Source organism: Enterobacter cloacae complex sp. IR5422 (genome assembly GCF_049238165.1).
Taxonomy (GTDB): Bacteria; Pseudomonadota; Gammaproteobacteria; order Enterobacterales; family Enterobacteriaceae; genus Enterobacter; species Enterobacter roggenkampii.
Genome location: NZ_JBMKHT010000008.1, coordinates 1 through 55,712 on the forward strand (window position 1 = coordinate 1; position 55,712 = coordinate 55,712).

General features: G+C 57.3%; 55 protein-coding genes and 1 tRNA gene (1 of these 56 running past the window's edge). 28 read left to right on the forward strand and 28 right to left on the reverse strand.

Features of this window, described 5'->3' with window-relative positions; translation table 11 throughout:
• Positions 1 to 150: 150 nt before the first annotated feature.
• The 3 genes from ACOTXT_RS05930 (at position 151) to nfsB (ending at position 1,873) form a co-directional block, all read left to right on the forward strand.
• The gene (locus tag ACOTXT_RS05930) at positions 151 to 741 is read left to right on the forward strand and encodes a TetR/AcrR family transcriptional regulator (protein WP_008499387.1); all 591 of its coding nucleotides are present in this window, start codon (positions 151 to 153) and stop codon (positions 739 to 741) included.
• Positions 731 to 1,099: an MmcQ/YjbR family DNA-binding protein gene (locus ACOTXT_RS05935; RefSeq protein WP_023293103.1), complete on the forward strand. Its 369-nt coding sequence runs from the start codon at positions 731 to 733 to the stop codon at positions 1,097 to 1,099. The genes ACOTXT_RS05930 and ACOTXT_RS05935 overlap by 11 nt, the downstream gene beginning before the upstream one ends.
• Positions 1,100 to 1,219: 120 nt before the next feature.
• On the forward strand, positions 1,220 to 1,873 hold the full coding sequence (gene nfsB / locus ACOTXT_RS05940; protein ID WP_021241586.1) for an oxygen-insensitive NAD(P)H nitroreductase: 654 nt from the start codon (positions 1,220 to 1,222) through the stop codon (positions 1,871 to 1,873).
• A gap of 27 nt (positions 1,874 to 1,900) precedes the next feature.
• Here the strand turns inward: nfsB and ACOTXT_RS05945 are convergent, their stop codons facing one another.
• Both ACOTXT_RS05945 and ACOTXT_RS05950 read right to left on the reverse strand, forming a co-directional pair.
• Positions 1,901 to 2,503 (reverse strand): hypothetical protein, encoded by a 603-nt coding sequence (locus ACOTXT_RS05945; protein ID WP_032663988.1) that lies wholly within the window; start codon positions 2,501 to 2,503, stop codon positions 1,901 to 1,903.
• A 149-nt stretch (positions 2,504 to 2,652) separates the two neighbouring features.
• Positions 2,653 to 3,522 (reverse strand): helix-turn-helix transcriptional regulator, encoded by an 870-nt coding sequence (locus ACOTXT_RS05950; RefSeq protein ID WP_008499383.1) that lies wholly within the window; start codon positions 3,520 to 3,522, stop codon positions 2,653 to 2,655.
• 107 nt (positions 3,523 to 3,629) lie between these two features.
• On the opposite strand from ACOTXT_RS05950, the gene ACOTXT_RS05955 reads away from it, so the two are divergent.
• Positions 3,630 to 5,066 (forward strand): MFS transporter, encoded by a 1,437-nt coding sequence (locus ACOTXT_RS05955; protein WP_055321772.1) that lies wholly within the window; start codon positions 3,630 to 3,632, stop codon positions 5,064 to 5,066.
• A gap of 65 nt (positions 5,067 to 5,131) precedes the next feature.
• Positions 5,132 to 6,376, forward strand: a complete 1,245-nt coding sequence (locus ACOTXT_RS05960; protein WP_032656072.1) for a mechanosensitive ion channel family protein — start codon at positions 5,132 to 5,134, stop codon at positions 6,374 to 6,376.
• On the opposite strand, the gene ACOTXT_RS05965 is transcribed toward ACOTXT_RS05960, so the two are convergent.
• The 4 genes from ACOTXT_RS05965 to ACOTXT_RS05980 all read right to left on the reverse strand — a co-directional run bounded on the left by ACOTXT_RS05965 (position 6,377) and on the right by ACOTXT_RS05980 (position 10,835).
• The gene (locus tag ACOTXT_RS05965; protein WP_021241589.1) at positions 6,377 to 7,348 is read right to left on the reverse strand and encodes a LacI family DNA-binding transcriptional regulator; all 972 of its coding nucleotides are present in this window, start codon (positions 7,346 to 7,348) and stop codon (positions 6,377 to 6,379) included.
• Between the two features lie 75 nt (positions 7,349 to 7,423).
• Positions 7,424 to 8,566 carry a Gfo/Idh/MocA family protein gene (locus ACOTXT_RS05970; RefSeq protein ID WP_023293105.1) on the reverse strand — a complete coding sequence of 381 codons (1,143 nt, stop codon included), beginning with the start codon at positions 8,564 to 8,566 and terminating at the stop codon, positions 7,424 to 7,426.
• Positions 8,559 to 9,584 carry a sugar phosphate isomerase/epimerase family protein gene (locus ACOTXT_RS05975; protein WP_055321773.1) on the reverse strand — a complete coding sequence of 342 codons (1,026 nt, stop codon included), beginning with the start codon at positions 9,582 to 9,584 and terminating at the stop codon, positions 8,559 to 8,561. The genes ACOTXT_RS05970 and ACOTXT_RS05975 overlap by 8 nt, the downstream gene beginning before the upstream one ends.
• A gap of 15 nt (positions 9,585 to 9,599) precedes the next feature.
• On the reverse strand, positions 9,600 to 10,835 hold the full coding sequence (locus tag ACOTXT_RS05980) for an MFS transporter (RefSeq protein WP_055321774.1): 1,236 nt from the start codon (positions 10,833 to 10,835) through the stop codon (positions 9,600 to 9,602).
• 206 nt (positions 10,836 to 11,041) lie between these two features.
• Here ACOTXT_RS05980 and ACOTXT_RS05985 point away from each other — a divergent pair, with 206 nt between their 5' ends.
• On the forward strand, positions 11,042 to 11,404 hold the full coding sequence (locus ACOTXT_RS05985) for a type II toxin-antitoxin system RelE/ParE family toxin (protein WP_333165354.1): 363 nt from the start codon (positions 11,042 to 11,044) through the stop codon (positions 11,402 to 11,404).
• A complete protein-coding gene (locus ACOTXT_RS05990) occupies positions 11,392 to 11,691 on the forward strand; it encodes a helix-turn-helix domain-containing protein (protein WP_047746098.1) in 300 nt (99 codons plus the stop codon). Before ACOTXT_RS05985 ends, ACOTXT_RS05990 begins: the two co-directional genes overlap by 13 nt.
• 110 nt (positions 11,692 to 11,801) lie before the next feature.
• Here the strand turns inward: ACOTXT_RS05990 and pheP are convergent, their stop codons facing one another.
• From pheP to ACOTXT_RS06035, 9 genes are all read right to left on the reverse strand, one after another.
• The gene (gene pheP / locus ACOTXT_RS05995; RefSeq protein ID WP_055321775.1) at positions 11,802 to 13,190 is read right to left on the reverse strand and encodes a phenylalanine transporter; all 1,389 of its coding nucleotides are present in this window, start codon (positions 13,188 to 13,190) and stop codon (positions 11,802 to 11,804) included.
• A gap of 103 nt (positions 13,191 to 13,293) precedes the next feature.
• On the reverse strand, positions 13,294 to 15,267 hold the full coding sequence (locus ACOTXT_RS06000) for a PhoX family protein (RefSeq protein ID WP_063929709.1): 1,974 nt from the start codon (positions 15,265 to 15,267) through the stop codon (positions 13,294 to 13,296).
• Between the two features lie 126 nt (positions 15,268 to 15,393).
• Entirely contained in the window at positions 15,394 to 17,577 is a 2,184-nt protein-coding gene (locus ACOTXT_RS06005) for a TonB-dependent receptor (protein ID WP_055321777.1), read from the reverse strand.
• A gap of 185 nt (positions 17,578 to 17,762) precedes the next feature.
• On the reverse strand, positions 17,763 to 18,038 hold the full coding sequence (gene yahO / locus ACOTXT_RS06010; protein ID WP_021241596.1) for a DUF1471 family periplasmic protein YahO: 276 nt from the start codon (positions 18,036 to 18,038) through the stop codon (positions 17,763 to 17,765).
• 149 nt (positions 18,039 to 18,187) lie between these two features.
• A complete protein-coding gene (locus ACOTXT_RS06015; protein WP_055321778.1) occupies positions 18,188 to 19,219 on the reverse strand; it encodes an ABC transporter ATP-binding protein in 1,032 nt (343 codons plus the stop codon).
• Between the two features lies 1 nt (position 19,220).
• Positions 19,221 to 20,795, reverse strand: coding sequence for an iron ABC transporter permease (locus ACOTXT_RS06020; RefSeq protein WP_333165363.1), 1,575 nt, complete (start codon positions 20,793 to 20,795; stop codon positions 19,221 to 19,223).
• A 24-nt stretch (positions 20,796 to 20,819) separates the two neighbouring features.
• Positions 20,820 to 21,836, reverse strand: a complete 1,017-nt coding sequence (locus ACOTXT_RS06025; RefSeq protein WP_045335421.1) for an iron ABC transporter substrate-binding protein — start codon at positions 21,834 to 21,836, stop codon at positions 20,820 to 20,822.
• A 358-nt stretch (positions 21,837 to 22,194) separates the two neighbouring features.
• Complete coding sequence (locus tag ACOTXT_RS06030; protein WP_055321779.1) at positions 22,195 to 23,025, reverse strand: CPBP family intramembrane glutamic endopeptidase; 831 nt, start codon at positions 23,023 to 23,025, stop codon at positions 22,195 to 22,197.
• Between the two features lie 102 nt (positions 23,026 to 23,127).
• Positions 23,128 to 23,204: transfer RNA gene (locus ACOTXT_RS06035), tRNA-Arg, on the reverse strand.
• Between the two features lie 278 nt (positions 23,205 to 23,482).
• Between ACOTXT_RS06035 and ACOTXT_RS06040 the strand changes: the two genes are divergently transcribed.
• The 3 genes from ACOTXT_RS06040 (at position 23,483) to fimZ (ending at position 26,367) form a co-directional block, all read left to right on the forward strand.
• The gene (locus ACOTXT_RS06040; protein ID WP_025912649.1) at positions 23,483 to 24,181 is read left to right on the forward strand and encodes an EAL domain-containing protein; all 699 of its coding nucleotides are present in this window, start codon (positions 23,483 to 23,485) and stop codon (positions 24,179 to 24,181) included.
• Positions 24,182 to 24,205: 24 nt separating this feature from the next.
• On the forward strand, positions 24,206 to 24,934 hold the full coding sequence (locus ACOTXT_RS06045; RefSeq protein WP_008499340.1) for a helix-turn-helix transcriptional regulator: 729 nt from the start codon (positions 24,206 to 24,208) through the stop codon (positions 24,932 to 24,934).
• Between the two features lie 800 nt (positions 24,935 to 25,734).
• On the forward strand, positions 25,735 to 26,367 hold the full coding sequence (gene fimZ / locus ACOTXT_RS06050; protein ID WP_023293114.1) for a fimbria biosynthesis transcriptional regulator FimZ: 633 nt from the start codon (positions 25,735 to 25,737) through the stop codon (positions 26,365 to 26,367).
• 51 nt (positions 26,368 to 26,418) lie between these two features.
• Here the strand turns inward: fimZ and sfmF are convergent, their stop codons facing one another.
• From sfmF to fimA, 6 genes are all read right to left on the reverse strand, one after another.
• Positions 26,419 to 26,940: a fimbria assembly protein gene (sfmF, locus tag ACOTXT_RS06055; RefSeq protein ID WP_008499338.1), complete on the reverse strand. Its 522-nt coding sequence runs from the start codon at positions 26,938 to 26,940 to the stop codon at positions 26,419 to 26,421.
• Between the two features lie 9 nt (positions 26,941 to 26,949).
• Positions 26,950 to 27,957, reverse strand: coding sequence for a type 1 fimbria D-mannose specific adhesin FimH (gene fimH, locus ACOTXT_RS06060; protein WP_021241603.1), 1,008 nt, complete (start codon positions 27,955 to 27,957; stop codon positions 26,950 to 26,952).
• Positions 27,950 to 30,511, reverse strand: coding sequence for a fimbrial biogenesis usher protein (locus ACOTXT_RS06065; protein WP_045335420.1), 2,562 nt, complete (start codon positions 30,509 to 30,511; stop codon positions 27,950 to 27,952). The genes fimH and ACOTXT_RS06065 overlap by 8 nt, the downstream gene beginning before the upstream one ends.
• A gap of 14 nt (positions 30,512 to 30,525) precedes the next feature.
• Positions 30,526 to 31,218, reverse strand: a complete 693-nt coding sequence (gene fimC, locus ACOTXT_RS06070) for a type 1 fimbria chaperone FimC (RefSeq protein WP_023326827.1) — start codon at positions 31,216 to 31,218, stop codon at positions 30,526 to 30,528.
• 34 nt (positions 31,219 to 31,252) lie between these two features.
• Positions 31,253 to 31,798, reverse strand: coding sequence for a type 1 fimbrial protein subunit FimI (gene fimI / locus ACOTXT_RS06075; RefSeq protein ID WP_008499334.1), 546 nt, complete (start codon positions 31,796 to 31,798; stop codon positions 31,253 to 31,255).
• Between the two features lie 68 nt (positions 31,799 to 31,866).
• Complete coding sequence (gene fimA, locus ACOTXT_RS06080; RefSeq protein WP_008499333.1) at positions 31,867 to 32,430, reverse strand: type 1 fimbrial major subunit FimA; 564 nt, start codon at positions 32,428 to 32,430, stop codon at positions 31,867 to 31,869.
• 309 nt (positions 32,431 to 32,739) lie between these two features.
• Between fimA and folD the strand changes: the two genes are divergently transcribed.
• The 5 genes from folD (at position 32,740) to ACOTXT_RS06105 (ending at position 37,298) form a co-directional block, all read left to right on the forward strand.
• Positions 32,740 to 33,606 (forward strand): bifunctional methylenetetrahydrofolate dehydrogenase/methenyltetrahydrofolate cyclohydrolase FolD, encoded by an 867-nt coding sequence (folD, locus tag ACOTXT_RS06085; RefSeq protein ID WP_008499332.1) that lies wholly within the window; start codon positions 32,740 to 32,742, stop codon positions 33,604 to 33,606.
• Between the two features lies 1 nt (position 33,607).
• Positions 33,608 to 33,820 carry a ribosome-associated protein YbcJ gene (gene ybcJ / locus ACOTXT_RS06090; RefSeq protein ID WP_004143016.1) on the forward strand — a complete coding sequence of 71 codons (213 nt, stop codon included), beginning with the start codon at positions 33,608 to 33,610 and terminating at the stop codon, positions 33,818 to 33,820.
• A 283-nt stretch (positions 33,821 to 34,103) separates the two neighbouring features.
• Positions 34,104 to 35,603 (forward strand): PTS transporter subunit EIIC, encoded by a 1,500-nt coding sequence (locus ACOTXT_RS06095; RefSeq protein ID WP_008499331.1) that lies wholly within the window; start codon positions 34,104 to 34,106, stop codon positions 35,601 to 35,603.
• An 83-nt stretch (positions 35,604 to 35,686) separates the two neighbouring features.
• The gene (malI, locus tag ACOTXT_RS06100) at positions 35,687 to 36,703 is read left to right on the forward strand and encodes a Mal regulon transcriptional regulator MalI (protein ID WP_021241606.1); all 1,017 of its coding nucleotides are present in this window, start codon (positions 35,687 to 35,689) and stop codon (positions 36,701 to 36,703) included.
• Between the two features lie 73 nt (positions 36,704 to 36,776).
• Positions 36,777 to 37,298: a metal-dependent hydrolase gene (locus ACOTXT_RS06105; protein ID WP_023326825.1), complete on the forward strand. Its 522-nt coding sequence runs from the start codon at positions 36,777 to 36,779 to the stop codon at positions 37,296 to 37,298.
• Positions 37,299 to 37,384: 86 nt separating this feature from the next.
• Here the strand turns inward: ACOTXT_RS06105 and cysS are convergent, their stop codons facing one another.
• Positions 37,385 to 38,770: a cysteine--tRNA ligase gene (cysS, locus tag ACOTXT_RS06110; protein ID WP_032674291.1), complete on the reverse strand. Its 1,386-nt coding sequence runs from the start codon at positions 38,768 to 38,770 to the stop codon at positions 37,385 to 37,387.
• Between the two features lie 174 nt (positions 38,771 to 38,944).
• On the opposite strand from cysS, the gene ppiB reads away from it, so the two are divergent.
• The 6 genes from ppiB to mnmH all read left to right on the forward strand — a co-directional run bounded on the left by ppiB (position 38,945) and on the right by mnmH (position 43,412).
• Positions 38,945 to 39,439, forward strand: coding sequence for a peptidylprolyl isomerase B (ppiB, locus tag ACOTXT_RS06115; protein ID WP_008499327.1), 495 nt, complete (start codon positions 38,945 to 38,947; stop codon positions 39,437 to 39,439).
• Positions 39,440 to 39,442: 3 nt separating this feature from the next.
• Positions 39,443 to 40,165: a UDP-2,3-diacylglucosamine diphosphatase gene (gene lpxH / locus ACOTXT_RS06120; protein ID WP_059359808.1), complete on the forward strand. Its 723-nt coding sequence runs from the start codon at positions 39,443 to 39,445 to the stop codon at positions 40,163 to 40,165.
• Positions 40,166 to 40,301: 136 nt separating this feature from the next.
• Positions 40,302 to 40,511, forward strand: a complete 210-nt coding sequence (locus tag ACOTXT_RS06125) for a YdgH/BhsA/McbA-like domain containing protein (RefSeq protein ID WP_008499325.1) — start codon at positions 40,302 to 40,304, stop codon at positions 40,509 to 40,511.
• A 171-nt stretch (positions 40,512 to 40,682) separates the two neighbouring features.
• Positions 40,683 to 41,192: a 5-(carboxyamino)imidazole ribonucleotide mutase gene (gene purE / locus ACOTXT_RS06130; RefSeq protein WP_055321789.1), complete on the forward strand. Its 510-nt coding sequence runs from the start codon at positions 40,683 to 40,685 to the stop codon at positions 41,190 to 41,192.
• On the forward strand, positions 41,189 to 42,256 hold the full coding sequence (purK, locus tag ACOTXT_RS06135; RefSeq protein WP_055321790.1) for a 5-(carboxyamino)imidazole ribonucleotide synthase: 1,068 nt from the start codon (positions 41,189 to 41,191) through the stop codon (positions 42,254 to 42,256). Before purE ends, purK begins: the two co-directional genes overlap by 4 nt.
• Before the next feature lie 85 nt (positions 42,257 to 42,341).
• The gene (gene mnmH, locus ACOTXT_RS06140; RefSeq protein ID WP_055321791.1) at positions 42,342 to 43,412 is read left to right on the forward strand and encodes a tRNA 2-selenouridine(34) synthase MnmH; all 1,071 of its coding nucleotides are present in this window, start codon (positions 42,342 to 42,344) and stop codon (positions 43,410 to 43,412) included.
• Between the two features lie 87 nt (positions 43,413 to 43,499).
• Here mnmH and ACOTXT_RS06145 read toward each other — a convergent pair whose 3' ends face one another.
• The 3 genes from ACOTXT_RS06145 to ybbA form a co-directional block, all read right to left on the reverse strand.
• Positions 43,500 to 44,645, reverse strand: a complete 1,146-nt coding sequence (locus tag ACOTXT_RS06145; protein WP_008499321.1) for a porin — start codon at positions 44,643 to 44,645, stop codon at positions 43,500 to 43,502.
• Between the two features lie 183 nt (positions 44,646 to 44,828).
• Entirely contained in the window at positions 44,829 to 47,243 is a 2,415-nt protein-coding gene (gene ybbP / locus ACOTXT_RS06150) for a putative ABC transporter permease subunit YbbP (protein WP_055321792.1), read from the reverse strand.
• The gene (ybbA, locus tag ACOTXT_RS06155; RefSeq protein ID WP_008499319.1) at positions 47,240 to 47,926 is read right to left on the reverse strand and encodes a putative ABC transporter ATP-binding protein YbbA; all 687 of its coding nucleotides are present in this window, start codon (positions 47,924 to 47,926) and stop codon (positions 47,240 to 47,242) included. The genes ybbP and ybbA overlap by 4 nt, the downstream gene beginning before the upstream one ends.
• Here ybbA and tesA point away from each other — a divergent pair.
• Genes tesA through ACOTXT_RS06170 form a run of 3 tightly spaced genes read left to right on the forward strand, consistent with a single transcriptional unit; the run spans position 47,894 to position 50,232 of the window.
• The gene (gene tesA / locus ACOTXT_RS06160) at positions 47,894 to 48,520 is read left to right on the forward strand and encodes a multifunctional acyl-CoA thioesterase I/protease I/lysophospholipase L1 (protein ID WP_122008371.1); all 627 of its coding nucleotides are present in this window, start codon (positions 47,894 to 47,896) and stop codon (positions 48,518 to 48,520) included. The genes ybbA and tesA overlap by 33 nt on opposite strands.
• A gap of 28 nt (positions 48,521 to 48,548) precedes the next feature.
• Positions 48,549 to 49,319 (forward strand): SDR family oxidoreductase, encoded by a 771-nt coding sequence (locus ACOTXT_RS06165; RefSeq protein WP_023343514.1) that lies wholly within the window; start codon positions 48,549 to 48,551, stop codon positions 49,317 to 49,319.
• Positions 49,320 to 49,377: 58 nt separating this feature from the next.
• Positions 49,378 to 50,232, forward strand: a complete 855-nt coding sequence (locus ACOTXT_RS06170) for a co-chaperone YbbN (protein ID WP_421625293.1) — start codon at positions 49,378 to 49,380, stop codon at positions 50,230 to 50,232.
• Positions 50,233 to 50,281: 49 nt separating this feature from the next.
• Here the strand turns inward: ACOTXT_RS06170 and fetB are convergent, their stop codons facing one another.
• A complete protein-coding gene (gene fetB, locus ACOTXT_RS06175) occupies positions 50,282 to 51,064 on the reverse strand; it encodes an iron efflux ABC transporter permease subunit FetB (RefSeq protein WP_023293126.1) in 783 nt (260 codons plus the stop codon).
• The gene (gene fetA, locus ACOTXT_RS06180; protein WP_032656594.1) at positions 51,057 to 51,728 is read right to left on the reverse strand and encodes an iron efflux ABC transporter ATP-binding subunit FetA; all 672 of its coding nucleotides are present in this window, start codon (positions 51,726 to 51,728) and stop codon (positions 51,057 to 51,059) included. Before fetA ends, fetB begins: the two co-directional genes overlap by 8 nt.
• 143 nt (positions 51,729 to 51,871) lie before the next feature.
• Here fetA and ACOTXT_RS06185 point away from each other — a divergent pair, with 143 nt between their 5' ends.
• From ACOTXT_RS06185 to ACOTXT_RS06195, 3 genes are read left to right on the forward strand one after another with little or no spacing between them, the layout of a single operon-like run.
• A complete protein-coding gene (locus ACOTXT_RS06185; protein ID WP_055321793.1) occupies positions 51,872 to 52,723 on the forward strand; it encodes a hypothetical protein in 852 nt (283 codons plus the stop codon).
• Positions 52,724 to 52,767: 44 nt separating this feature from the next.
• Positions 52,768 to 53,682, forward strand: a complete 915-nt coding sequence (locus tag ACOTXT_RS06190; protein WP_008499312.1) for an SPFH domain-containing protein — start codon at positions 52,768 to 52,770, stop codon at positions 53,680 to 53,682.
• On the forward strand, positions 53,679 to 54,131 hold the full coding sequence (locus tag ACOTXT_RS06195; RefSeq protein ID WP_008499311.1) for an NfeD family protein: 453 nt from the start codon (positions 53,679 to 53,681) through the stop codon (positions 54,129 to 54,131). The genes ACOTXT_RS06190 and ACOTXT_RS06195 overlap by 4 nt, the downstream gene beginning before the upstream one ends.
• On the opposite strand, the gene cueR is transcribed toward ACOTXT_RS06195, so the two are convergent.
• A complete protein-coding gene (gene cueR, locus ACOTXT_RS06200) occupies positions 54,128 to 54,538 on the reverse strand; it encodes a Cu(I)-responsive transcriptional regulator (RefSeq protein WP_021241620.1) in 411 nt (136 codons plus the stop codon). The two genes, ACOTXT_RS06195 and cueR, sit on opposite strands and share 4 nt — an antisense overlap.
• Positions 54,539 to 54,646: 108 nt before the next feature.
• Between cueR and copA the strand changes: the two genes are divergently transcribed.
• A protein-coding gene (gene copA, locus ACOTXT_RS06205) for a copper-exporting P-type ATPase CopA (protein WP_333165377.1) crosses the window boundary here: on the forward strand, positions 54,647 to 55,712 show its 5' portion. It continues 1,433 nt past the right edge of the window; the window shows 1,066 of its 2,499 coding nt (coding positions 1-1,066); its start codon is at positions 54,647 to 54,649; the stop codon falls past the right edge of the window.

Here is a 55,712-nt window from a genome sequence, read left to right on the forward strand (position 1 = left end):
GTCTGGCGGCGTTTACTGGAAAACTCACTGTCGGCAAAAGTCAGTTGCTGGCTCATCCGGTTACTCATTCTGGGTTCAGGTTACAACACGATGATCTCACATCTCGGACTTATTCGCACCTTCCTTATAATTGACAGGAGGAAAAATTTAGTGGCACGTCCGAAGAGTGAAGATAAAAAACAGGCCTTACTGGACGCCGCAACCACGGCGTTTGCACAGTCAGGTATTGCCGCCTCAACGGCGCTCATTGCCCGTAAGGCGGGCGTCGCCGAAGGCACCCTGTTCCGCTACTTTGCTACGAAAGACGATCTGCTGAATGCCCTCTATCTGCACCTGAAGCAGGATCTCTGCCAGACCATGCTGGCGAACCTCGATCGCACCATCACGCTGCCCAAAGAACATACCCGCAATATCTGGAACAGCTATGTGGACTGGGGTATTCGTAACCCGGTTGCCCATGCGGCGATCCGCCAGATTGGCGTCAGTGAAAAGCTGAGCGCCGAAACGGAACAGGCGGTGAAAGAGATGTTCCCGGAGCTGCATGAGCTCTGCCGCCGCTCGGTGCGTCAGGTGTTTATGTCTGATGAATTTAAAACGTTTGGCGATGCGCTTTTCTTATCGCTGGCCGAAAGCACGATGGAATTTGCCACCCGCGATCCGTCCCGCGCCGTTGAGTTTAAAGCGCTCGGCTTTGAGGTAATGTGGCGCGGGCTTGCCCAGGAAGAGAGTGATGGACAGTAAAACGTTGCAGGAACACGCAAAACGCGTGGCGCTGGAGCTGCCGTTCACCGAACACTGCTGGCCGTTTGGGCCGGAGTTTGACGTGTTTAAAGTGGGCGGGAAAATTTTCATGATTGTGGCCGTCGCCCACGGGCGGCCGCACGTTAGCCTGAAGTCAGACCCGGAAAAATCGCTGTTAAATCAGCAGATTTATCGCGGCGTTGAACCGGGCTATCACCTCAACAAAAAGCACTGGATTTCCCTTTACGGTACGGACGACGTGACGCCGGAACTGGTTACCGATCTCATCAATGATTCCTGGCATCTGGTGGTGGATAAACTGCCGAAAAAAGACCAGAAGTGGATCCGGCCGGTCTGATTGTTCGTCTGAGACGAACAGATTAAGCGCTCGAATTGCCCTTATCTTTTTCCGCGTCCCGCTGTAATCTGCTCACCTTTCGCGCCCGCACGCGGGCGAATTTCATCATCAGGAGTTGTTATGGATATCATTTCTGTTGCGCTGAAACGCCACTCCACCAAGGCGTTCGACGCAAGCAAAAAACTGACCGCTGAAGAAGCGGAAAAAATCAAAACCCTGCTGCAGTACAGCCCGTCCAGCACCAACTCCCAGCCGTGGCACTTTATTGTCGCCAGCACCGAGGAAGGAAAAGCGCGCGTGGCGAAGTCCGCGGCGGGCACCTATGTGTTCAACGAACGCAAAATGCTGGATGCTTCTCACGTGGTGGTGTTCTGCGCGAAAACCGCGATGGACGACGCCTGGCTGGAGCGCGTTGTCGATCAGGAAGAGGCCGATGGTCGCTTTAATACCCCGGAAGCGAAAGCGGCAAACCATAAGGGCCGTACCTACTTTGCCGACATGCACCGCGTGGATCTGAAAGATGACGACCAGTGGATGGCGAAGCAGGTTTACCTGAACGTCGGTAACTTCCTGCTGGGCGTGGCTGCGCTGGGCCTGGACGCGGTACCGATTGAAGGTTTCGACGCCGCGATCCTCGACGAAGAGTTTGGCCTGAAAGAGAAAGGCTTCACCAGCCTGGTGGTGGTGCCGGTTGGGCATCACAGCGTGGAAGATTTCAACGCCACGCTGCCGAAATCTCGCCTGCCGCTGAGCACGATTGTGACCGAGTGCTAAACAAAACGGGCCGCTCTGTGCGGCCCGTTACGCTTTACTGATGACTAATCTGCGATGTGGGTGCACATCACGATCGTGTCCCCAGGCAAACGCAATCCAGCGCTCTTCCAGCTCGGCATATGAGCTCACCGGCGTTAAGTGCCACTCTTCTCCTACCGTACCGTCAGCCACGCTTATCCGATAATTCATGCTGAACGCCCAGTCTATCATGCGTAACCAAAACCGCTGTCCGTCGCCGGTTTGTTCGCTGTCAGACACAACAATGTCGTATTCGCTTAGCACCCATTGAAAGAAGGATTGTGGTAAACCACTTATAACCCGCTGATGGACAGCGCGTGGCGTACGCCACACCATGACCTGTGTCGCAGCACCGTGGGGGAACGTAATTTCTTTATGAAACGTCAGCTTGACCGCATACGCCGTATAGGGTTTTCCGTCCTCGGTGGTCACGAGACGATATTCATCGCCGTAGCGCGATTTTAACAAGCGATATCCCACAGGCAGCATAAATCCGGGCAGATGAAAATCCACCGTACCCCGCGCAAGAAACGCTTCGGTATGTTCGACGTTTCGGGAGATAAGGCCTAATTTTTGGCTGAAATCTGCGAAATCAATCATCAGTGGCGACATGGTGGTTTCTCATGGCGTGAGTATAGACGACTTAACACCCCGTCGAAATGATGTCGATTCAGTGATGGGTTTAAGTTAACCCCCACATTACGCCAGTCTTCTCCACTTAGCAGAGACGGCTCTTATTCCCTGAAAGCCCCTCGCAAAAATTATTTCCCTTGCGCCGCCAGCCACGCCATCGCCCGCTCTCCCGCCTCATCCACCGGCAGATACACCAGCAGCCGCGATCCGTTTCGCGGCGCGGAATACCAGTACATCTGCTGCAGCGTAAAATCCCCCAGCTCGGGATGGGTAAACAGCTTGAGCTGGTTCTCCACGCCGCGCACGTCGTTGCGCTGGTGCCACAGGGTTTTAAACTCTTCGGACACTGCAAAGAAGCGCGCCAGCTTGGCCTCCCACAGCGGATCGCCCCGGTGTTCGGCCATCGCCGCGCGGAAATAGGAGACAAAGATGGGCAGCACGTCGTCGCGTCTGCCGAGGCGCGCGCGCCACGCCGGATGCGTGAGGAACAGATAAATACAGTTGCGATCTTCGGGAGGGATGTCATTGAAATCGACGCCCATCAGATGCCCGAAGCTGTCGTTCCACGCCACGATATCGAAGTTCGGTTTCTGAATGCTGGCGGGTTTCGGCATCAGCGTATCCAGCAGGCGGCGCGTGCCTTCGCTAATGCCCTCGCAGCAGACCGCCTGCGGCGCTTCACCCGGCGGTAAACCTGCTAACACAAACAGATGCCGGGCCTCGGTCGGGGTACATTGCAGCGCTTTTGCCACGGCCGCCATCACCGCGCTGGACGGATTGACGTCCCTGCCCTGCTCAAGCCAGGTGTACCAGGTGACGCCCACATCAGCGAGCATCGCCACCTCTTCCCGGCGCAGGCCCGGCGTGCGGCGGCGACCGCTGCGCGGCAAACCTAAGCGCTGCGGATCGAGACTTTCCCGCCGGGCGCGTAAAAATGCCCCGAGCTGTTTTCGGGTGTCATCCTGACGTGAAACGACCGGTTCAGACATCAGCGCCATAAATCCCCCTGCATGGTAGTGCCAGTACCAGTATAAGCAAGAACTGGTACCCGTTTATCTGATGGTAGATGCTACGACCATCTGTTGAATGACGCAATGGAGTTACCATGAATACGTCAGTTGTTTCACCGGGTCGCGCTGGCCTGATATTGCTGTTAACCGGCCAGATGCTGCCGATGATTGATACCTCAATCACCAACGTGGCGCTGGACGCCATCACCCATTCACTGCATGCGACCGCTACCGAACTGGAGCTGATCGTCGCCCTCTACGGCGTGGCCTTTGCCGTCTGCCTCGCGCTCGGCAGCAAGCTGGGAGATAACTTTGGCCGTCGTCGTCTGTTCATGTTGGGTGTGGCGAGCTTTGGCCTGGCCTCGCTGCTGTGCGGAATGGCGGGGAACATTGAACAGCTGCTCGCCGCGCGCATCGTTCAGGGCGCGGGGGCCGCACTGATCGTGCCGCAAATTCTTGCCACGCTGCACGTCACGCTGAAAGGCACCGCCCACGCCAAAGCCATCAGCCTGTTCGGCGGCATCGGCGGGATTGCGTTTATCGTGGGACAAATGGGCGGCGGCTGGCTGGTATCGGCGGACATCGCCGGGCTGGGCTGGCGAAACGCCTTCTTTATCAACGTGCCGATTTGTCTGGTGGTGCTGGCGCTGAGCCGCCGCTTCGTACCGGAAACCCGTCGCGAGACGCCGTCACGCATCGACTGGCCGGGTACCGCGCTGCTGGCGGTCATGCTTTGCTGCCTGCTGTTCCCGATGGCGCTCGGCCCCCAGTGGCACTGGTCCTGGCCGCTGAAGGCGATGCTGCTCGCCCTTGTCCCGCTGGCCTGGCTGATGGCGCTGAACGCGCGCAAAAAAGAGCGTGAGAATGCCCACCCGCTGATCCCGCCGCGCCTGCTTGCGCTTCGCAGCGTGCGCTTTGGCGTCCTGATTGCGATGCTCTTTTTCAGCGCCTGGTCCGGGTTTATGTTCTGTATGGCGCTGACCATGCAAACCGGCCTGGGGATGGCGCCGTGGCAGTCCGGGAACAGTTTTATCGCCCTTGGCGTGACCTACTTTGTTTCGGCGTGGTTCGCGCCGCGGCTGATTGCCCGCTACAGCACCAGCACAATCCTGCTGACGGGTCTGGCGATCCAGATTACCGGCCTGCTGGCGCTGATCGCCACGTTCCGCGTTTGGGGCATGGAGAATACCACCCTGACGCTGGCACCCGCGACCGGACTGGTGGGCTACGGGCAGGCGCTGATCGTGAACAGTTTCTACCGCATCGGGATGCGCGACATTCAGCCTGACGACGCGGGAGCCGCGAGCGCTATTTTAAGCACCCTGCAGCAGGCCGCACTGGGCCTTGGCCCGGCCATTTTTGGCGCCATTTTGCTGCACGCGCTTCAAAACCATCACGGGGATTACACCCAGGCGGTGAACGTCTTCCTGATGGTGGAAACAGCTATGATGGTGGTACTTGCTCTGGCGACGCTGCGTATCCGCCATAGCCTGTGCCTGCCGGTGGCGAAGATCTGTCAGGCCGCCAAATAAGTTCGTGAATTTGCATAATAGATCCGCAGCCGCCATTATGGGGCTGCAAAAATACAGGAGACGTTATGCAGGAATTGATTGCTCAGGTTGAAGAGTTAGGCATTGAAATTAATCACACCACCTCTTTAGTGATTATCTTTGGTATTATTTTTCTTACCGCCATCATCGTTCATTTTATTCTGCACAAAGGGGTACTTCGCGCATTCGAAAAGCGCGCGCAGGCCAGCAGCCATTTATGGCTGCAGATCATCACCCAGAATAAATTATTTCACCGTCTGGCCTTTACCCTGCAGGGGATAATCGTCAACGTCCAGGCGGTACTGTGGCTGCAAAAAGGCAGCGAAGCGGCGGAAATACTCACCACCTGCGCGAAGCTGTGGGTGATGGTCTATGCCCTGCTCTCCTTCTTCTCGCTGCTGGACGTGATTTTCAATCTGTCGCAGAAAATGGCCACCGCGTCGCAGCTGCCGCTGAAGGGGATTTTCCAGGGCATCAAGCTGGTGAGCGCCATTCTGGTGGGGATATTGATTATCTCCCTGCTGATTGGCCAGTCTCCGGCGATTCTGATCAGCGGTCTGGGCGCCATGGCCGCCGTGCTGATGCTGGTGTTTAAAGACCCGATACTTGGACTTGTAGCGGGTATCCAGCTTTCCGCCAACGATATGCTCAAGCTCGGCGACTGGCTGGAGATGCCGAAATACGGTGCCAACGGCACGGTGACGGATATCGGCCTGACCACCGTGAAAGTGCGCAATTTCGATAATACGATTACGACCATTCCGACGTGGGCGCTGGTCTCCGACGCCTTTATCAACTGGAGCGGCATGTCGGCCTCCGGCGGACGACGTATTAAGCGCAGCCTGAACATTGATACCACCAGCATTCATTTTCTCGACGAGCAGGAGCAGCAGAAACTCATTCAGGCGAAGCTGCTGAAGCCTTATTTGGCCGCACGCCATGAGGAAATTAGCCTGTGGAATCAGCAGAACGGTGAAGGGGAATCGGTATTAAACCTGCGCAAGATGACCAATATCGGCACCTTCCGCGCCTACCTGAACGAATATCTGCGCAACCACCCGCGCATTCGTAAAGATATGACGCTGATGGTGCGTCAGCTCGCGCCTGACGCCAACGGCCTGCCTATTGAAATATACGCCTTCACCAACACGGTGGTCTGGGCAGAATATGAGGAGATTCAGGCCGACATCTTCGACCATATTTTCGCGGTGGTGGATGAATTTGGTCTGCGCATTCACCAGTCGCCAACCGGGAACGATATTCGCTCCCTGGCTGGCGTCATCGCGCAATAATCAGGTGCTGGCGCGGGAAATAAAGCGCCAGTCCATCATCACCCTTTCCGTGGGCGCGTCCGGGTTGTCGATCTTATTTAAGAGCAGATCGACCGCCTTGCGCCCGATATCCCGCGACGGCTGTTCGATGGTGGTGAGCGAAATCATGTCCGCCAGCTCCGTACCGTCAAAGCCGACCACGGCAATATCCTCCGGCACCCGAAGACCTGCCTGCTGAATGGCGCGCAGCGCGCCCGCCGCCAGCGTATCGGAAACGGCAAATACCGCATCCGGCGGATTATCTTTTAACAGGTTTTGCATCGCCGCCATGCCCGCCCCGGAGCTGAGATCGCTGGCATACTCCACCGCCTGATAGTCCAGATCGCGCAGGTGGATCACGCTCTTGTAGCCGCGTTCGCGCAGGCGGGCATATTTGTAGCTGAGATCGTGGTTGATCATCGCGATACGCTTGCGGCCGCCGTCGGCCAGCTGGCTGACGGCATGCTGTGAAGCGTCCACATCATTGATGCCGACGCAGGAGACCGCGCCCGCATCGGCATATTCGGCGCACTGCACCCACGGTGCAGAACCAATCAGCGCGGCAAGTTCCGGCAGCTTCGAGAAGGCGTCCATGGTGATAATGCCGTCGACGATTTTGCCGGAGAGCAGGCTTAAGCCCGAGCGGGAGCGCTCGATGTCCGAGCCGGAGTTGCACAGCAGAATGCGGTAGCCGTTTTTCTCCGCCTCGGCTTCGATGCCCTTCACCACTTCGGCGCAGAACGGGTTGGCAATGTTGGACACCATCACCAGGATCATATAGCTGCGAGCGGTGCGCAGCTGACGGGCGAGCAGGTTTGGCTGGTAGTTGCTCTCCTGAATCGCCCGCAGAACGCGCTCGCGGTTTTTCGCCTTCACGGTGTCGCTGTTATTCAGCACGCGGGAGACCGTCGCCACGGAGACCCCGGCCAGCTGAGCGATTTTCTGAATTGACATAGCGACGACACATCCTGCGGTTAGCGTTTTGTGCAGGCTACCATAAATTTATTGCCCGGCGAACCGGGCAACGCGTTATTGTTCCACGCGCACCCAGCGCTGCTGCTGATGGCTTTTCACAATGGCATCAATGATATACATCACGTTTGCGCCATCGTGAAACGTCGCAAACTGCGGCGTATCCGGCATCGCGCCCGCCTGCACGGCGCGGTAGAACTGCGCCATCATATTTTTGAAGGCGTCCGGCCAGCCTTCGATATGTCCGCCGGGGAAGTGGGCGCTGTCGGCCACGTCAGGGTTCATCAGGCCCGGATCGTCGGTGAGCGTCTGGTTAGCCTGCGCGCGATGGCCGATCCACAGCTGCTGCGGCACCTCCTGGTCCCACGCCAGCGAGCGCTCGCTGCCGTTGATCTCAAACGTCAGGCGGTTTTTACGCCCGGCGCTCACCTGCGAGATGCTAAAGCAGCCCTTGCTGCCGTCGTCAAAGCGGAACAGCACCGAGCCGAAGTCTTCGGTCGTGACCGGTTTGTCTACATACTCCGCCTGCTCGTCGTGGGAGAAGGTTTGATTCCCGACCTTGCTGGCCCTGCGCGTCGGCCAGACGATGGATAAATCAGCCATCACCTCGGTAATGCGCCGCCCGGTAACGAACTGCACCGTGTCGCACCAGTGGGAGCCGATATCCGCCACCGCGCGCGATGCGCCGCCGAGCGCGGCATCCACCCGCCAGTTGTAGTCGGTTTCCAGCAGCATCCAGTCCTGTAGGTAGCTGCCGTGTGAGGCAAAAATCCGCCCGAGGCTGCTTGCGCGCATCATGCTCGCCGCCTGACGCACCATCGCAAACTGGCGATAGACAAAGCTCACGCCATGCACCACGCCCGTCTGCTCCGCCAGCGCCACCAGCTCGCGCGCCTCCTCAGGGATCATGCACAGCGGCTTTTCGGAAAACACGTGCTTGCCCGCGCGCAGGATCTGGCGGTTAATCTGTGCATGCAGGTGGTTCGGCGTGCAGTTGTGCACCACGTGCAAATCAGGGTGCGCGAGCAGCTCCTCAACGCTGCCGTACACATGCGGTACGTTTAGCAGGCGCGCCTTTTCCTGCGCCTTAACGAGCGAGCCGTCGCACAGCGCGACCACCTGAACAAACCCAAGGCGCCTGAGCGCCTCGATATGTGCCGGGCCAATAAACCCGCTGCCGACGATCCCGACGTTAATCATGGCTGCCCCCTGCGGCGAAATCGTCAAACGCGCGCCCGGCAACCGGAATGATGTGGCGGCGGATAAATTCGCTGCCTTCACTCGCCCCGGTATCGCCATCCTTCAGGCAGCACTCCCACTCCAGCACCGCCCAGCCGTCATAGTCGTACTGGGTCAGCTTGCCGAAAATGCCTTTGAAGTCGATCTGCCCGTCGCCGGGCGAGCGGAAGCGTCCGGCGCGGTTGATCCACGGCTGGTAACCACCGTAGACGCCGCTGCGCCAGCTGGGGCGAAACTCGGCATCCTTCACGTGGAACGCTTTAATGCGCGCATGGAAGATATCGATAAAGGCCAGATAGTCCATCTGCTGAAGCAGCATATGGCTTGGATCGTAGAGAATGTTGCAGCGCGGATGGTTGTCCACCAGCGCAAGAAAACGCTCGAAGGTGACGCCGTCGTGCAGATCTTCCCCCGGATGCAGCTCAAAGCAGACGTCCACGCCCTGCTCGTCGAAGGTATCCAGTATTGGCCGCCAGCGGGTCGCCAGCGCCTCGAACGCTTCCTGAAAACGCTGCTCGTTATGCGGCGGCCACGGGTAGAAAAACGGCCACGCCAGCGAGCCGGAGAAGGTGGCGTGTGCTTTCAGACCTAATCTTGCCGAGGCGACCGCCCCCTGCTTCAGCTTCTCCGTGGCCCACGCCCGACGCGCAGCATCGTTACCGCGCACGGAAGCGGGCGCAAAGTGGTCAAACGCGTCGCTGTAGGCGGGGTTCACCGCCACGAGCTGCCCTTCCAGATGGGTCGACAGTTCGCTGATAACCAGCCCGTGCGCGGCCAGCTTAGCGGTGATGTCGTCGCAGTAGGTCTGGCTCTCTGCGGCTTTCTCGACGTCAAAGATGTGCGGATGGTTGCAGGGGATCTGCACCGCCTTATAACCTTTACCTGCCGCCCATTCAGCCAGCCCATCGAGCGAATTAAACGGCGCTTCTGCGCCAATAAACTGCGACAAAAAAATGCCGGGTCCTTTCATCGTCCTCATACCACCTCCTGAAAGTTACGCCTTGTCATCGTCATACTTAAACGTGAGAAGGAAAATCAGCGCGATCGCCGCGGCCGCTACCGCCGGGATCCACCAGAATGTCACCCACGCCTGCGGCACGGTCTGCCCTGCCACCAGGCGGTTATAGAGCGCGCCGGAAATCTGCGAGCCGAGCAGCATGCCGATGCCGTAGGTGAACATGACGATCATGCTCTGGGCCTGGCCTTTCACCTTCTCGCCCGCCACGCGGTCGGTGTAGATAAAGCCGACGACAAAGAAGAAATCGTAGCAGACGCCGTGCAGCAGGATGCCGAGATACAGCAGAATGCGCCCCTCCTCGCTGACGCCCAGCGCGAACATGGCGTAACGCACAAACCACGCCAGCATGCCGATCAACAGCATGACCTTCACGCCCAGACGGCGGAACAGCAGCGGAATAACCAGCATGAAGACGATCTCGGACATCTGCCCGAAGGACATGGCGGTGCTGACGTCGGCAATTCCCGCATCCGCCAGATACGAGGCGGTGTAGGCGTAATAGGTGCCGAGCGGGACGGAGATCAGCATCGCGCAGACGGAGAAGACGAAAAAGTGGCGGGTTTTGAGCAGCGCAAAGGCATCCGCGCAGAAAAGATCGCGCACCTTCACCGGCAGGCCTTTCGCCGGGGCTGGCGTGTGCGGCAGCGTCAGGCTGTAAAGCGCCAGCAGCACGGAGCTGGCCGCCGCCACCTGAAAGATGGTAACACTGGACGACACGCCGGTGACGCCGATGAAAATGCCCGCCGCGATCCAGCCGATGGTGCCGAACACGCGCACCACCGGGAAGGTTTTATCCACGTTTGCCAGGCTGTGAAACGCGATGTTGTTGGTCAGCGCCAGCGTCGGCATGTAGCAGAGCGTGTAGCCAAACAGCAGGCCAATCAGCAGCGCGCCGTTCTCGGCAATCAGCGCCCCCGGCACGAACCAGAGGATCGCCGCGCCCGCCAGGTGCATCACCGCCATCACCTTCTGCGAGGCGAAGAAGCGGTCCACCAGCATGCCGAGCACGAACGGCGAGAGAATGGAGGCGATAGGCCCGGCGGAGAACGCATCGCCAATCAGCAGAGACATGTTGTGCTGGGTCATCACCAGGCCGAGCGTAACCGACCAGCTACCCCAGATAAAAAACTGCAGAAACATCATCAGCGACAGCCGCGGCACCAGTAGCCGATGCTGCGCTATCGCCTTTTCACTACTTTCAGTTGACACCATAATAAGCCTCACCCGGAAAAAAGTAATCGATTACAAATCAATTCAAATGAAAAAGTAATCGATTACAAAATAAAGATCCTGTGGATCGAAACAGATTTGGGAGGGGGGTCACGATAAAGATCGTTGTATGACAAACGAGGCGTTTTGGTTGTCCATATAGCTAATAGGCTATAAAATGATACCGCGAGGAAGCTACAGGAGAAACGATGTGGAACGTCGAGACAACGGACAGATTTGACGACTGGTTCTTTGAACAAACAACAGCATTAAAAGAAGATGTGCTGGCGACGATGCATATTCTTGCTGAATTTGGCCCAACCCTGGGGCGACCATACGTAGACACCGTGAAGGATTCAGCCTATGCGAACATGAAAGAGTTACGTATTCAGCATGCGGGTAATCCCATCAGAGCCTTTTTTACTTTTGATCCTGACCGTAAGGCAATTGTGCTCTGTGCTGGAGACAAAACCGGTTGCAATCAAAAACGGTTTTATAACGAAATGATCGCGCTGGCTGACGTTGAATACAGCAGACATCTGGCGGATAAGGAGGCCATATGGCAACGCTAAAAGAACTCATGGCACAACAGAGCGCGGAAAGTCAGGAGCGTATAGCGGCTAAAGTTGAAGTGATGCGCAGAATTGTTGCCCTGAACCAGCTGCGGGAAGAGCTCAATATTTCCCAGACAGAACTGGCCGCAGCAATGGGGGTAAAACAACCCACTTTGGCAAAAATCGAACAGCCGGGAAACGATCCCCGGCTTTCAACACTCAAACGCTATGTCAGTGCGCTCGGCGGTGAAATGAGCATTGATGTGACGCTACCGAATGGGAAACGGATAGCGTTTCAGATTTGATACTGCTCGTTCAAAGCCGGGTGGCGGCTGCGCCTGACCCGGCCTACAAAATAATAACGGCCCCGAACATGTAGGCCCGGTAAGCGCAGCGCCACCGGGCGAAAGCCGCACTACTTTTTACGCGAGAGCTTAAACGCGATAAACAGGAACACCACCCATACCGGCAGCAGCATTGCTGAAAGTCGCATCTCATCCATGGTGCACATCAGCACCAGAATCAACGCCAGGAACGCGATACAGAGGTAGTTCCCCGCCGGGTAAAGCAGCGCCTTGAACTGCGTCTCGCGCCCCTTGCGGCGCATCGCGGCGCGGAATCGCAGGTGCGCGAGGCAGATCATGATCCAGTTCAGCAGCAGCGTAGCGACAACCAGCGCCATCAGCAGGCCAAAGGCCTCTTTCGGCAGCAGATAGTTGATCAGCACCACCAGCGAGGTAATCGCCCCGGAAAGGAACAGCGAGTTCACCGGCACGCCGCGACGGCTGACGCGGGTGAGGAATTTCGGCGCGTTACCCTGCACGGAGAGACCAAACAGCATGCGGCTGTTGGAGTAAACGCCGCTGTTATAGACCGACAGCGACGCCACCAGAATGACGAAGTTCAGCGCAGAAGCCACCACGTTGCTGTTCAGATCGTGGAAAATCATCACGAACGGGCTGCTGTCTGACTTCACTTCCACCCACGGGTAGAGCGCCAGCAGCACCACCAGCGAGCCGATATAGAACAGCAGGATACGGTACACCACCTGGTTAACCGCTTTCGGAATGCTTTTATGCGGGTCGCGCGCTTCCGCGGCGGTGATGCCAATCAGCTCCAGCCCGCCGAAGGAGAACATGATCACCGCCAACGAGAGGATGAGCCCTTTCCAGCCGGTCGCCAGGAAGCCGCCGTGCTGCCATAGGTTGTCGATAGTGGCCCGCTCGCCGCCGTGGCCGGAGAACAGCAGCCACAGGCCAAAGCCGATCATGCCGATAATCGCCAGCACCTTGATCAGCGCAAACCAGAACTCGGTTTCACCATACAGGCGCACGTTGACGAGGTTAACGGCGTTAATGATGATGAAGAAGGCCGCCGCCCAGATCCACGTCGGGACATCCGGCAGCCAGTACTGCATATAGATGCCTGCGGCGGTCAGCTCCGCCATCCCAACCAGCACGAACATCACCCAGTAGTTCCAGCCGGAGAGGAAGCCTGCGAACGGACCCCAGTATTTATAGGCAAAATGCGCGAAGGAGCCTGACACCGGCTCTTCAACGACCATCTCGCCAAGCTGGCGCATGATCAGGAAGGCGATAATCCCGGCGATACCGTAACCCAGCAGCACCGCCGGACCGGCCATCTGAATAGCGGGGCCGATGCCGAGAAAGAGCCCGGTACCGATTGCCCCGCCAAGGGCAATTAACTGAATATGTCGATTTTGCAAACCACGTTGCAGCGTCGGATTCTGATCCAACGAGGCTTCAGCGCTACCATGGCCTGAAGCGGATGACGCGTCTTTCACGTCCTACCCCTGTCTCTTTTTTAGAAGGGGCACGTTTTAACACTTCATGCTGGCGGTAGCAAGTTTAACGCCGGGGGCACGGCATGCCCCCGGCGATGCAAGGTTATGAGCCGATGATCCCGCCGTCCGCTTTGACGATGACCACCGTTGAGGAACGCGGGCGTCCGTTCGGATTCGCGTCTGGCCAGTTGGAAACAGCGCGAGGGTTAGCAGGGTCGGTGATATCATCCCCGCCCTCCCCCGGATGCTGAATGTTGATGAACAGCGTCCGGTTGTCCGGCGTAAACGCAATCCCGGTAATTTCACACCCGCGCGGTCCGGTCAGGAAACGGCGGTACTCGTTGGTGCCCGGAATGGTGGCCACCATCTGGTTATTGCCCATCCCCTCGTAGGCTTTCTTATTGATGGTGCTGGAAGAGACGTCGGTCTGGATCCACAGCACGCCCTGATGATCGAACGACAGGCCATCGGGGCTGCCGAAGGCCGCCCCCTGCATGGAACCTTTAGCCTTCGGATCGTCGCTGTCGGTCCGCCCGCCCATCACCAGAATATCCCACTTAAAGCGAGCGGCAGCAGGATCGGCCCCCTCTTCGTGCCAGTGCATAATATGACCAAACACGTTATTAGCGCGCGGGTTGGCGGCATCAACCGGTGCCTTACCCTCCTTCCCGCGATCGCTGTTGTTGGTGAGCGTACAGTAGACGCTGCCGCTGGCGTGCGGGTCGACCGCTATCCACTCGGGGCGATCCATCTTCGTTGCCCCCACCGCGTCTGCCGCCAGGCGGGTTTTAATCAGCAGATCGCCCTGGTTTTCAAACCCGTTGCTCTTATCCAGGCCATTTTGCCCGAAGATCAGCGGCAGCCAGTCGCCGCTCCCGTCTTCGTTGAAGCGGGCAACGTACAGCGTGCCGGACGTCAGCAGCTGCATATTGGCTTCACGGTTCGCGGGATCGTATTTTTTGTCCGAGACAAACTTATAGATGTACTCGAACTTCTGGTCGTCCCCCATATAGACCACCACGCGGTTATCGGCGGCAAGCGTGACGGCCGCCCCCTCATGCTTGAAGCGGCCCAGGGCGGTGTGCTTGCGCGGCGTGGAGGTCGGGTTGTAGGGATCGATCTCCACGACCCAGCCGAAGCGGTTAGGTTCGTTAGGGGTTTTATCAACGCTAAATCGCTCGTCCACCTCGTTCCAGCGGTAGGATTCATCGCTGTCGCTGATCCCGTAGCGTTTTTCCAGCGGGTTGAGATCGGTTTTTTTGACAAAAATATCCGACCAGTTCTCCTCGCAGGTGAGATAGGTGCCCCATGGCGTATGGCCGTTGGCGCAGTTCTGCATGGTGCCCAGCACGCGCTCCCCCTGCGGGTCGGCGGCGGTTTTCATTAAGTCCTGATGCCGCGCCGGGCCGGTAAGCTGCATCGGCGTATTGACGGTGATGCGGCGGGCATATGAAGACGGGCGTACCACCTGCCAGTCGCTGCCCGATTTTTTCACTTCCACCACCGACACGCCCATCGCGTTCTGCCCCTTGCGGGCCTTGTCGAGGCTCCAGTTCGCCGTACCGTCGGTAAACAGCATCCCGTTGTCGATGTATTCATGGTTCATCGCCAGCAGGCCATGCTCCGGGTTTTGCTCTCCCTGCGGCAGGCTAAACCACGCCATGCCGTCGTGGTGCATGCCCGCCTGCACGGCCTGTTCATCCGCGGTGTTGCTGGCGTCCGGCTTAAAGGCCGGCATGTTGTTTTTGATCCCCGTCGGGTCACCCCAGCGATAGAACGGGCGGGCAATATAGCCTTCCGGCACCCTGACCGTATCTTCGGTGGAGACGTCGATGCTGGTAAAGCCCAGGGAAACCGCTTTTGCCAGCGCGGAAGGCTTCGATACCGCGGCAATGGCATTTTCGGGTTTGATCAGAAAGGGGAATGAAACGGCAGCGCCCGCCACGGCGCCCATCTGGAGAAAACGACGGCGGGAGAGGAACACCTCTGCCACCTCGGAGAATACCGGGTTCGCGCTGCGGTTAGCGATGTCGTCGCGATGTTCTTTTTTAAAAACGGATTTGAGGGGTCTGCCCATAGCGGCTTCCTGTCATTGGCCAAGAGGTAAGGAGTCGGCGACCAGTCTAAGAAGCTTTTATTACAATTTTATAACACAACGGCGGAGGTGTGGGGCGTCCCTGCCCCGGATAACGAGGTGGAACGCTTAGAACTCGTAGCCAACCGAGACCTTAAAGGTACGCGGCTCGCCCTGCGTGATGTAGGTGCCGGAATCGTCCACGCTGGCCCAGTAGTTTTCATTGGTCACGTTGTCGATGCCCGCGCGCACCGTCATCTGGTTTGCATTGTGGTTCACCGCGAAGCGATAGCGCATCCCCAGATCCAGCGTGGTGTAGCTGTCGATCTTTTTGGTGTTGGCAAGATCGGCGTACTGCGCGCCAGAGTGGTTGACGCGGGCGGTCGCCGTCAGGCCATCAATCGGCTTGATGTCATACTCTGCCCCCAGCACGGCGTAGAAGTTCGGGACACCAATGGCATCGTTGCCCTGATTTACGCCGTTTTTGGTTTTGGTCAGCTCCGCCTGCAGCCAGGTGGCGCTGGCGTTGAGGCGCATCCCGAGCATCGGCTCGCCGAAGACGTTTAGCTCCACGCCGCGGTTACGCTGCTCGGCATCCAGGCCGTAGTGATTGTTGCTGTCGAGGATCGCCGAGGGCATCTTGATTTCAAAGAGCGCCAGAGATCCGCCCACGCGGCCAAAGTCCGCCTTCACGCCCACTTCATTCTGCTTAGAGTGAACGATGCCGGTGCTCTGGCCGTAGTTGGTGGCGGTGTTAGGTGCGGTTTTGCCCGGCTGCAGCGCTTCGGTGTGGTTGGCGTAAAGGGAAATTTCTTCCCACGGTTTGTAAACCACGCCGTAGGTTGGCATCCAGCGGCTGCCGTCGAAGCCGTCTGCCGCGTTTTCCGCACCGGTAATTTTGTTATACCCGCGAATGACCACCTTCTGATGGCGCGCGCCAGCGGTGAACAGCAGCTTGTCGTCCAGCACGCCCAGGGTATCGCTCAACAGCCAGCCCTGGGTGCGGGTGCGCCCGCTGGTCAGCGGATCGCTGTACTTCCCACCTGAGCCGTTGAGGTTGGTGCTGTCCGGCATATCGACGCCGGTGTTGTGGTAGATGTTGGTGGTCGGGTTATCCTTCGTCGCCGACATTTTCCACGCGATCTTTTCATTTTTGGTCATCGCAGAATAGCCAACGTTGACCTTGTGCGAGACGAAGCCGGTGTTGAAATTACCGCGAATGCCCGCCATGCCGCTGACGGAATCGCTGATGCGGTTGGTATCAAGGCGGCTGACCGTTGCGTTACCGCTTTTATCCAGCAGCTTCGGCGCGCTGTAGATCCCTTCCTCGTGCGCGTGCTGCGCGCCCAGGCCGGTATAGGCGGTCCAGCCGTCGGTGATGTCGTACTCGCTGCGCCACATCCCAAATTCGTTTTCGATGTTGCTGTAGGCCCACTTCTGCGAGAAGTTACGATCGTTTTTCGGCGGCTCGGGCACGAAATCCACCGCCGAAATATTGACGCTGGTCGGGCTGCCGTGGAAGGTTTTCTTCTGATAACCCAGATCCAGCGAGGTGCGGAAACGGTCGCCTTTGTAATCCAGACCGGTGGAGAGCAGCGTGGTGCGGCGGCGGTCGTTCGGTATGCCGGTTTCCCCTTCGCGGTGGACCAGGTTCACCCGCGCGCCAAACTGGTCGCTGTCGCCGTAGCGACGGCCCGCATCCAGCGTGGTGCCAATCTGGGAGTCCGAGGTGTAGTCGACGCCCACTTTCGCCTGCGGGAGTTCGCCCGCGTGTTTTGGCTCAAGGTTGATCATCCCGCCCACGCCCGAGCTCGCCGCGCCGTTCATCAGGGCGTTTGCCCCTTTGAAGATCTCAATGCGCTCAACCATCTGCGTATCCACCACCTGACGCGGCAGCACGCCGGACAGACCGCCAAAGGTCATGTCGTCGCCGTCAAACTTCAGACCACGGATGCGGTAGGTTTCCGCGCTGTTGCCGTACCCCTGAACGAACTGTACGCCCGCGTCGTTGGCGATCACATCAGCAATGGTTTTCGCCTGCTGATCTTCCACCAGCTTCGAGGTATAGCTGATGATGTTGAACGGCACGTCCATGGCGTTCTGCTGACCGAGCATCCCCATACGCCCGCCGTTCGCCACCTGTCCGTCAAGGAAGGCCGGTACCAGCTGGTCGCCACCGGGTTTGAAATCGTTGACCGGTGCAGAGTGCACAACGAGGGTATCTTCTTTTTGATCGTCCGCCGCGAAGGCGGAATGCGTTACCGCGCCAACGGCGAGCGCCAGCAGCGTTTTGTGTATTCTGGTGTTGTTCATCGTTAACTCATTTGAAAGTGCGCGCAAAAATAGCCCGTTGTCAGGCCTTAGAATGTATTGATAGCAATGCAAATGAGAACTATACGCATTATCCGTGCGTTAGCAAGCGTAACCGCGAACAACAGGAAGAGGTGGGGAGACAGGATGAGGAACAACCACCCCAAAATGGGGTGGCTGCAGTGACGTTATTTTTTCTTGTAGATATTAGCCGTACCGTGAATTTTATTGTTGGTGTTCCCTGAGGTGAGCACCAGAACATCCGCGCCTTGCTTATCGGCTTTCTCAATCAGTTCTTTTTTTGCATCATCAACCGATACTTCATTTGAGGTGCTTACCGTACCGATTTTTTGATACTGAGACTCGACTTTCTTGAACTCATTTTTAGTCAGCAGTTGGGCAGCAAAAGCATTGGTCGTAAACAGTAACGCCGTTCCCAACAAAATAGCAGTCGTCTTTTTCATAACCTTTTTCCTTGAGATTAATCAGCAACTACGAAAAACCTCACGCATGATGGTGAGGTTTTATGAGCATGGTAGAGAATCTCAGGAAATGCCATATATTCTGGAAAATTCTTTTATAACAGTCCATTGCATGAAATTATTAATGAATATTAAGAATAGCCGAATACACGCGCGGTGCCAGCAATATCAATGCGAACCGCCGTGCCCGGGTTCCATCCTGGCTGGCTGACGGTCTTGAGGGTGACGGGCTGCGGCTGTCCGGTAAGCCCAAGGGTGAGCGTCGACAGGTGACCGGTAAAATCCACATCAAGAATGGAGATCGGGCTTTCATGTGAGGCGCATGTCGTCACGCTCAGCTGCTCCGGGCGCAGCATCACTCTGCCCTGCCCTGTCGCCAGCGGGTTGTCTGTGAGCACCTTACCCAGCGCGCAGAGGGCGTAGCCCGCGGTGAGCTGCGCAGGCAGGATCAGCGCATCACCAAGAAACAGCGCCGTCTCTTCGTCAACGGGACGGGTGTAAACCTCATAAGGCGTCCCAACCTGCGTGAAGCGTCCGGAACGCATGACGGCAACCCGCGTGGCAAAGGAGAGCGCTTCGTTCTGATCGTGGGTAACCAGAATCGAGGCCACGCCCGCTTCGGCCAGCAGATCGGCCGTGGCCTTTCGCGTCATGGCGCGCAGGCCAGTATCCAGAGCCGAGAACGGTTCATCCAGCAGCATCAGTGAAGGACGCTGGGCCAGCGCACGGGCAAGGGCCACGCGCTGCTGCTGTCCGCCGGAAATCTCGTGAGGCCAGTGCGTGGCGAGCTGCCTGTCCAGCGAAACCATCTCCATCAGCGCCTCAACGCGCTGGCGTTTTTCGTGGCGGGTCCCGTCCAGCCCCCAGGCAATGTTGTCTGCCACGTTGAGGTGCGGGAACAGCGCGCCCTCCTGCGGCACAAAACCGATCCCGCGCTGGTGGGCAGGGACAAAACGGTTTTCATCAAACAGGGTTCTTCCCTGCATGACAATACGTCCGGTGTCGGGCGTCTCAAACCCGGCAAGAATACGCAGCAGCGTGGTTTTACCTGACCCCGACGGCCCGACAATGGCCGTTCTGCTCCCCGGCGCAACGCTCAGGTTTAAGCTGTCGAGCACCTGCACATCAGCAAATGATTTAGAAATGGCGGTTAATTCAAGCATGTCATAGCCCTGCAATTTTCTTCGACTGCATATAGAGAATGGCGGTCAGCGGGAGGGAAATCAGGATCATCAGCATCGCGTAAGGCGCGGCGGCGACATAGTCAATTTCGCTGGTCAGCGCCCAGAATCCGGTAGAGAGCGTGCGCGTGCCCAGGGGAGAGAGTAACAGCGTGGCGGTCAACTCGTTGCTGACGCCGAGGAACACCAGCGCGGCCCCCGCCGCCGCACCCGGCGCGGCCAGCCGCATCGTGACGCTCCAGAGCGCCTTCGCGGGCGTGCTGCCAAGGCTGCGCGCCACGTTTTCCAGCTCAACCGGCGCCTGCGCTATCCCCGCCCGCAGGTTGATGAGCGCACGGGGCATAAACATCAGCAGATAGGCAAGGAACAGGGTAATTTCCGTCTGGTAAATGGGACGGGCGTAATGAATGGTGACGGTGACCAACGCCAGCGCCGTGACAATGCCCGGCAGCGAACTGGTGATATAGATGCACCCTTCCAGCATCCGGAAGATACGGTGCGGGTAGCGGATACCGAGCCACGCGATGGGGATCACGCACGTCGTCGTCAGCAGCGCGCCGCCCACGCCGAGCATCAGCGTCTGGCGCAGCGAGTGCAAGAGATCGGCGCTCATCCAGTTTTCCACCCCGCCGAGCCAAATCCAGCGACACAGAACAGCTAACGGCACGCCCAGCGCCAGGACAATCAGCACCATGAAAAACAGCTGCCCCAGCGCGGCAGCCGCAGGCTTTAGCGGCCAGCGTTTCTGCTCGCGCGCGGCCCCGGCACCAATGCGCGCGTAGCGTGCTTTTCCACGCGTCACGCCTTCCAGCACCAGGATAGCGAGGCAGCACAAAGCCAGCACGCCCGCCAGCATGTTTGCTGCCGGGCCGCTGAAGGTAGACTGAAACTGGTCATAAATGGCCGTGGTGAAGGTATCAAAGCGGATCATCACGTACAGACCATATTCCGCCAGCAGGTGCAGCGCCACCAGCAGCGCGCCGCCGCAGATAGCCAGCTTGAGCTGGGGTAGCACCACGCGGAAAAAGACCTTCCACGGCGGGGTGCCGAGCGACGCGGCGACATCTTCGAGCGTCGGGTCAAGGCGGCGCAGCACCGCCGCAACCGGCATGTAGATAAACGGATAGTAGGCAAGCACGGAGAGAAACACGCCCGCGGAGAGCCCGTGCATCGACGGAACCACGCTCACCCAGGCATAGCTTTGCACAAACGCGGGAATGGCCAGCGGGGCGACCGCCAGCGCGGACCAAATGCCCCGTCCGGCAAGCTGGGTGCGCTCTGTGAGCCAGGCAATCGCCACGCCCGTCACGATACACAGCGGAACCGCTAAAGCCGTCAGCCACAGCGTGTTGCTGAGCAGCTCAGCCACACGCGGGCGAAACACCAGCGCCTTTATCGTTTCCCAGCCCGTCTCAATGCCAATGGCAATGATAAAACCCAAAGGCAGAAGCGCCAGTAATGAAAACAAGACAGCTAACGCAACCATCGGCAGTGCAGGACGCCTGCGGGCAGGCTCCTGCACTCTGTTTTTTCCGATGTCGAGACTCAGACCAGACATAAGACGTTCACTTCACTCTCAGGATCACAGCAGACCGGCTTGCGTCATCAGCTCGATAACTTTCTTACTGTTGAGCGTTGAAGGTTCAACTTTCGGCGCATCAAGATCTTTCAGCGGAACCAGTTTCGGGTTAGAGGCCGCGTTCACGCCCACGGCGTATTCAAAGGCGTTGTTGGTACGCAGGCTTTCCTGACCTTCTTTGCCGGTAATGTATTTGATGAAGGCCTGCGCCTGCGCTTTGTGCTTGCTGGACGCCAGCACGCCACCGCCGGAGAGGCTCACAAACGCGCCCGGGTCCTGGTGCTTAAAGTAGTAGAGCTGGGTGTTTTTGCTGTTTTCACCGGTTTTGGACTGATCGACAAAACGGTAGTAATGATAAATCACCCCGCCATCAATCTGACCCGCATTGACCGCTTTCATCACGGTGCTGTTGCCTTTATAGGCCACGAAGTTGGCTTTCATCGCCTTGAGCCATTCCAGGGTGGCCTTCTCGCCCTTCAGGGCCAGCATCGCGCTCACGATAGCCTGGAAATCCGCGCCTGACGGTGATGCCGCCCAGCGGCCTTTCCACTCGGGTTTCGCCAGATCCATCAGCGATTTAGGCAGCTGCTGTTCGCTCAGCTTCGCCGGGTTATAGACGAACACCGTGCTGCGGGCAGCAATGCCGATCCAGCGGCCGTGCGCCGGACGATACTCTGCCGGTACCTGCTTCAGGGTGTCTGAATCCAGCGGGGCAAACAGGTTGGCGTTATCCACCAGCACCATGGACGGCGAGTTTTCCGTCAGGAATACGTCTGCCGGCGATGCGCTGCCTTCCTGCACCAGCTGGTTACCCAGCTCGCTGTCATCACCATTACGCAAAGTGACTTTAATCCCGGTTTCTTTGGTAAAACCGTCAACCCACGACTTCACCAGGTTTTCATGCTGCGCGTTATAAACAACGATACCGTCGTTGTTATCGGCGGCAACAGACTGTGTGGAAAGGAAAAGGGATGAGGACAACAAGGCAAGCGAGAAGCAGGACAGCAGGCGAGAATTCATGAACATATCCTTAATAGACCAACGGGAGTAACCACTCATAGCTTTGTGGGACAGGATTAAAGCATACAACAACGCTAATGATAATTAGTATCAATCCAGTTTACGCGTAAAAGTGTAAAATTTCTTTTTAGCCGATTTTGTAATGATAAAAATCCAAATTTTAATGCGAGATAATTTCTAGATTAAGAAAACCTTAAGCCTGCCAACAACGAAATTCATTAGCCTTCTATTCATTATGGCGCGAAGGTAAATCTGTTATTCTCGCGCCCGGCAGAAATAAAAAAGCCCCGATACTGCGGGGGCTTTTTATGCTTATCCGGAGGTAGCTAAATTTATAAGGCTACTCATTTAAAAAGCCTCACATAGCCGCATGAGGGGCATACACAGGATAGGTGAAGAACAATAAATGCACGCAGTTCAGCCCAAAATGGAATAACGTTGCAACCCAGAGCCTGCCGCTCCACATCCACGCCAGGCCGTAAATAATGCCGGAGAGGCTGGCAAAAATAATCAGCAGTAAACCGCCGCTATAATGCATCAGCCCAAAGAGGACTGAGGCAATTAACAACGCGACAACAGGATGAACGATCCGGGACAAGCGCTGCTGCAGGTAGCCTCTGAACAGGGCTTCCTCGGCCAAAGAGACGAAGAAAATATTCGCAAGGGCAAATTGCGCGAACCATTCTGGCGCATGTGGCTCAATTCTCAGCCCGCCCAACGCCACAGCCAGAAGTAACAGCGCGGGTACCGCAAGTACCAATATTACCCAGCCGAGCTTGCCCATTTTATAGAGGGGTTTTGCTACGAATAGCGTTGGCATGCACGTAATTAAAAAGAACGGCACCACCGCCTTGTCCATATTAAAGTACATACTGAACGGTATGCTTTGCGGACCAACGACGACAGCATCCAGCACTTTGGGATTATGGAAGCCCGGGAGTACATGCATAACCAGGGCAACGGCGATGATCACACACAGGCCTTCAATCAGATAAGTATATTTATCATCCTTATTACGTAGCCATTCAACAACAGACCAGCCAATAACGATTGACGCAATAACCAGCAGCGCCGGGGCGTCAAGAATGCTCTGTTTCCAGCCGAGAAATGCCGTTAATCCCAGCAGCAGGTAAGCCAGGCTTTTATTAAGGGAAAGTGCGGCAAGCGAAATTGCGAGTAGATACCACATAAATGTCCTTCATGACCGATAAATTTTAGGGTCGATGTCCCAAATATGTCCCACAACGGAAATCAGGAGGATGTGAGTGAGGCGTAACTCTATGAAATGAAATGGCACGCCCTGTAGGATTCGAACCTACGACCTACGGCTTAGAAGGCCGTTGCTCTATCCAACTGAGCTAAGGGCGCACTGAGAAGCGTGTACTTCGCGGTGGTGAAACGCGAAGAATTATACGGTCAATGGCAGGTGAGTCAATGCCTTTTCCGTTTTCAGGGCCAATTACCGCTAGCCGATTGTAAATACGGCTATTTTCTCAACATTCCTCCCTGTTTTACCGTAAAATTTAGCGCTGCGAAAAGGCTTAGTTGCATTTAAGTAACGCCTGCTGTTTTCCTGAACGTCAGCTCGTCACACTAGAGCCAGGTATCCCGGCCGCCTGGAGGCTGACAGACAACAGGACAATGGAGTGACAGCGCAAAACCTGATCGATACGCCCCCCCGGTTACAGTACCTCTCTCAGGACATCGTCGGCATTAAGCTTGAGCCTATCGTCGCCCTCGCCTCTTTGCGTCAGGTTGGCGTCGAGGTCCTTAGCGTCCTGGCCGATACGCGGCACAGTGAGGATTTTTTTTGCCATCGGTCCGCTGGCTGGTCGCTAACGCTGCTTGAGGCGCAGCTTGCTGCGTTAAAAAATACGCCGCACGGTCATAACCTTTTTATTAATCTGCCGATAACCGTCCTGACAGAGCCTGCGTCCTTCCAGCGGCTCATCAGACTCCCCTGCGTGCCGCTCAATATTGAGCTTGTCGACCTTGCGGCTTTTTTGGCGCTGTCCGTCGCGCAGAAGCAGCGCGTGGTTCAGAATCTGCAGCAGCTGAGCAGACAGGGGCACGCTATCTGGCTGGATGACATTGATGATGTCTTAGTGCAGTCGTTTTTATCCTGTCGACTTCCGTTAAGCGGCATCAAAATAGATAAGGAAGCATTCTGGCGTTTACGCGACACCCCTGCGCTGAGGCAACTGGTTTCCCTTTGCTTTCAGCTTGCCGGGAAAGTGCTTATCGAAGGTATTGAGACTGAACGCGATCGTACCTGGGCACTGCAGGCAGGCGCAGACTTCGGCCAGGGATATTACTGGCCGTCCTGGACATGGCCGGAGGATTAAAACGCCATTTCCAGGAGGGAGACCATGCGAATGACAGTGCGCCGTTACCGGCGGCGGCGTACAGGAAGTGATGCACTGGGATTTACGCGCTCACCTTTTGCTCCCCCCTTTTTCGACCGGCTCGAATTTTTGAGCCAGTCCATCAGCCAGCCCCGCAAAACAGACGCCCCGTTTATTCTCCTGGTGACGGAGGATCATTTCCTGCGCACCGGTTTTCTCAACGGGCAGTTTCCCCTGAGCAGCTGCTGCGATTACGCCACGCTGGACGACGCCCTTGTCGCACAGACCCAATGGCCCTCCGCCCGTCTGGTCGTGGATATTGAAAGCCGGTCAACGGGGCTTCTGGAGAAACTGGATCAGTTGAGAAGGCATAGCCTGTTTCCTCCGTTCCTGACGCCCTGGCTGTTAGTCCGGGCCGATAATTACGACACCCGCCTTTTCTGCAAAGCGGCAGGTCCCTTTCATGTGCTCGAGCGCCAGCTGAACGCCGCGGCACTCCAGCACAGCCTGCTGGATGCCCGCCCGCCACAGGGCTCCGACAAAGACTGGTTCAACCGCAATGAATGGCCGATCCTGCAGGAACTTTCCCGGGGCAAGACGTTACGTCAGATTGCCCTTATGCAGAATCGTCCCTATAGCCGCATTATCTATCGTCTTAGCTGCATCCTGGTGAAGCTGGGGCTGAGTCATCGACAGGAATTGTTGCATCTTCTTAATAACCTCTCAGACTGCACGTTTTCACTCACGTCCTAACCCCTTATTTCCTAAAGCGCTTTAAGAATTTACTTACCATTCGTGTTTCAAAAATGTTAATTTTTAACAATAAAGTCGAAATTATAACTATTCCTAATTTATGGGCGAGAACCTTGTGAAATGCCACAAATTGAACGAACGGCAGCACTTTCCTCCATCCGTTAAGTGAATGCAGACAGCGTTAACAAGATGATAATGATGTAAAAACAAGCAGCTTAGCGACTGCGCCCTGGAGGGAAAAGCGAAGCAGATAGCATGTTCTCCTGTGCAGGAGTTGCGGAGCTGAAGGTCAACCTTCACGCTTTCAGATGAAGGTCTGACGGCCTGCGAGGGCAATTGTTCACCTCATCAGACCGGGCGAGTCCCCCAAAATGATGCGTATTTTTGTTAACAATTGATCAACATACAGAGATATCTGTTATTTTTTGTTATTACATAAAGATGAAAATATGCGGTAAATGGGATAACAGGATATTTCCGCTAAATTTAAAAAAATAGCGATTCAGATCCAGAAGATAATACAAACCAATATCCTGTGATTAATTTACAGGGTTTTCGGAAAAAACTTACCCTGTATAATAAGAAGCGTACCAAATCTGAATAAGAAAAACCTTTTTGCCAACACCAGCCAAATGAGATGACCGCGCTGAGGCATAGTTCTTTTCATTACGTAAACAAGGATGCTTTCGCTCTTTCCAGGGAAATACTACGGTATAGGGATCTGCACATTATATCCTTCCGGCATTTCGAGAGTTTTACCAAACTCTGCATAACGCTTTTAACAATCTGAGGCATTAAAAATGAAACCGGCATCCGTTATCATTATGGACGAACATCCTATCGTCAGAATGTCGATAGAAGTCCTGCTACAGAAAAATAAGAATATCACAGTCAAGCTCAAGTCTGGCGATAGCCATGAAGTCCTTGACTGTATCCGTAATCACCCTATCGATCTGGTGATCCTTGACATTGAACTCACGGGCACGGATGCTTTCGCTTTACTTAAGAGAATCAGAAACTTAAACAAAGACATTAAGATTCTGTTCCTCTCATCTAAATCAGAGTTATTTTACGCGGGTCGCGCCATTCGCGCCGGGGCAAATGGCTTCGTCAGTAAACGTAAAGATTTGGGTGAGATCTACAACGCCGTAGAAATGATCCTGATGGGCTATTCCTTTTTCCCATCGGAAACGCTGAACTTTATAAACCATTTGGGTTCAGGCAAAGGGATGGCAGTCGATATGCCATTATCAAATCGCGAGGTCACGGTATTACGCTATCTGGCGAATGGATTATCCAATAAGGAAATTGCTGAACAGCTACTATTAAGCAACAAAACCATTAGCGCGCATAAATCCAATATTTATTCCAAGCTGGGCGTGCAAAGCATCGTGGAATTAATTGATTACGCCAAAGCGCACGAGCTGCTTTAACCTGAATTCACTCCCTGCAGCTTATCTGAGCTGCAGGGAGTGCGGTCAGTGCTAATTATAGTTAATCATAAAGGTGGCATCCGCATCGGCTCGTCCGGGCTGAGGGTTATCTGCAGTGGCAATATAATTGGCATAAAACGACAATGTTGCATTCCCCTGCGCATCAACCGAGACCGGCTGGCTGGCCTGCTGGAGAGCCAGACGCGTTTTATCCGCATCCCTGATCTCTACCGCGACACGGCTCGCTGTACTGGCGTCGTTCAGCGCCAGCAAACCGTTATTGCTCCCGTCGGCTTTACCCGAAAACGTAATCGACGCCGCGCCCGGCGGACAGCCGGTCAGCTTCAGCGTAAACGGCATGGGCTGCGTGCGGCTCCCGGTGGTGCTGAGCTGTTTCGTGGGCCAGGTGCCCAGCGTGACGGTCTTGTCGCTGTCGCTGCCTTCCGCAACGCAGGTAAAATCGACAATATTGCCGTAGAGCCGAATGTTAATTTCACCCAACGCGGTGTCCGCCTGAGCCTGTGTGCAAAGCGCAAAGAGCGCCACGGTGAGAAAACGGATCCCGTTTCGCATATCGGCTCCTTAGTCGTAATCCACGCGCAAATACCCGCGCGAGGTGAAACGCCCTTCCGCTGGCTTGTTGCCCGTCACGCTCACTGGCCAGACGCGGATCCCCACCTTTGCCTGCGCGCTGTCGTCGAGGCGGAACGGAATTTTGCTTGTCAGGTTGTTAGGCGTTAGCGGCGCACCGCTCTCGTTGGCAATGATGAACCCGACGTCCGGGTTATCCGACACCAGCACATTATCAGAGACTTTCTCCGCCTCTACGCGCATCGTCAGCATGGCGTTCGCCTCGACGTTGGTGCATTTGATCGCAATGGTTTTGCTTTGCGATGAGACGCCCTCCGGTTTGTTACCTACGCCCGCCTTGCTGAACAAGGAGGCACCAATGTCGCCGAAATCAAACTCCACCACGTTTCCGGCGTTGATAGCGCAGCTTTGCGGCACCTGAATGGTACCGCTGTAGCTGATGGTATAGACCGGCGTGGTGAGCGGATCCGAGGAGGTGGTGGTGACGTAAACGCGGAACATGGTGGCGCGCGGGATCACGACCATATTAATAAAACGTCGGGTTACCTTAAGGCGGAAGACAAGGCTGGAGTCCTGAACGCCAAACGGTCTGTTTTTGGAGACGTTAGGATGGCTCCCCATCTGGATATAGTTTTTTGGCGGATAAAACACGCCAGCATAGCTGTCCGTGATTTTCATGGCCCCGTCCAGATAGTCGTTCAGCTTCAGATACTGATAGCCATCGCTCGTTCCCGTAACCTGATAATCGGTCACATAGCTACGCTTGGTGGTATTCCCGACCGTGCCCTTCGGGCAGACGGCATTGACCCCTACCCACTGCGACTTCTCGCTGAGCGTCACGACCTGTCCAATCTGGTTATTCGAGCTATTGAATTTGTCCGTCAGGTCGTAATGCACTTCCGTCGGCACGCCTTTTTCATTGACGCACACGGTGGCGAATGCGTTTGCCGCAGGCAGTAGCGCCAGAAGCGACAAGCCTAAGATGTGGGTTTTATTCACAGCGAATCCCCTTCATTGTGATTGCCTGTTGCAGGCTCTTTTCAGGCAAGCTGTAAGGCGCGCGACACTGGGACTGCGCCCCGTCGCCCCACTGGATCAGCAGCTCGCCCTCCAGCGGCAGCCCGCTCAGGTAAATTTGCCCGTCGTCCCCCACCATGCTGGTGACACCGCTCCGGGTCTCACGGACCACCGCACCGAACGGCACGGGCTGGTTGCCGCGCGTTACCGTCAGCAGGGCGCGCACGCCAATGCGAGTATCAAAGCTGGCGCGCACCAGCGCGCCTTTGGTCGGCACCACGCTGCTCACGTTGTTTTCGATGTCGGTGTTGTTGCTCATGGTGTTGGTATCCAGCGCCACGCGGTTATAGCGGTAGACGGTGGCATACGGCATCACCGCATAGCCTCGCCAGTCGGTTCTCACGCCGGTCTGGTTTTCCACGCTGACGCCGGATGCCCCCGGCGCTTTGATCAGCACGTTGGTGTCACCCAGCGGCTGGCTGAAGGTCACGCCGTCGGCATGACCGACGACCCCGCCGGAGAGCTGCCAGTTGAGATCGTGCTGATCGTCGCTGTAGTTGTAGCCCACGCCCAATGTGCCGTAGGTCGCCTGCCAGTTGGCGCTGGCGCTTCCGCTTGACCCGTTGGTGCTGGTGTGTCCCTGAGTCACGCTGTAGTTCAGGTTGCGGTCCTCCAGCAGCGTGCCGCTGACGCCGGTTTGCCAGCTTGTGTCGCCATCGCTGTTCCGGCTGGCGGATGCCGTGGCGTAGGCACGGTCAATCGCGCTGTCCCGGCGATAGCCCTGACGGGTAAAGATACTGAACGGCACGGAGAGGTTAAACGACGCGATCCGGTCGGTGCCGTCGATCCCGACGGATTTGTTCCACGACCACGAAACGGAGTAGTTGATCCCCTTCATGCCCCCCGCATACCCCAGCTGGTACCAGAGGTTCGACTCGTCGGTACCCCAGTAGGTCTGCTCGCTGCCGGAGATATAGACCGAGCCGTAATCCCCCAGCGACTGAGAAACGTTAAGCTGGAAGCGACCTTTTTTATTCCACGTCAGGTTGTGATAGCTCTGCACGTCCGGCACATCGTTATCGTCCTGGCTGTCGGCATACTGATAGCCTTCCATTGAGCGCCATGCCACATCGTCCAGGGTGTAAAACCCTTTTGTGGAGTAACGGTAGCCCAGCAGCTGGAAGTTGGTGCCAAAGCCGTTAAGGGATTTCGCATAGAGGAAGCGCAGGGATTGTCCTTCATGCTTGCTGTCGTCCGCGAGCTGGCTGCGGGCGTGGGTGATATCGAGCGAAACCGCGCCCCAGTCGCCCAGGTTTTTTCCGGCCCCGACGGCAACCGCGGTATAGCGTGACGCCAGCTGCGTCCCGCCGTAGAGCGTAAAGCCGTTGGCAAGCCCGGTAATCAGGGTGCCCTGGGTGAAGAACGGCGTATCCTGATCGCTGTTACCGCTGCGGTAATCCCCCGCGACGAGGTCATACTTCCAGCGCCCTTCACGCTGCAGAAGCGGCACGGTGGAGTACGGCACGGTATAGCGCTGCTGGGTACCGTCTTTCTCTTCTACCGTCACTTCCAGGTCACCGCTTGAGGAGGTGGGGTTGAGATCGGTAATCGCAAATGCGCCCGGCTGCACATAGCTTTGATAGATCACGTAGCCATTCTGACGCACCACCACTTTGGCGGGCGTCCGGGCGATCCCGCGCACGGTGGGCGCGTAGCCCTGCAGGCTGTCCGGGTACATGCTGTCAGACGAGAAGAGCCGTCCGCCGCGGAACCCCATGCTGTCGAAGACGTCATTACCGGTATTGCTGTCGCCCAGGACCAGTTCGCTTTTCAGCGGGATCACGGTGCGCTGCGCCCAGGTGCCAATATTCTGCCACTCGCTGTGCCGCTGCCCGTTGGTCTGCGTGTATCGCCATGCGCCGTTGTTACGTAAACGCCAGGCGCCATAGTTCAGCCCGCTCTGCAGGTTGAGGTAATAGCTGTCGTCTTCGCTGCCCCGGTTGCCCGTAAAGCTGTAGTTCAGCAGCGCGGCGGGAATGCCTTCATCCCACTGTTCCGGCGGAATGTAGCCCCGGGCGCTGTTCTGCAATGCAACCTGCGGCAGGCTGACGTTCAGGCGCTGTGAGGCAAAGTTGAATACCGTTTCGCTACCGGGAATGGCCGTGGTCAACGGGACGCACGCCTCACCCTGAACCTTAGCCAGCTCGGGAAACGCCGCAACGTTGACGCCAAAGCGGTCGAGCATCGCCCGCGTAATACACGGCGATAAGCCGCCCGCCACCGGCGGCGTGTTCTCCGCCTGCTCAAAACGCACGTCCTGAGTCCCGATAAATTCATCGTTACGCCAGATATCCACGCGATAAACGCCGGGTGCCTGCTGGTGTCCTTGTTCAAAACGCGACAAATCCGCCACGCTGGCGGTGTCGTCGGACAGGAAGGCCGGGTTGAAATAGCTTTCGCTCCAGCCAGCCTGCGGCCAGAGCGCAGCCATCAGCGCCAGCGCAACCGGGCAGTAACGTCCCTGATGGTTTTTCATCGCCCTGACTCTGCTCACAGGTTGACGCTACGCGCCGGCGTGATGGCACCGTAGTCATTCACGCTCTGCCAGGAGAGCGTGCCGCCGGCACCGGCTGGCAGCACCTGCTGTGCCGCGCTTTTCGGCGCCACCATCAGGTTATCCAGCGTCTTCCCGCCCAGCTTCAGATTGACGAGGGTGATGTAATACGGAGACGCGTTGCTGACTTTGAGATGGTTACCCGCGCGCTCAAACCGCAGCTGGGAAAGCGCCTCTTCCGGCTGCATCGCCAGGTTGTTCGGGCGCACAAACAGCTTGATGCGCGAGAGGATAGCCAGCTGCAGCACGTTATTGTTTTCCGTTTTGGCTTTGTTCACTGACGGGATCGCTTTCACGTTCATGTAAAACAGCGATTCACGGTCGGCAGGCAGCGCAGGCCCGGCGTAAATAATGCGCAGCGTGTTTTCACTGTCCGGCTCGCTAACAAACAGGGGCGGCGTGACGGCAAATGTTTTTTCTTTTTGCCCGTTCGCATTTTCGATCCACGCGTTAATTAAATAGCGCTCCTGTTTATTGCTGTTGGTGATCGCCAGCGACGTTTGCTTCGCGTCCGCCGGGTAAATAACGCGGGTGGCTCCCAGCGCAATACCGCCGGATGCATTCGCGCAGGCAGAAACCATCATTAAAATAAACGATAAAAAAAGTCCTGGTTTAATTAGGGTATTCATCACAACCGTACCTTTAATAATGTGTTCGCAGGTGTTATGGATAAATCAACGTAAACCAGACATCCGACTGAATTTTGCCTGGCTCGAGGTGTTCGGAAATAGCCCGATAGCGGGCGCTAAAATGGAACGCCAGCTCGCGGGTATCGATCGGCAGCCAGCTGACGGCCGTGGCGTTTGGGATAATCTGACGCTGCTGCTCGTCAAAGAGCGCCAGCCCAACGCCGCTGCTGACAGGCGTTTCACCTGGTCGCGATGTCGCCAGAAAGACCTGAGGATCTTCTGCGGGTGTGGCCCCCTGAAACTGGATCCCCACGGTGCGCGAAACATCAACGCTGCAGTCCAGCAGCCGTACGGTGAAAGGCACATTCACCGTGGAAAAACTGCCCACGCCGGAAAATGAATTGGTTCGGTACTGCCCCATATCGATGCGCATATTCTGGCTGTCGGGCGCCACGGCGCAGCCGCCGTTCACCAGTTCACCTCTGAGATGAACCTTGCCACCTTCGATCACCACGGTATGCGCCGATGCCGGGCAAGCCATCGCAAGGGTTAACAGCAGTAGTGTTCCTGTCCTTGTCATCCTTTGTTCCTGGCAATAGCGTATGACGGGCCTCGTCCCTGAGGCCTGAACATCCCTGTGCGGAGGAATTATTCGTATTTCATAACGAAGGTGGCGTCAGCGTTCGCCTGGCCTGGCTCGGTAGTCGCAGCCGTGGATTTATAACGCGCGGTGAACTTCAGGGTGTTCGTCCCTTCGATCAGCGTCTGCGCAGCAGAGAAGGTCGCACCGTCTGGCGTCAGAACGCTGGATTTGCTGTCGAGGATCTCGATACCCACGCCTTTCGCGGTGTTGTCGTTGCTGCCGGAGGTGACGGCCAGCAGGGTTTTGTCGGTTGGGTCGATCTGACCGGTGAACGCAACAGCGGCAGTTTTGGCCACCAGCGGATCGCAATCGTTCAGTTCAATGTTGAACGGAATATTAGAGGTGGTGTCGCCCACTTTGGTGAATTTCGCGGTACGATACTGACCCAGATTAACGGTCTGCTCGGAAGAATCAGTATTTACTGAACAAGCCGCATTAACCAGCTCACCTTTAAAATGTACGGTACCGCCATTTACGGAAACCGGCGCAGCAGGATCCGCTGCATTTGCGGCACCCGCAACCAGGGCCAAAGTTGCAATAACAGTAGAAGCAATGTTGCTGAGTTTCATGTCTATTCCTTTAAAATGTAAATAACCCTTCCCGCGAAAAATCGGGAATAAGAAATACGTTCAATTGAGTAATTGAAAGCTTATTTCGGAGGAGACAAAGTAGCTCAGGAGGTGATTTTTAAATATGTCAAAACGCTGCCATTTTACCAGGTCACATCCTAATCCCGCCTAAGAAATTGACCATCCCTTAAGAAGGGTTTTTGCGTCTTGCGGATAAAAACGCGCAAAGGGTGACTGACAGCGGGGCTCGCTTCTGACAAAATACACGCATCCCCCCTTTCGAACGTTACAGACGGAATCTTCTCTCTGATGGCAGCAAAGATTATTGACGGTAAAACGATTGCGCAGCAGGTGCGCTCTGAGGTCGCGGAAAAAGTGAAGGCGCGTAAAGCGGCCGGAAAACGCGCCCCCGGGCTGGCCGTTGTGCTGGTTGGCAGTAACCCGGCATCGCAGATTTATGTCGGCAGCAAGCGCAAAGCGTGTGAAGAGGTGGGGTTCGTCTCCCGCTCTTACGATTTGCCGGAAACCACCAGCGAAGCAGAACTGCTGGAACTTATTGACACTCTGAATGCCGATAAAGAGATCGACGGTATTCTGGTTCAGCTGCCGCTGCCCGCCGGTATCGACAACGTGAAGGTGCTGGAGCGTATCGCACCGGATAAAGACGTGGACGGCTTCCATCCTTACAACGTTGGCCGTCTGTGCCAGCGCGCGCCGCGCCTGCGTCCGTGCACGCCGCGCGGTATCGTGACGCTGCTGGAGCGTTATAACATCGATACTTACGGCCTGAACGCCGTGGTCATCGGCGCGTCCAACATCGTGGGCCGCCCGATGAGCATGGAGCTGCTGCTGGCAGGCTGCACCACCACCGTTACCCACCGCTTCACCAAAAACCTGCGCCACCACGTTGAGAACGCCGATCTGCTGATCGTCGCGGTCGGTAAGCCGGGCTTTATTCCGGGCGAGTGGATTAAAGAGGGCGCAATTGTCGTGGACGTCGGGATTAACCGTCTGGAAAACGGCAAAGTGGTCGGCGACGTGGTGTATGAAGATGCCGCCGCGCGTGCCTCTTACATTACCCCAGTACCGGGCGGCGTAGGCCCGATGACCGTCGCAACGCTGATTCAGAATACCCTGCAGGCATGCGAAGAATATCACGACGTAGAGGACGCGTAAGATGGCCACATTTTCATTAGGCAAACACCCGCACGTTGAGCTGTGCGATCTGCTCAAGCTGGAAGGCTGGAGCGAAAGCGGCGCGCAGGCGAAAATTGCCATTGCCGACGGGCTTGTCAAAGTGGACGGTGCGGTGGAAACCCGCAAGCGCTGCAAGATTGTCGCGGGCCAGACCGTGAGCTTTGAAGGCCAGAGCGTGACCGTGACGGCGTAAGCCGTTTGATGCCCGGTGGCGCTGCGCTTACCGGGCCTACGTACTGTCTCCGTTTGTAGGCCGGGTAAGGCGAAGCCGCCACCCGGCAATTTCTATCTCTATCCCCTCACATCCATCACGGTTATTTATCGATCCACTTCAAATAATCAGTATTTCGTCTGTTGAAAAGTGAAAATTCAGTTGCGCGTTTTTCACGCTTTGCCCACGATAAGTAGAACGTTCTACTAAAACGTTCTACTTACAATAACAGCGCCAAAAAAAGCGCTACTCGGGGGAAATCAGCATGAGTCTGATATCAGGGTTTGTTAAATCGCTGTCTAAGTTATCGATGATTGGTCGCGCCTTAATGCTGCCAATTTCACTGCTTCCCGCTGCGGGCCTGCTGCTGGCCTTCGGCGATAAGTTCCATCTGCCACTGATGATGAACGCGGGCGGGGTTATCTTTGATAACCTGCCGATGCTGTTTGCCATTGGCTCTGCCGTGGGCCTGGCGTCAGAATCCGGCATTGCGGCGCTGTCCGCGGCGGTGTCGGTGTTTGTCACCAATATCACCATCAGCACCGTGCTGAGCATCACGCCGGAAATGGCCTCTCAGGGCGGGAAATACGCCATGGTGGTGGGCATTCCGACGCTGCAGATGGGCGTCTTCGGCGGCCTGATCTGCGGTATTCTCGCGGCCTGGTGCTATAACCGCTTCCACACCATGCAGCTTCCGGAGTTCCTTGGCTTCTTCTCCGGCAAGCGCTTCGTGGCGATTGCAACGGCGTTCCTCTCGTTCCTGATGGGGCTGCTGCTGCCGTACGTGTGGCAGCATATCCAGGCCGGTATCGACGCCCTCTCCGTGGTCGTTAACGGCGACAACCAGGCGGCCTCGACCTTTATCTTCGGTCTGGTGGAGCGCGCGCTGATCCCGCTCGGTCTGCACCATATCTGGTATCCGTCGTTCTGGTATTCGTTTGGGGATTACACCACCCAGGCAGGCCAGGTGATCCACGGCGACCAGACCATCTGGTTCAAGATGCTGGAAGAAGGCGTGAAATCCTTCAGCAGCGATACCTATCAGAACGCCGGTAAGTTCATGCAGGGTGAATTCCCGCTGATGCTGTTCGCGCTGCCTGCGGCGTGCCTGGCGATGTATCACGAAGCCCATACGAAGAATAAGAAAATCGCGGCCGGTATTCTGTTCTCCGCGGCGCTGACCTGCTTCCTGACGGGGATCACCGAACCGGTTGAGTTTACCTTTATCTTCGTGGCGCCGATTCTGTACGTCTTTAACGCCATCATGGCGGGTCTGGCCTACATGACCATGTACCTGCTGCATGCGCATATCGCCAAGTCGTTCTCTGCAGGCTTTATCGACTATCTGTCATTCGGGATCCTGCCGTCGTTTAACGGCTACCAGACCCACTTCCTGAGCGCCATTATCATCGGCATTCCAATGGGCCTGATTTATTACTTCACGTTCCGCTTTGTGATCCGTCGTTTCGACGTGAAAACGCCGGGCCGCACCGAAGTAACCGCCAACGCGGATGAAAAATCGGATTCTGAACTCGCGACCGAGATCATCACCCTGCTGGGCGGCGCGCATAACATTGACTCCGTCGGCGCCTGTATCACCCGCCTGCGTCTGGAAGTGGCAAAAAGCGACGCGGTAGATAAAGACGGTCTTAACGGACTCGGCGCGCGCGGCGTGGTGTTTGTCGGCGACAACGGCATTCAGGTGATTTTCGGTGCCAGAGCACAGTTTATCGCCCAGACCATGTCCACCATGATCGGCAAATAATAAGATGCCTGAACGACACGTCTCCTGTACGCTGGGAGGCGTGTTTTATCTGGCTGATAATCGGTAAATTTCAGGGAGCGGTTTTGAAGAAAGTCAGCATTATTGATGTTGCAAAGCACGCGGGCGTGTCGGTTTCCACCGTCTCGCTGGTGCTGCGCCAGAAAGGGAAAATCTCAGAGGCAACGATCGAGAAGGTCAACGCTGCCATCAATACCCTGGGCTATGTTCATAACGTTGCCGCTGCCAACCTTCGCGCCAATACCTCTAATCTGATTGGCCTGATCCTCCGCGACTTTAGCGACAGCTTCTCCATCAAGGTGATGGCGAGCATTGTTCAGGATCTTGAAAAACAGGGGTATATGGTTTTTCTCGGTCAGCCCCAGAACGACCATGACCAGCTTGAGCGCTGCCTGCTGTCGTTTAAGCAGCAGGGCGTCGCCGGGGTGATCTATCTGGCCTCGGATACCCGCACCGCCACCCTGCCGGAAAAGATTCGCCACTGCCCGCTGCCGCTGGTGGTGGTCTCGCAGTCACTGCTGGATGAAAAATGCAATCTGGTGATGCGCGATAACCGGCAGGCGGCCAGTCTGGCGGTGCGTTATCTTATCGAGCGCGGTCATCGTAATATCGCCTACATAGGCGGACGGGAAGGCTGCCTTATCCGCGAGCAGCGCCTGCTCGGCTTTCGCAGCGCGATGGCGCAAAACGGGCTGGTCTGGCGCGATGAATACTCGCCGGCCTGCAGCGATGACACGCTGGCAGCGGGTTTTGCCACCCGCCAGCTGCTGGAAAAAAACAATACCATCACCGCCCTGCTCTGCCACTCGCCGGATGCCATGATCGGCTCCATCTCCGGTATTCATCAGGTTGGGCGTACGGTGGGTAAAGATGTGTTTCTGACGCAGCAGGTCGCCCTGGTTGGTTTCGAAGATATGCTCCACGTTAACCTCACCTCACCCTCGTTTACCTACGTCTCGTCCGCCAGCGAAGAGACGGGGCGTCAGGCGGCCGGGCTGATTATTCGCACGCTGAAGGAGCCGACGCTGCAAACCCAGCGTATTACGCTCTCCGGGCAGCTTATCGCACGCGAGTCGGCGTAAAATCAGAATTTAGCACAGGTCTTTTAGCGCGAGATGACTGCTATATTTCCATGATTTGCCATGGATAATCACAATGCCTACCGTCATTACGCACGCTGCTGTTCCGCTTTGCCTGGGCTTAGGCCTGGGGACAAAAGTTATCCCACCCCGCCTGCTGTTTGCCGGTATTGTCCTCGCCATGCTGCCGGACGCCGACGTGCTGGCGTTTAAGTTCGGCGTCGCGTACGGCAACGTTTTCGGCCATCGCGGCTTTACCCACTCCCTGCTTTTTGCCTTCGTGGTGCCGATACTTTGCGTACTGACTGGACGACGATGGTTCCGGGCCAGCCTGACGCGGTGCTGGCTGTTTTTAACCGTGTCACTGCTGTCGCACAGCCTGCTGGATTCGATTACCACAGGCGGGAAAGGCGTCGGCTGGCTGTGGCCGTGGTCGGATGAACGCTTCTTTGCGCCGTGGCAGGTGATTAAGGTCGCGCCGTTTGCGCTCTCACGCTATACCACGCCGTACGGGCATCAGGTGATTATTTCAGAACTGCTGTGGGTGTGGCTGCCGGGGGTGGTGCTGATGGGAATGTTGTGGTGGAAAAGAAGGTAAAAAAAAGCCGGGTGGCGGCTGCGCCTTACCCGGCCAACTTTTGCCCGTAGGCCCGGTAAGCGTAAGCGTCACCGGGCGTTACAGACTTACTTACGGCGCCAGGTCGTTCCCTGCGGGCCGTCTTCCAGAATGATGCCCATCTCGGTCAGACGGTTACGCGCCGCATCGGCCGCCGCCCAGTCCTTCGCCTGACGCGCTTCCAGACGCGCCTTGATCAACGCTTCAATCTCCGCCACTTCACCGTCGTCCGCCTGCGCACCGCTCTGCAGGAACGCGTCCGGCTCCTGCTCCAGCAGGCCGAGCACGGCAGAGAGCTTACGCAGATGTGACGCCAGCGCATTCGCGGCCGCCATATCCTCGGACTTCAGGCGGTTCACTTCGCGCGCCATGTCGAACAGCACGGAGTAGGCTTCCGGGGTGTTGAAGTCGTCGTTCATCACCTCAACGAAGCGCGCTTCGAACGCTTCGCCGCCTGCCGCCGGAACAGACTTGTCGGTTCCGCGCAGCGCGGTGTACAGACGCTCCAGCGCCGAGCGCGCCTGCTTCAGGTTCTCTTCGCTGTAGTTCAGCTGGCTGCGATAGTGGCCAGACATCAGGAAGTAGCGCACGGTTTCCGCGTCGTAATACTTCAGCACGTCGCGCACGGTAAAGAAGTTACCCAGCGATTTCGACATCTTCTCGCGGTCAACCATTACCATCCCGGAGTGCATCCAGTAGTTCACGTACTCGCCGCCGTGGGCGCAGGTGGACTGCGCGATTTCGTTTTCGTGGTGAGGGAACATCAGGTCTGAACCGCCGCCGTGAATGTCGAAGTGCTTGCCCAGCTGCTTGCAGTTCATCGCGGAACATTCAATGTGCCAGCCCGGACGGCCGTCGCCCCACGGGGATGGCCAGCTTGGTTCACCCTCTTTGGACATCTTCCACAGCACGAAGTCCATCGGGTTACGCTTCACGTCAACCACGTCAACGCGGGCACCGGCCTGGAGCTGGTCCAGATCCTGACGGGAAAGCGCACCGTAGGTTGGGTCCGTCGGCACGGAGAACATCACGTCGCCGTTGTCGGCAACATACGCGTGACCGCGGGCGATCAGCTTTTCGGTGATCTCGATGATTTCGTGAATATGGTGGGTCGCGCGCGGCTCGCTGTCCGGACGCAGAATATTCAGGGCGTCGAAGTCTTTGTGCATCTCAGCGATCATGCGATCCACCAGCGCGACAAAGCTTTCGCCGTTTTCATTCGCGCGCTTGATGATCTTATCGTCGATGTCGGTGATGTTGCGCACGTATTTCAGCTTGTACCCCAGAAAACGCAGGTAGCGTGACACCACGTCGAAGGCGACAAAGGTACGGCCATGGCCAATGTGACAGAGATCGTAAACCGTAATACCACACACGTACATGCCGACTTCCCCGGCATGGATAGGTTTAAATTCCTCTTTTTGGCGCGTCATTGTATTAAAGATTTTTAACATCGAAGATTCCATGTAAACACGTGTGTGGTTGAAAACCGGCTATTCTACCCGTAATTCAAACCCGAAGCAGCACACAATGCAAGGTGATCGCATCCTGTGGTTATGCTATAACAAGCCCCTATAGATGACCCGAAGGCGGGTCGACGTACCACAATAACGGAACAGGATGCAAAAATGGTTACTTTCCACACTAATCATGGCGATATCGTAATCAAAACCTTTGATGACAAAGCGCCTGAAACAGTTAAAAACTTCCTGGACTACTGCCGCGAAGGTTTCTACAACAACACCATTTTCCACCGCGTGATCAACGGTTTCATGATCCAGGGCGGCGGTTTCGAACCTGGCATGAACCAGAAAGCCACTAAAGAGCCGATCAAGAACGAAGCGAACAACGGCCTGAAAAACACCCGCGGCACGCTGGCGATGGCACGTACTCAGGCGCCTCACTCTGCTACTGCACAGTTCTTCATTAACGTGGCGGACAACGACTTCCTGAACTTCTCCGGCGAAAGCCTGCAGGGTTGGGGCTACTGCGTATTCGCAGAAGTGGTTGAAGGTATGGACGTGGTTGACAAGATCAAAGCCGTCTCTACTGGCCGCAGCGGTATGCACCAGGACGTTCCAAAAGAAGACGTTGTGATTACCAGCGTGACCGTCAGCGAGTAATTGGTGGCGACACTCTTTATTGCGGATCTTCATCTGCAAACAGAAGAACCGGCGATAACCGCCGGTTTTCTGCGTTTTTTACGCGGTGAAGCGAAAAGCGCCGATGCGCTGTACATCCTGGGCGACCTCTTTGAAGCCTGGATTGGCGACGACGATCCTAACCCGCTGCACCGTGAAATGGCCGCCGCCATTCACGCGCTGGTGGATTCGGGCGTCCCCTGCTACTTCATTCACGGCAACCGTGATTTCCTGATCGGCAAGCGCTACGCCCGTGAAAGCGGCATGACGCTGCTGCCGGAAGAACAGGTGCTCGACCTCTACGGCCGCAAGGTGCTGATCGTGCACGGCGACACGCTCTGCACCGACGATACCGGCTACCTGGCGTTTCGCGCCAAAGTCCACACCCCGTGGATCCAAAAGGTGTTCCTTGCCCTGCCGCTCTTTATCCGCAACCGCATCGCCGCCAGAATGCGCGCAGGCAGTAAAGCCGCCAACAGCAGCAAATCCATGACCATCATGGACGTCAATCCGCAGGCGGTCGTGCGGGTGATGGAAAAGCATGACGTTCAGTGGCTGATCCACGGTCATACCCATCGTCCTGACGTGCATTCCCTCATCGCCAACGGCCAGCCCGCACACCGCGTGGTATTGGGTGCCTGGCACACCGAAGGTTCTATGGTCAAAGTCACGCCTGAGGGCGTGGAGCTGATCGCGTTTCCGTTTTAACCTCCTCCACATCATTCTATTTTTTTGAACAATATCGGCAAATTGTTTCGATTTTAATCCGCCCGTGGTCGGCCTATTATTTATCACATCAGGGCAACACGCCCTATCCCAGACAAAACACTTAAGGAATACGACCATGAAATCCATCAAAACTTTCGTTGCAGTTGCGGCTCTCTCCCTGGTTTCTTTCGGTTCTTTCGCGCAGAGCGTGAGCGCAACCGCCTCTACCCTTGACCGCGCAGAAGCGAAAATCGCTGCACAGGCTGCTGAACAGGGTGCGTCTTATAAAATCACCAGCGCGAAGGTCGATAATCGCGTGTATATGACCGCTGAACTGACGAAATAATGATTGCCCCTCGACGAAAACAGACCGCCAGAATGCGGTCTGTTTTGTTATGAATTGATGGCAACAACGGCTCAAGATTTAACCGCGCAACCGTTTTCCTTGCCCGTATAACATGCTATTCTCTGTGCCCTCGAAAGCAGTGTGTTTCGCACCACAGGAGTTTTAAGACGCATGTCTTCCCGCAATAATCCGGCGCGTGTCGCCATCGTGATGGGGTCCAAAAGCGACTGGGCTACCATGCAGTTCGCCGCCGAAATCTTTGACATCCTGAATGTTCCGCACCACGTTGAAGTGGTCTCTGCACACCGTACGCCGGACAAACTGTTCAGCTTCGCCGAAAGCGCCGAAGAGAACGGTTATGAGGTGATCATCGCCGGTGCGGGCGGCGCAGCACATCTGCCGGGCATGATTGCCGCCAAAACCCTGGTGCCGGTTCTGGGCGTACCGGTTCAGAGCGCCGCGTTAAGCGGTGTGGACAGCCTCTACTCCATCGTTCAGATGCCGCGCGGTATTCCTGTCGGCACGCTGGCGATTGGCAAAGCGGGTGCCGCAAACGCCGCCCTGCTGGCCGCGCAGATCCTGGCGACGCACGATAAAGACTTACATGATCGTCTGGCGGCGTGGCGTAAAGCCCAGACCGACGAAGTGCTGGACAACCCGGACCCGCGGGGTGCGGCATGAAGCAGGTTTGCATCCTTGGTAACGGCCAGTTAGGCCGCATGCTGCGTCAGGCCGGTGAGCCGCTGGGCATTGCCGTCTGGCCCGTCGGGCTGGACGCCGAGCCGGAAGCCGTCCCATTCCACCAGAGCGTGATCACCGCCGAGATTGAACGCTGGCCGGAGACCGCTCTGACCCGCGAGCTGGCGCGTCATAACGCCTTCGTTAACCGCGACGTGTTTCCGATCGTTGCCGACCGCCTGACGCAAAAGCAGCTGTTCGACAAGCTCGGCCTCGCGACCGCGCCGTGGCAGCTCCTGTCCGATAAAAGCGAGTGGAACGACGTCTTCGCCATGCTGGGCGAACTGGCGATCGTGAAGCGCCGCGTGGGTGGCTACGACGGCCGCGGCCAGTGGCGCCTGCGCGCAGGCGACACCGCCGAGCTGCCGGATGACTGCTACGGCGAGTGCATCGTTGAGCAGGGCATTAACTTCAGCGGTGAAGTCTCGCTGGTTGGCGCGCGCGGGCATGACGGCCGCACGGTGTTTTATCCGCTGACGCATAACCTGCATCAGGACGGCATTCTGCGCACCAGCGTCGCCTTCCCGCACGCCAATGCCGACCAGCAGGCGCAGGCGGAAGAGATGCTCTCTGCCATCATGCACGAACTCGGTTATGTCGGCGTCATGGCGATGGAGTGCTTTATCACCCCGTCCGGTCTGCTGATCAATGAACTTGCGCCGCGCGTGCACAACAGCGGCCACTGGACGCAAAACGGCGCCTCCATCAGCCAGTTCGAGCTGCACCTGCGCGCCATTACCGACCTGCCGCTGCCGCAGCCGGTGGTGAACAGCCCGTCGGTGATGATCAACCTGATCGGCACCGATCTGAACTACGACTGGCTGAAGCTGCCGCTGGTACATCTGCACTGGTATGACAAAGAGGTCCGCGAGGGTCGTAAAGTCGGCCACCTGAACCTGAACGACAGCGACACGGGCCGTCTGAGCGCCACGCTGGAAGCCATGATCCCGCTCCTGCCGCCGGAATACGCGAGCGGTATTGTCTGGGCACAATCTAAGCTTAAATAGTTCTCCCTCCGCCGGGGAGTTGACCTCCTCTTTCCCCGGCGTACAATTCCCGCCCATTGCTGCTTAGCTTTCTTCTGGAATAACCATGAACGATGGAACGGACTATCGCGCGATCCTCGCGTCCGATACCCCTTTAATCGACGTTCGCGCGCCGATCGAATTTGCCCAGGGCGCGATGCCAGCGGCAGTCAACCTGCCTTTAATGAACGATGACGAGCGCGCCGCCGTCGGCACCTGTTATAAACGTCAGGGACCGGACGCCGCGCTGGCGCTCGGCCATCGCCTGGTAAGCGGCGACACGCGTGACGCCCGCATCAACGCCTGGCGCGAAGCCAGCCTTGCCCATCCTGAGGGCTTTCTCTGCTGCGCGCGCGGCGGCCAGCGCTCGCATATCTCGCAGGCCTGGCTGAAAGAGGCGGGTGTCGACTACCCGCTGATCCGCGGCGGCTATAAGGCCCTGCGCCAGACGGCGATTCAGGTGACCATTGAGCAGTCACAAAAGCCGATGGTGCTTATCGGCGGCTGTACCGGGAACGGTAAAACCCTGCTGGTGAAGCAGCACGCGCAGGGTATCGATCTGGAAGGGCTGGCGCACCATCGCGGCTCGTCATTTGGCCGCACGCTCACGCCGCAGCTTTCTCAGGCCAGCTTTGAAAATCACCTTGCGGTTGAGCTATTGAAAAAAGACGCCGCGCGCTGGGTGCTGGAAGATGAGGGCCGGATGATTGGCTCCAACCACCTGCCGGCCTGCCTGCGCGACCGCATGGTTGAAGCCCCTATCGTGGTGGTCGAGGATCCGTTTGAGATCCGTCTTGAACGCCTGCGCGAAGAGTATTTCGACCATATGTGGACGGATTTTTCTGCCGCCTACGGCGAGGAAGCGGGCTGGAAAGAATACAGCGAGTACCTGCATCACGGCCTGTTCGCCATACGCCGCCGTCTTGGGCTGCAGCGCTTTGCGGAATTTACCGCGCTGTTAGACTCCGCGCTGCTGGAACAGCAACGCTCTGGCCGCACTGACGCGCACTTCAGCTGGCTTGTACCGCTCCTGAACGACTATTACGACCCGATGTACGGCTATCAGCTGGAGAAAAAGGCGGAAAAGATTGTGTATCGCGGGACGTACGAAGAAATTGCTGAGTGGCTTGATCGCTGAAAAAAGCCGGGTGGCGGCTACGCCTTACCCGGCCTACGCGTACTGTTGTAGCCCCGGTAAGCACAGCGCCACCGGGGAACAGACGGCTTAGAAGTCGTAACGCAGACGCACCAGGTTCATGTCGCCCAGGTTGTCGGTGCTGGAGGTGAACACGTGTTCGTAATCCACGCGGAAACCGTAATCCAGCTGGAAGCTGATCCCCACGCCGTTGTCGATGCGCTGGTAGTTACGGCCGTTCACGTACTCAATGCGGTCACCCATGAAGTAAGGCTGGATGGATTTCACCGCGTACTGACCGACTGGGAACTTGTACCCTGCGAAGTATTCAATACCCCACGCGTCGCCTGCAAAGTAGTCGTTAACAGACACTTTTTTGGTGGTCAGGAAGTTCTGATACCAGCCGCCGCCTGCGGAGAAGGTCCAGTTGTCCGGGGTCCAGCTCAGCGCGGTACCGAGGATATTCTGGTCGTAGGTTTTGCTGTCGCCGTTGTCCGGGTTACGCATGTCGGCGCGGGTGTAGTTCCACGCGGCGCCCCAGGTCAGGTCGGTAGTCAGGTGGTAATCCAGACCCAGCGAGCCGCCGCCTTTGCGCTTGTAGCGCAGGCCGTTGCCCGGCAGGTATTCGCTGTCTTCAAACAGGTAGGATGCGTAAATGTCAGCATCGCCCACGGTTTTCTTATATTTCAGCATCTGGCGTGAACGGTAAGAGCCGTCGTAATCGCCGTTGATCCCGTTACCCGGTGCCTGAGCGATCATGTCGTAGTCCCAGATATCGGTTTTCGCGCCCACCACATCATAGTAAACGCTGTTCTGTTGACCGAAGGTCAGCGTACCCCAGGTGTCGCTCTTCAGACCGGTATAGAGCATACGACGCGTGGTGTCGTGTGCGCCTTCGGCGTAGTGGTGATCCCAGTTAAACTGCGCAGGAATATTCACACCCAGCTCGTAGTAGCTGATCCAGCTGATGTCATCAAACAGGTAGTAATCTGCTGCGAAACGGAAGCGGGTGCCGCCGTCAAAGCCGTTACGCTTGTAGCTGTTTTTCCCGTCGTCGCCGGTCATGTTCTGGAACTGAGGACGAATGCTGCCGCCAACGGTGAAGTTCAGGCGGCTCAGGGGGTTACCCGCCTGAGGATCCTGCTTAAGAACGGTGATTTCCGCCTGAGAAGCGAAGGTCGTTAATGCCACTGCCGCGCCAATCGTTGCCGCCAGCGCTGATTTTTTTATAGTCATTATTTTTCCTTAATAGACACGCTGCTAAATATTTAGCGGGTGAATATTAACTGGAAATAATCGGGCTGTGTGGACGGGTTTTTAATGTTTTGTGCTACTAAATGAGTGGGTATTATCACTTTGTGCTATTTAAACACTACGCACCGGCATAAAAATCCGGTGCGTAATTATCACTACACTAAATCAACTCGCAAACTGACGGAACAGGGCTTTGCCCTTTAGCAGCCGCGTGCCGAGCCAGCCTCCGCAGAGAGAAAGCAGCGCAGCGCCGCACAGAGGCAGAGTCAACCAAAGACGCCAGTCAGGCTCCCACGGGAAGTCGAACACCTTTGTCTGCAGCACCGCCAGCGCCGTCTCTGCGCCAATGGCGGCCACCAGACCGGCCACCAGCCCCAGCAGCGCAAACTCGCTCCAGAGCGTCATTCGCAGCAGCCGCTTACCGGCCCCCAGCGTGCGGTAAACCACCAGTTCCTGATGGCGCTGGCGCATGCCCACCTGCACCTGGGCCAGCAGCAACAGCACGCCGCAGATCGTCACCAGCACCACCATGACCTCCAGCGCGCGGCTCACCTGCTCCAGCACCTGCCCCACCTGTTTGAGGATCGCGCCGATATCCAGCAGGCTGACCGTCGGAAACTCCCGGTTGAGCTGGGTCAGCATGCCGTTGCCGTTTTCCCAGCGGAAGCTGGTCAGCCAGCTCTGTGGCTGCCCGTCCAGCGCCCCCGGCGGGAAGATAAAGAAGAAGTTGGGCCGCAGGCTTTCCCAGTCCACTTTACGCAGGCTGGTGACTTTCGCGGTGAAATCCTGGGTATCGCCGGTGAAGGTCACGCTGTCTCCCAGCTTCACGTTCAGGCGCGTCGCCAGCCCCTCCTCCATCGACACCTCCCCCGCTTTTGGCGGCCAGGTGCCGGCGGTTATTGGGTTGTGATCAGGGCGTTTATCCTGCCATGTCAGATTCAGCTCGCGGTTCAGCGACTCGTCCTTGTTCCCCTCCGTTGGCTGGCCGTTGATCTGCGTCAGACGCGCGCGAACGATGGGAAAGAACGACTCGGGGATGATGTGATGCTCCGACAGGAAGCCCTTCAGCGGCGTAACCTGCTCAGGGGCGATATTGATCAGGAAATAGTTCGGGCTTTCCGGCGGAAGCTGCTGCTGCCAGCGGTCGAGCAGATCGCCGCGCAGCACCAGCAGCAGCGCCAGCAGCATAAACGACAGCGAGAACGCCGACAGCTGGCTGAGCGTAGACCAGGGCTGGTGCAGCAGACGGTTGACCGCCAGGCGCACGGGCAGGGATTTTACCGTCACCCTTTTCAGGAGGTTGAGCAGTATCCAGCCCAGCACGCCGCACAGCAGCGCCAGCACAACCGCCCCGGCCAGCACCGCCCACAGCAGCGTGCTGCCGCCCATCAGCCACGCCAGCAGCCCCACCGCCACCGCAATAATCACAGGAAGGTAGAACTTCAGCGGCCAGACGTTCGCCACCACATCGTTGCGAAGCACGCGCAGCGGCTGCGTGGCGAGCAGCAGGCGGTAGGGCCGAAGCCCCACCAGCACCGAGATCACCGTCATCGCGCCCATCGCCCACAGCCACGGCCAGAGGCTGGCCGGCGGCAAGGCGGCCGGAAGCACCGGTTTCAGCATCACCATCAGCAGTTTTTCAAACAGCATCCCGATTATTCCGCCGGTCAGCGCCGACAGGACCAGCAGCATCAGCCACTGGCCGACAATTAGCTTGCGCAGCTGCGCCCGGCCCGCCCCGAGGGTTTTGAGGATCGCCACCAGGTCGTAGCGGCTGCGGCAGTAGTGCCCCATCGCGACGGCCACCGCCGCCACCGCCAGCAGCAGGGTCAACAGGGCCGACAGCAGCAGGAACTGCTGAGAGCGCTCCAGAGATTTACCGAGCGCCCCCTCGTCCTGCTCCAGCCCGTACCAGCGGTGTTCCGGTTTGAGCTGCGGCAGAAGCCATTTTTCATACGCGGCAAGCTGGGCGGGCGTGCCGCCAAACTTATAGCGCCAGGTGACGCGGCTGCCCGGCTGTACCGCATGGGTGGCCGCGACATCCGCGGTGTTCATCAGCAGGCGCGGCGCAAGCTGGAACGGGTTAAATCCGCCGTCGGGCTCCTGCACCACTTCCCCGGCGATTTTCAGCGTGGCGTCGCCGACGTCGATACTGTCGCCGGGTTTGAGGTTCAGCAGCGCCATCAGACGCGATGCCAGCAGCACCGTACCGGGCGTCGGCTTTAACCCCGGCGGACTGGTCTGTAAGTCACCGTACATCGGGTAGATATCATCGACGGCCTTGACGCTCGCCAGCTGCGGCATGTCGCCCGCGAAGGTCATGGTCTGGAAGGTGAGCTGCTCTCCCACCTTCAGCCCTTCTTTGCGCGCTGCTTCAATCCAGCCCGGCGGCACGGGGCGGGAGCTTTCCAGCGCCCTGTCCCCCGCCATAAACTCCCGGCTCTGCTGGCTGAGCCCTTTTTCCATGCGGTCGCTGACGCTGCCGAGCGCCAGCACGCAGGCCACCGCCAGGCTGAGCGCCAGCCAGACAATCAGCAGCGAGGGCGAGCGCCACTCGCGCCAGAACCAGCGGGTAATCATGCTTCCTCCTGCAGAACACCGTTCACCAGCCGCAGGCGACGGTCGCAGCGCGCCGCGAGCTGCGGATCGTGGGTGACGAGGATCAACGTGGTGCCGTGCTCGCGGTTGAGCGAAAACAGCAGGTCGGCAATCCTGTCGCCGGTTTTACGGTCAAGGTTGCCGGTAGGCTCATCGGCAAACAGCACCTCAGGGCGGCCGTTAAACGCGCGGGCCAGCGCCACGCGCTGCTGCTCACCGCCGGAAAGCTGGGCGGGAAGATGGTCGAGACGTTTCCCCAGACCGAGCTGTTCCAGCAGCGCCTTCGCATGCGCGCGGCTTTCACGGCTGTTTTCACCGCGCAACAGCGCCGGGAGCTCGACGTTTTCCAGGGCGTTCAGGGTTGGGATCAGCATAAAGGACTGAAAGACAAAACCAACGTGACGCGCGCGCAGCGCGGCCCGCGCCTCTTCATCAAGCTGATGCAGCGGCTGCCCGACAAGGTGGACCTCGCCGCTGCTGCCGTCGTCCAGACCGGCTAAAATCGCCAGCAGCGTGGACTTACCGGAACCGGATTCGCCAATCAGCGCGATGGTTTCAGCGCGTTTGACAACGAGTTCAACTCCAGTAAGGATGGAAAGCTCGTGTTCCCCCTGACCGACGGACTTCTTAAGATGATGAACTTCAACACTGTTTTCCGCTGGCATTTGCCCTTCCTGTTTTTGATTCTGATGACCTTCCGCGCGGCGGCAGCGGACACGTTACTGGTTCTCGGCGACAGCCTGAGCGCAGGCTATCGCATGGCGGCTGGCGCGGCCTGGCCCGCTCTGCTCAATGACAAATGGCAGAGCAAAACGCCTGTAATCAACGCCAGCATCAGCGGCGATACCTCACAGCAAGGTTTATCGCGCCTGCCTGCGCTGCTCAAACAGCATCAGCCGCGCTGGGTGCTGGTTGAGCTGGGCGGTAATGATGGCCTGCGCGGTTTCCAGCCACAGCAAACGGAGGATACGCTGCGCACCATTTTGCAGGAGATCAAGGCGGCAAACGCCCAGCCGCTGCTGATGCAAATTCGCCTGCCCGCCAACTACGGTCGTCGGTATAATGAGGCCTTTAGCGCGATCTACCCCAAGCTTGCCAAAGAGTTTGATATTCCGCTGCTGCCATTTTTCATGGAAGAGGTCTATCTCAAACCCCAGTGGATGCAAGACGACGGGATCCACCCCAATCGCGATGCGCAGCCGTTTATTGCCGACTGGATGGCAACGCGGCTGGCTCCTTTAGTTAAACATGACTCCTGATTAAGCGGAGATCCTGACAGGTAAAGTTATGCAAAAATCGGTCTTAATTACAGGATGTTCCAGTGGAATCGGTCTGGAAAGCGCGCTCGAATTGAAGCGCCAGGGGTTTCGGGTTCTGGCGGCCTGTCGCAAACCCGACGATGTCGAACGCATGAACGGGCTGGGCTTTACCGGCGTGCTGCTGGATATGGACTCGCCGGAGAGTGTTGACCACGCCGCCGATGAGGTGATCGCCCTGACCGGTAATCGTCTTTACGGCCTGTTTAATAATGCCGGTTACGGCGTGTATGGCCCGCTGGATACCCTCTCCCGCGAAACGCTGGAGAAGCAGTTTTCGACCAACTTTTTCGGCGTACATCAGCTCACCATGCGTCTGCTCCCCGCGATGCTGCCGCACGGTGAAGGGCGCATCGTGATGACGTCGTCGGTGATGGGGCTGATTTCCACCCCGGGCCGCGGCGCCTACGCCGCCAGTAAATATGCGCTGGAGGCCTGGTCCGACGCCCTGCGCATGGAGCTACGCCACAGCGGCATTAAGGTCAGCCTGATTGAACCCGGCCCGATCCGCACCCGCTTTACCGAAAACGTTAACCAGACGCAGGCGGATAAACCGGTCGAGAACCCCGGCATCGCCGCACGTTTTACCCTCGGGCCCGAGGCGGTGGTGGCCAAAGTGCGCCATGCTTTTGAGAGTGAACATCCCAAAATGCGCTATCCGGTGACGCTGGTCACCCACGCCGTCGGCTGGTTAAAACGCCTGCTGCCGGGCCGAATAATGGACAAAATTTTACACGGTTGAGTTGAAGCGACGACGCGCATCCCCATGTAAAGAACAAACCGACAAAAGAGAAAGCCGCATGTCCGTACAGAATATCGTCAATATCACAGAAGCTAACCTGCAACAGACTCTTGAACAGTCGATGACCAAACCGGTCCTGTTCTACTTCTGGTCTGAACGTAGCCAACACTGTCTGCAGCTGACGCCGGTGCTGGAAAGCCTTGCCGCCCAGTACAACGGCCAGTTCATTCTCGCGAAGCTGGACTGTGACGCCGAGCCGATGGTCGCGTCTCAGTTTGGTCTGCGCGCCATTCCTACCGTCTATCTGTTCCAGAACGGCCAGCCTGTTGATGGCTTCCAGGGGCCGCAGCCGGAAGAGGCTATCCGCGCCCTGCTGGATAAGGTGCTGCCGCGCGAAGAAGAGCTGAAAGCGCAGGAAGGCATGGCGCTGATGCAGGAAGGCAAATACGACGAGGCGCTGCCGCTGCTGAAAGAGGCGTGGCAGCTGTCAAAACAGAACAGCCAGATTGGCCTGCTGCTGGCGGAGACGCAGATCGCCCTGCACCGCTCAGAGGACGCGGAGGCCGTACTTAAGACGGTTCCGCTGCAGGATCAGGACACCCGCTATCAGGGGCTGGTTGCACAAATTGAGCTGCTGAAGCAGGCGGCGGATACCCCGGAAATTCAGCAGCTGCAGCAGCAGGTTGCCGACAACCCGGCGGATGCCGCGCTGGCAAGCCAGCTTGCGCTGCAGCTGCATCAGGTGGGGCGTAACGAAGAGGCGCTTGAGCTGCTCTTCAGCCATCTGCAAAAAGATTTAGCCGCCGCAGACGGTCAGGCGCGCAAGATGTTCCAGGAGATCCTGGCCGCGCTGGGCACCGGCGCCGCGCTGGCGTCGAAGTATCGTCGTCAGCTGTACGCGCTGTTGTATTGATAAAAAAGCCCGGTGGCGGCTTCGCCTTGCCGGGCCTACAAAGACGATGTTACCCCGTCTTTTTCAACTGCGTCACCACCAGCTGGTGGCGCGCGTTGTAGAACTTCCGATAGGTCAGGTAGCAGGCAATGATGGTGGACAGGCTTGCCGTAGAGAGCAGCATAAACGTCACCATGATCTGATACTTAATCGCTTTTACCGGATCGATACCGGCAAAAATCAGCCCCGACATCATGCCCGGCAGGCTCACCAGCCCCACCGTTTTGGCGGAATCTACCGTAGGGATCAGCGATGAGCGAATGCTCTCGCGAATCAGCCGCGCCGAGGCCACCTTTGGCGTTGCCCCCAGGCTTAGTTTCTCCTGCAACTGCTGCTGTTCGCTGCTGAAACGCTGGCCGAGGTTGTTATAACATAGCCCAACGGCCACCATCGCGTTCCCCGCGATCATCCCCGAGATAGGGATGACCTGCATCGGCGTAAACTCAATCGAGCCGGAGAGCACCAGCACCGCCAGCGTGAGCGCCGTTCCGGTGGTAATCGCAATAAACGATGAGACAAACGCCTTATCAATGTATTTACTGCGCTTTTGCGCATTCCACGCCGCGTTAAAGCAGATAAAGAGCACCATCAGCAGCGTCAGCACCGCGTGGTTAACGTTGAAGATATACTTCAGCACATAGCCGACGATGATGAGCTGAATCACCGCGCGGCAGATACTCCACACGATATCTTTTTCCAGCCCCAGCTTTTCCCGGTAGCTGACCACAATCGCAATCAGCACCAGCACCATCGAAAAGGCCAGCGATTCGTTCGTAATGTTATGCTCACCCACGGTTTGCCTCCTGCATTTTCCCGCCGTGCGGCTGGAGCGTGATTACGTCATCCGCATGGGTTATTTCGCTAGCGTCGTGCGTCACCCACAGCACGGCAATGTTCTGCTCCCGGGCGTAACGATGAATAATCTCGTTAACGTTGCGCTTGTTGACGTCATCGAGCGCGCTGGTGATTTCGTCCAGCAACAACACCTTCGGTAAAAACTGCAGGTTGCGGATCAGCGAGACCCGCTGCTTTTCGCCGCCCGACAGCGCGTTGATGGATTTGCTCAGCGTCTCCTGCGCCAGCCCAAAGCGGGCCAGATCGTGGATAAACTTTTCCGGCTCCGGCGTTTTATTGCGGATTTGCCACGGAAAAATCAGGTTGTCATAGACCGTATCGCCAAAAAGCACGGGCGTTTGCACGCAGTACGAGACCTGCTGGCGATAGCTTTCCGGGGAAAGCGAGGCGATATCTTCGCCTTCAAACAGAATGGCTCCCTCCGTCGGGCTGAGGAGTGACGCCACAATCTTCAGCAGCGTGCTTTTCCCACAGCCTGAGGGACCCGTGATTAATTTAAACTCGCCCGGCGACAGGCGAAACCCGACGTGCTGCAGGATTGTGTTTTCCCCGACTCGAAATCCGACATCCCTGAGCAGTAATTCGTTTTTTTTATCGTTCATTGCGCTTCCGTTGACCGCTTTTTGTCATAACCGTCTGTAGCATAATCCTTTCGCCCGCGCAGCGCGAATAGCCTCACGCTGAAGCAAGTGTTAAGCTTTTTGTTTGTAAATTGTCACCACCATCACTACAGGAAGTATGCAGCATGGCACATATTTTTTATGAGTTTCCCTCCCTGAAGCCTGGTGTTCCTGATGTCGAAACATTAATGGACGTCATCAAATCGTCGGAACGCACGCGTTTTGTGATGGGTGAAGAGGTGGTCGATTTTGTTAAGAAGGCGCTCATCGTGAACACCACGATCGGCAGCTTCAAAAATTGCTATTTTGCCTTCGACAACGGGACACACTTCCTTGAATTTGACGGTAAAGGCAAATCAAAACGCTTCAATGAGGTGCCGGACTGGTTCGTCTCTCCGGCGGAATTTTCGCGCACCCAGTGGCTTATCAACCACAATCTTGCGGATGTGAAAGCCACACAGTTCATTGACGTCCTGATGTCCTACCCGCTGAAAGCGCGCCGCGCGCACTGCAATTTGTTATTCGGGCTGGAGCTGGAAAAAGTCAACGCGGTTCCGGCCACGGCGTCAGCGGCAGGTAAAATCGGCAATAAAAACGGTAAAACCACCAAGCCCCGCGTCACCGATCTGGGCTCGTTCGAGCTGTTCAGCCAGTTCTTTGCGCGCATGAAAACCGCCGTGCAGGCCGATGAGTTCCCTACTCTGCAGATCCTGACGGGCATGGATAACCTGGCAAAAGCGCCGCATAATTTAAAGCAGGGCATCAGAACCTGGTTTAAAGCCATCGCGGGCGACCTTCCACCGAATAACAAACGCGTTGAGGCGGGAAATGCCGTTCTGTTCTGCGCCCCCCTTCGCGAACAGATCCAGCGTATCGAAGCGCGGGGGCTGGAGAATTACTACCAGGGATTATCCAAAGCCATTGCCGAAGCGGGTGATGGCTTCATCTCTGACTTTACCTATACTTACGAGCAATAAACACACACTTTCACTCATCACGGCATGCAAAACAGGAGGTTTTTATGCTTATCGTTGTTCCCGTCCTTATTTTCGTTGCGCTGGTTATCGTGGGCGCCGGCGTCAAAATTGTCCCTCAGGGTTATCAGTGGACCGTCGAGCGTTTCGGCCGTTACACCAACACGCTCCAGCCCGGCTTAAGCCTGATTGTCCCGTTCATGGACAGAATCGGCCGCAAGATCAACATGATGGAGCAGGTTCTGGACATTCCGTCCCAGGAAGTGATCTCCAAGGATAACGCCAACGTCACCATCGACGCCGTCTGTTTTATTCAGGTGATTGACGCGCCGAAGGCGGCCTATGAGGTCAGCAACCTGGAGCTGGCGATCGTCAACCTGACGATGACCAACATCCGTACCGTACTCGGCTCGATGGAGCTGGACGAGATGCTTTCCCAGCGCGACAGCATTAACACCCGCCTGCTGCACATTGTCGATGAGGCCACCAACCCGTGGGGGATCAAAGTCACCCGCATCGAGATCCGCGACGTGCGCCCGCCGGCGGAGCTGATTGCCTCCATGAACGCCCAGATGAAAGCCGAGCGAACCAAGCGCGCCTACATTCTGGAAGCCGAAGGGGTACGCCAGGCGGAGATCCTCAAAGCGGAAGGGGAAAAACAGTCGCAGATCCTGAAAGCGGAAGGCGACCGTCAGTCCGCGTTCTTACAGGCGGAAGCGCGTGAACGTTCCGCCGAAGCGGAAGCCCGCGCGACCCAGATGGTGTCCGAGGCAATTGCCGCCGGTGATATTCAGGCCGTGAACTACTTCGTTGCGCAAAAATATACCGACGCGCTGAAAGAGATCGGCTCGGCGAACAACAGCAAAGTGGTGATGATGCCGCTGGATGCCAGCAGCCTGATGGGCTCTATCGCGGGGATCGCCGAACTGATCAAGGACAGCGGAAACGAGCGTAAAAAATGATTGAGCTCATCGTTGCACATCCTCATGCCTTCTGGCTAAGTCTCGGTGGCTTATTGCTGGCGGCGGAGATGCTGGGCGGCAACGGCTACCTGCTCTGGAGCGGTGTTGCCGCCGTCATTACCGGTCTTCTGGTCTGGATCCTTCCCCTGGACTGGGCGTGGCAGGGAGCGCTGTTTGCCGCGCTGACGCTGGTGGCCGCCTGGCTGTGGTGGCGCTGGCTTAACCGGCGGGTTAACGAGCAGAAACCGGTGGACGCCCACCTTAACCAGCGCGGACAGCAGATTGTCGGCAAGCGTTTTACCCTCGACACCGCGCTGGTGAACGGACGCGGGCACATGCGCGTAGGCGACAGCTCGTGGCCGGTGGTGGCCGACGATGACCTCAGCGCCGGCACGCGGGTTGAAGTCATTGCGGTGGAAGGTATTACCCTGCGGGTAAAAGCCTGTTAAGCGTGGGTTTTGCGGTGGCAGCAGCCGGCAAGATTATCAATAATCGGGCAGTCGGCGCTGTCATCCCCCGGACAGGAGTCCGCGAGCTGCAGCAGCTGTTCACGCATCGCCTGCAGTTCGACGATGTGGCGTTCAATTTCGGCCACCTTTTCCAGGGTGCGTTTTTTCACGTCGGCGCTGTGACGCTTAGGATCGTTGAACAGGTTAACCAGCTCGCCGCACTCTTCCAGATTGAACCCGACCTGTCTTGCCTGGCGCAGCAGCGTCAGCTCATCGAGATGCAGCTGCGTGTAGCTGCGGTAGCCATTTTCACTGCGCAGCGGCGGCGTTACCAGCCCCTTCTCTTCATAAAAGCGGATCGCTTTGCTGGTTAAGCCGGTTTTTTTTGCCACGTCACTGATATTCACATTTCCCCCTTGACCTTCCCCTTGATGGAAGGTTTAACCTTCATAACAGTTAGCGAAAAGCGTTACTCCGGTCAACAACTGACCAATATATTATACGGGAGTTTTGTTATGTCTCACACTATCGACCTGACGCTGGACGGCCTCTCCTGCGGCCACTGCGTCAAACGCGTTAAAGAAAGCCTGGAACAGCGTCCTGACGTTGAAAGCGCTGAAGTGACTATCGACCATGCCGCCGTGACCGGCAGCGCCAGCGCGGACGCGCTGATTGATACCATTAAACAGGCCGGTTACGGGGCGGAGTTAAGCCACCCAAAGGCTAAACCGCTGGCAGAGTCATCATCCCCGTCGGAAGCACTGACAGCGGCCACTCCTGAGCTTCCGGCAGCGGATGATATTGATGACAGCCAACAGCTGCTGATCAACGGCATGAGCTGCGCCAGCTGCGTCTCCCGGGTACAAAACGCCCTGCAGGCGGTCCCGGGCGTCGCGCAGGCACGGGTGAATCTTGCGGAGCGTACTGCGCTGGTAATGGGCAGCGCCTCCGCCGCAGAGTTAGTGCAGGCCGTTGAGAAAGCGGGCTACGGCGCGGAGGCCATCGAAGATGATGCCGAACGCCGCGAGCGCCAGCAGGAAACGGCTATCGCCACCATGAAGCGCTTCCGCTGGCAGGCCATCGTTGCCCTGCTGGTGGGTATTCCGGTGATGGTGTGGGGCATGATGGGTGACAACATGATGGTCACCGACGACAACCGCACGCTGTGGCTGGTGATTGGTCTGATTACCCTTGCGGTGATGGTGTTTGCAGGCGGGCATTTCTATACCAGCGCCTGGAAGAGCCTGAAAAACCGCACCGCGACGATGGATACCCTGGTCGCCCTCGGGACCGGCGCGGCGTGGCTCTATTCCATGAGCGTGAACGTCTGGCCCCAGTGGTTCCCGATGGAAGCGCGGCATCTCTATTATGAAGCGAGCGCAATGATTATCGGCCTGATCAACTTAGGCCATATGCTGGAAGCCCGCGCCCGTCAGCGTTCCTCGAAAGCGCTGGAAAGATTGCTTGATTTAACCCCGCCGACGGCCCGCGTGGTCACGGACGAGGGGGAAAAGAGCGTTCCATTGGCCGAGGTTCAGCCCGGCATGACGCTCCGTCTGACCACCGGCGACCGCGTTCCCG

What these genes read in the sequence shown, in the direction of transcription:
- ACOTXT_RS05970 (WP_023293105.1), bottom strand. Translation starts at nt 8,566, where the DNA reads ATGATTAACGTCGGGATCGTCGGCAGCGGGTTTATTGGCCCGGCACAT.
- ACOTXT_RS06095 (WP_008499331.1), top strand. Translation starts at nt 34,104, where the DNA reads ATGAGTCTGATATCAGGGTTTGTTAAATCGCTGTCTAAGTTATCGATG.
- ACOTXT_RS06170 (WP_421625293.1), top strand. Translation starts at nt 49,378, where the DNA reads ATGTCCGTACAGAATATCGTCAATATCACAGAAGCTAACCTGCAACAG.
- ACOTXT_RS05960 (WP_032656072.1), top strand. Translation starts at nt 5,132, where the DNA reads ATGCAGGAATTGATTGCTCAGGTTGAAGAGTTAGGCATTGAAATTAAT.
- ACOTXT_RS06030 (WP_055321779.1), bottom strand. Translation starts at nt 23,025, where the DNA reads ATGTGGTATCTACTCGCAATTTCGCTTGCCGCACTTTCCCTTAATAAA.
- fimI (WP_008499334.1), bottom strand. Translation starts at nt 31,798, where the DNA reads ATGACAAGGACAGGAACACTACTGCTGTTAACCCTTGCGATGGCTTGC.
- ACOTXT_RS06000 (WP_063929709.1), bottom strand. Translation starts at nt 15,267, where the DNA reads ATGGGCAGACCCCTCAAATCCGTTTTTAAAAAAGAACATCGCGACGAC.
- fimA (WP_008499333.1), bottom strand. Translation starts at nt 32,430, where the DNA reads ATGAAACTCAGCAACATTGCTTCTACTGTTATTGCAACTTTGGCCCTG.
- ACOTXT_RS05965 (WP_021241589.1), bottom strand. Translation starts at nt 7,348, where the DNA reads ATGTCAATTCAGAAAATCGCTCAGCTGGCCGGGGTCTCCGTGGCGACG.
- ACOTXT_RS06195 (WP_008499311.1), top strand. Translation starts at nt 53,679, where the DNA reads ATGATTGAGCTCATCGTTGCACATCCTCATGCCTTCTGGCTAAGTCTC.
- purK (WP_055321790.1), top strand. Translation starts at nt 41,189, where the DNA reads ATGAAGCAGGTTTGCATCCTTGGTAACGGCCAGTTAGGCCGCATGCTG.
- ACOTXT_RS06125 (WP_008499325.1), top strand. Translation starts at nt 40,302, where the DNA reads ATGAAATCCATCAAAACTTTCGTTGCAGTTGCGGCTCTCTCCCTGGTT.
- nfsB (WP_021241586.1), top strand. Translation starts at nt 1,220, where the DNA reads ATGGATATCATTTCTGTTGCGCTGAAACGCCACTCCACCAAGGCGTTC.
- ACOTXT_RS05950 (WP_008499383.1), bottom strand. Translation starts at nt 3,522, where the DNA reads ATGGCGCTGATGTCTGAACCGGTCGTTTCACGTCAGGATGACACCCGA.
- ACOTXT_RS05945 (WP_032663988.1), bottom strand. Translation starts at nt 2,503, where the DNA reads ATGTCGCCACTGATGATTGATTTCGCAGATTTCAGCCAAAAATTAGGC.
- ACOTXT_RS06015 (WP_055321778.1), bottom strand. Translation starts at nt 19,219, where the DNA reads ATGCTTGAATTAACCGCCATTTCTAAATCATTTGCTGATGTGCAGGTG.
- cysS (WP_032674291.1), bottom strand. Translation starts at nt 38,770, where the DNA reads ATGTTAAAAATCTTTAATACAATGACGCGCCAAAAAGAGGAATTTAAA.
- ppiB (WP_008499327.1), top strand. Translation starts at nt 38,945, where the DNA reads ATGGTTACTTTCCACACTAATCATGGCGATATCGTAATCAAAACCTTT.
- fetA (WP_032656594.1), bottom strand. Translation starts at nt 51,728, where the DNA reads ATGAACGATAAAAAAAACGAATTACTGCTCAGGGATGTCGGATTTCGA.
- ACOTXT_RS06005 (WP_055321777.1), bottom strand. Translation starts at nt 17,577, where the DNA reads ATGAACAACACCAGAATACACAAAACGCTGCTGGCGCTCGCCGTTGGC.
- ACOTXT_RS05975 (WP_055321773.1), bottom strand. Translation starts at nt 9,584, where the DNA reads ATGAGGACGATGAAAGGACCCGGCATTTTTTTGTCGCAGTTTATTGGC.
- ACOTXT_RS06185 (WP_055321793.1), top strand. Translation starts at nt 51,872, where the DNA reads ATGGCACATATTTTTTATGAGTTTCCCTCCCTGAAGCCTGGTGTTCCT.
- ACOTXT_RS05990 (WP_047746098.1), top strand. Translation starts at nt 11,392, where the DNA reads ATGGCAACGCTAAAAGAACTCATGGCACAACAGAGCGCGGAAAGTCAG.
- ACOTXT_RS05935 (WP_023293103.1), top strand. Translation starts at nt 731, where the DNA reads ATGGACAGTAAAACGTTGCAGGAACACGCAAAACGCGTGGCGCTGGAG.
- ACOTXT_RS05985 (WP_333165354.1), top strand. Translation starts at nt 11,042, where the DNA reads ATGTGGAACGTCGAGACAACGGACAGATTTGACGACTGGTTCTTTGAA.
- purE (WP_055321789.1), top strand. Translation starts at nt 40,683, where the DNA reads ATGTCTTCCCGCAATAATCCGGCGCGTGTCGCCATCGTGATGGGGTCC.
- ACOTXT_RS06165 (WP_023343514.1), top strand. Translation starts at nt 48,549, where the DNA reads ATGCAAAAATCGGTCTTAATTACAGGATGTTCCAGTGGAATCGGTCTG.
- ACOTXT_RS06145 (WP_008499321.1), bottom strand. Translation starts at nt 44,645, where the DNA reads ATGACTATAAAAAAATCAGCGCTGGCGGCAACGATTGGCGCGGCAGTG.
- ACOTXT_RS06105 (WP_023326825.1), top strand. Translation starts at nt 36,777, where the DNA reads ATGCCTACCGTCATTACGCACGCTGCTGTTCCGCTTTGCCTGGGCTTA.
- ACOTXT_RS06065 (WP_045335420.1), bottom strand. Translation starts at nt 30,511, where the DNA reads ATGAAAAACCATCAGGGACGTTACTGCCCGGTTGCGCTGGCGCTGATG.
- tesA (WP_122008371.1), top strand. Translation starts at nt 47,894, where the DNA reads ATGATGAACTTCAACACTGTTTTCCGCTGGCATTTGCCCTTCCTGTTT.
- folD (WP_008499332.1), top strand. Translation starts at nt 32,740, where the DNA reads ATGGCAGCAAAGATTATTGACGGTAAAACGATTGCGCAGCAGGTGCGC.
- ACOTXT_RS05980 (WP_055321774.1), bottom strand. Translation starts at nt 10,835, where the DNA reads ATGGTGTCAACTGAAAGTAGTGAAAAGGCGATAGCGCAGCATCGGCTA.
- ACOTXT_RS06045 (WP_008499340.1), top strand. Translation starts at nt 24,206, where the DNA reads ATGCGAATGACAGTGCGCCGTTACCGGCGGCGGCGTACAGGAAGTGAT.
- ybbA (WP_008499319.1), bottom strand. Translation starts at nt 47,926, where the DNA reads ATGCCAGCGGAAAACAGTGTTGAAGTTCATCATCTTAAGAAGTCCGTC.
- ybbP (WP_055321792.1), bottom strand. Translation starts at nt 47,243, where the DNA reads ATGATTACCCGCTGGTTCTGGCGCGAGTGGCGCTCGCCCTCGCTGCTG.
- ACOTXT_RS06190 (WP_008499312.1), top strand. Translation starts at nt 52,768, where the DNA reads ATGCTTATCGTTGTTCCCGTCCTTATTTTCGTTGCGCTGGTTATCGTG.
- mnmH (WP_055321791.1), top strand. Translation starts at nt 42,342, where the DNA reads ATGAACGATGGAACGGACTATCGCGCGATCCTCGCGTCCGATACCCCT.
- fimC (WP_023326827.1), bottom strand. Translation starts at nt 31,218, where the DNA reads ATGAATACCCTAATTAAACCAGGACTTTTTTTATCGTTTATTTTAATG.
- ACOTXT_RS06020 (WP_333165363.1), bottom strand. Translation starts at nt 20,795, where the DNA reads ATGTCTGGTCTGAGTCTCGACATCGGAAAAAACAGAGTGCAGGAGCCT.
- ACOTXT_RS06025 (WP_045335421.1), bottom strand. Translation starts at nt 21,836, where the DNA reads ATGAATTCTCGCCTGCTGTCCTGCTTCTCGCTTGCCTTGTTGTCCTCA.
- ybcJ (WP_004143016.1), top strand. Translation starts at nt 33,608, where the DNA reads ATGGCCACATTTTCATTAGGCAAACACCCGCACGTTGAGCTGTGCGAT.
- yahO (WP_021241596.1), bottom strand. Translation starts at nt 18,038, where the DNA reads ATGAAAAAGACGACTGCTATTTTGTTGGGAACGGCGTTACTGTTTACG.
- fimZ (WP_023293114.1), top strand. Translation starts at nt 25,735, where the DNA reads ATGAAACCGGCATCCGTTATCATTATGGACGAACATCCTATCGTCAGA.
- sfmF (WP_008499338.1), bottom strand. Translation starts at nt 26,940, where the DNA reads ATGCGAAACGGGATCCGTTTTCTCACCGTGGCGCTCTTTGCGCTTTGC.
- ACOTXT_RS05955 (WP_055321772.1), top strand. Translation starts at nt 3,630, where the DNA reads ATGAATACGTCAGTTGTTTCACCGGGTCGCGCTGGCCTGATATTGCTG.